At 68.7% G+C, this 50,890-nt stretch carries 53 protein-coding genes and 2 pseudogenes; 27 read left to right on the forward strand and 28 right to left on the reverse strand.

Annotated elements, in window-relative coordinates; all coding sequences use genetic code 11:
* Window positions 1-176 (reverse strand): annotated as a pseudogene (locus JO059_RS17600) (amidohydrolase); the annotation flags it as partial.
* Window positions 177-316: 140 nt separating this feature from the next.
* Between JO059_RS17600 and fadD8 the strand changes: the two are divergent.
* Window positions 317-1,927 (forward strand): fatty-acid--CoA ligase FadD8, encoded by a 1,611-nt coding sequence (gene fadD8, locus JO059_RS17605; RefSeq protein ID WP_293320971.1) that lies wholly within the window; start codon window positions 317-319, stop codon window positions 1,925-1,927.
* A gap of 75 nt (window positions 1,928-2,002) precedes the next feature.
* Here fadD8 and JO059_RS17610 read toward each other — a convergent pair whose 3' ends face one another.
* Window positions 2,003-2,545 carry a TetR/AcrR family transcriptional regulator gene (locus tag JO059_RS17610; protein WP_293320973.1) on the reverse strand — a complete coding sequence of 181 codons (543 nt, stop codon included), beginning with the start codon at window positions 2,543-2,545 and terminating at the stop codon, window positions 2,003-2,005.
* Window positions 2,546-2,622: 77 nt separating this feature from the next.
* Between JO059_RS17610 and JO059_RS17615 the strand changes: the two genes are divergently transcribed.
* The 11 genes from JO059_RS17615 to JO059_RS17665 all read left to right on the forward strand — a co-directional run bounded on the left by JO059_RS17615 (window position 2,623) and on the right by JO059_RS17665 (window position 11,464).
* Window positions 2,623-3,501, forward strand: coding sequence for an aldo/keto reductase (locus JO059_RS17615; protein ID WP_293320975.1), 879 nt, complete (start codon window positions 2,623-2,625; stop codon window positions 3,499-3,501).
* A gap of 14 nt (window positions 3,502-3,515) precedes the next feature.
* Window positions 3,516-3,977, forward strand: coding sequence for a nitroreductase family deazaflavin-dependent oxidoreductase (locus JO059_RS17620; RefSeq protein ID WP_293320977.1), 462 nt, complete (start codon window positions 3,516-3,518; stop codon window positions 3,975-3,977).
* A gap of 5 nt (window positions 3,978-3,982) precedes the next feature.
* Entirely contained in the window at window positions 3,983-4,885 is a 903-nt protein-coding gene (locus tag JO059_RS17625) for a 1,4-dihydroxy-2-naphthoyl-CoA synthase (protein WP_293320979.1), read from the forward strand.
* Between the two features lie 63 nt (window positions 4,886-4,948).
* On the forward strand, window positions 4,949-5,833 hold the full coding sequence (locus tag JO059_RS17630) for an SDR family oxidoreductase (protein WP_293320981.1): 885 nt from the start codon (window positions 4,949-4,951) through the stop codon (window positions 5,831-5,833).
* 40 nt (window positions 5,834-5,873) lie between these two features.
* A complete protein-coding gene (locus JO059_RS17635; RefSeq protein WP_293320983.1) occupies window positions 5,874-6,515 on the forward strand; it encodes a maleylpyruvate isomerase family mycothiol-dependent enzyme in 642 nt (213 codons plus the stop codon).
* A 21-nt stretch (window positions 6,516-6,536) separates the two neighbouring features.
* Window positions 6,537-6,944, forward strand: coding sequence for a VOC family protein (locus JO059_RS17640; RefSeq protein WP_293320985.1), 408 nt, complete (start codon window positions 6,537-6,539; stop codon window positions 6,942-6,944).
* Between the two features lie 97 nt (window positions 6,945-7,041).
* Entirely contained in the window at window positions 7,042-8,289 is a 1,248-nt protein-coding gene (locus tag JO059_RS17645) for an inorganic phosphate transporter (RefSeq protein ID WP_293320987.1), read from the forward strand.
* Window positions 8,286-8,585 (forward strand): hypothetical protein, encoded by a 300-nt coding sequence (locus JO059_RS17650; protein ID WP_293320989.1) that lies wholly within the window; start codon window positions 8,286-8,288, stop codon window positions 8,583-8,585. Before JO059_RS17645 ends, JO059_RS17650 begins: the two co-directional genes overlap by 4 nt.
* A gap of 46 nt (window positions 8,586-8,631) precedes the next feature.
* Window positions 8,632-8,934 carry a DUF3349 domain-containing protein gene (locus JO059_RS17655; RefSeq protein ID WP_293320991.1) on the forward strand — a complete coding sequence of 101 codons (303 nt, stop codon included), beginning with the start codon at window positions 8,632-8,634 and terminating at the stop codon, window positions 8,932-8,934.
* A gap of 68 nt (window positions 8,935-9,002) precedes the next feature.
* Entirely contained in the window at window positions 9,003-10,100 is a 1,098-nt protein-coding gene (gene menE / locus JO059_RS17660; protein WP_293321061.1) for an o-succinylbenzoate--CoA ligase, read from the forward strand.
* Window positions 10,101-10,111: 11 nt separating this feature from the next.
* Window positions 10,112-11,464 carry a hypothetical protein gene (locus tag JO059_RS17665; protein ID WP_293320993.1) on the forward strand — a complete coding sequence of 451 codons (1,353 nt, stop codon included), beginning with the start codon at window positions 10,112-10,114 and terminating at the stop codon, window positions 11,462-11,464.
* A gap of 73 nt (window positions 11,465-11,537) precedes the next feature.
* Here JO059_RS17665 and JO059_RS17670 read toward each other — a convergent pair whose 3' ends face one another.
* From JO059_RS17670 to JO059_RS17680, 3 genes are read right to left on the reverse strand one after another with little or no spacing between them, the layout of a single operon-like run.
* A complete protein-coding gene (locus tag JO059_RS17670) occupies window positions 11,538-12,200 on the reverse strand; it encodes a DUF2064 domain-containing protein (RefSeq protein ID WP_293320995.1) in 663 nt (220 codons plus the stop codon).
* Entirely contained in the window at window positions 12,197-12,853 is a 657-nt protein-coding gene (locus JO059_RS17675; protein ID WP_293321063.1) for a glycosyltransferase family 2 protein, read from the reverse strand. Before JO059_RS17675 ends, JO059_RS17670 begins: the two co-directional genes overlap by 4 nt.
* 20 nt (window positions 12,854-12,873) lie before the next feature.
* Window positions 12,874-15,195: a hypothetical protein gene (locus tag JO059_RS17680; protein WP_293320997.1), complete on the reverse strand. Its 2,322-nt coding sequence runs from the start codon at window positions 15,193-15,195 to the stop codon at window positions 12,874-12,876.
* Between the two features lie 364 nt (window positions 15,196-15,559).
* Here JO059_RS17680 and JO059_RS17685 point away from each other — a divergent pair, with 364 nt between their 5' ends.
* A complete protein-coding gene (locus JO059_RS17685; RefSeq protein WP_293321065.1) occupies window positions 15,560-17,140 on the forward strand; it encodes a hypothetical protein in 1,581 nt (526 codons plus the stop codon).
* Window positions 17,141-17,146: 6 nt separating this feature from the next.
* Here the strand turns inward: JO059_RS17685 and JO059_RS17690 are convergent, their stop codons facing one another.
* Window positions 17,147-18,196 carry an NAD-dependent epimerase/dehydratase family protein gene (locus tag JO059_RS17690; RefSeq protein ID WP_293320999.1) on the reverse strand — a complete coding sequence of 350 codons (1,050 nt, stop codon included), beginning with the start codon at window positions 18,194-18,196 and terminating at the stop codon, window positions 17,147-17,149.
* Window positions 18,193-18,969 (reverse strand): S-methyl-5'-thioadenosine phosphorylase, encoded by a 777-nt coding sequence (locus JO059_RS17695; RefSeq protein ID WP_293321001.1) that lies wholly within the window; start codon window positions 18,967-18,969, stop codon window positions 18,193-18,195. The genes JO059_RS17690 and JO059_RS17695 overlap by 4 nt, the downstream gene beginning before the upstream one ends.
* 34 nt (window positions 18,970-19,003) lie before the next feature.
* Here JO059_RS17695 and JO059_RS17700 point away from each other — a divergent pair, with 34 nt between their 5' ends.
* Window positions 19,004-19,885, forward strand: a complete 882-nt coding sequence (locus JO059_RS17700; protein ID WP_293321003.1) for a 1,4-dihydroxy-2-naphthoate polyprenyltransferase — start codon at window positions 19,004-19,006, stop codon at window positions 19,883-19,885.
* Window positions 19,886-19,978: 93 nt separating this feature from the next.
* On the opposite strand, the gene JO059_RS17705 is transcribed toward JO059_RS17700, so the two are convergent.
* Window positions 19,979-20,329: a DUF4229 domain-containing protein gene (locus JO059_RS17705; RefSeq protein ID WP_293321067.1), complete on the reverse strand. Its 351-nt coding sequence runs from the start codon at window positions 20,327-20,329 to the stop codon at window positions 19,979-19,981.
* A 72-nt stretch (window positions 20,330-20,401) separates the two neighbouring features.
* Here JO059_RS17705 and JO059_RS17710 point away from each other — a divergent pair, with 72 nt between their 5' ends.
* Window positions 20,402-20,548, forward strand: a complete 147-nt coding sequence (locus tag JO059_RS17710) for a hypothetical protein (protein WP_293321005.1) — start codon at window positions 20,402-20,404, stop codon at window positions 20,546-20,548.
* A gap of 7 nt (window positions 20,549-20,555) precedes the next feature.
* Here the strand turns inward: JO059_RS17710 and JO059_RS17715 are convergent, their stop codons facing one another.
* From JO059_RS17715 to hemL, 7 genes are all read right to left on the reverse strand, one after another.
* Window positions 20,556-21,848, reverse strand: coding sequence for an AAA family ATPase (locus tag JO059_RS17715; protein WP_293321007.1), 1,293 nt, complete (start codon window positions 21,846-21,848; stop codon window positions 20,556-20,558).
* A gap of 55 nt (window positions 21,849-21,903) precedes the next feature.
* A complete protein-coding gene (ccsB, locus tag JO059_RS17720) occupies window positions 21,904-22,884 on the reverse strand; it encodes a c-type cytochrome biogenesis protein CcsB (protein ID WP_293321009.1) in 981 nt (326 codons plus the stop codon).
* Complete coding sequence (locus JO059_RS17725) at window positions 22,881-24,473, reverse strand: cytochrome c biogenesis protein ResB (protein ID WP_293321069.1); 1,593 nt, start codon at window positions 24,471-24,473, stop codon at window positions 22,881-22,883. Before JO059_RS17725 ends, ccsB begins: the two co-directional genes overlap by 4 nt.
* Before the next feature lie 122 nt (window positions 24,474-24,595).
* Window positions 24,596-25,384, reverse strand: a complete 789-nt coding sequence (locus tag JO059_RS17730; RefSeq protein WP_293321011.1) for a cytochrome c biogenesis CcdA family protein — start codon at window positions 25,382-25,384, stop codon at window positions 24,596-24,598.
* 7 nt (window positions 25,385-25,391) lie between these two features.
* Window positions 25,392-26,027: a TlpA disulfide reductase family protein gene (locus tag JO059_RS17735; RefSeq protein WP_293321013.1), complete on the reverse strand. Its 636-nt coding sequence runs from the start codon at window positions 26,025-26,027 to the stop codon at window positions 25,392-25,394.
* Window positions 26,024-26,632 carry a histidine phosphatase family protein gene (locus JO059_RS17740; RefSeq protein WP_293321015.1) on the reverse strand — a complete coding sequence of 203 codons (609 nt, stop codon included), beginning with the start codon at window positions 26,630-26,632 and terminating at the stop codon, window positions 26,024-26,026. The genes JO059_RS17735 and JO059_RS17740 overlap by 4 nt, the downstream gene beginning before the upstream one ends.
* Complete coding sequence (gene hemL / locus JO059_RS17745; RefSeq protein WP_293321017.1) at window positions 26,632-27,975, reverse strand: glutamate-1-semialdehyde 2,1-aminomutase; 1,344 nt, start codon at window positions 27,973-27,975, stop codon at window positions 26,632-26,634. Before hemL ends, JO059_RS17740 begins: the two co-directional genes overlap by 1 nt.
* Before the next feature lie 165 nt (window positions 27,976-28,140).
* Here hemL and JO059_RS17750 point away from each other — a divergent pair, with 165 nt between their 5' ends.
* The 3 genes from JO059_RS17750 to JO059_RS17760 all read left to right on the forward strand — a co-directional run bounded on the left by JO059_RS17750 (window position 28,141) and on the right by JO059_RS17760 (window position 30,332).
* Window positions 28,141-29,004: a hypothetical protein gene (locus JO059_RS17750; RefSeq protein WP_293321019.1), complete on the forward strand. Its 864-nt coding sequence runs from the start codon at window positions 28,141-28,143 to the stop codon at window positions 29,002-29,004.
* Window positions 29,005-29,036: 32 nt separating this feature from the next.
* Entirely contained in the window at window positions 29,037-29,432 is a 396-nt protein-coding gene (locus tag JO059_RS17755) for a nitroreductase family deazaflavin-dependent oxidoreductase (protein WP_293321071.1), read from the forward strand.
* A 120-nt stretch (window positions 29,433-29,552) separates the two neighbouring features.
* On the forward strand, window positions 29,553-30,332 hold the full coding sequence (locus tag JO059_RS17760) for a hypothetical protein (RefSeq protein WP_293321021.1): 780 nt from the start codon (window positions 29,553-29,555) through the stop codon (window positions 30,330-30,332).
* Here the strand turns inward: JO059_RS17760 and JO059_RS17765 are convergent.
* The 4 genes from JO059_RS17765 to JO059_RS17780 are packed head-to-tail and all read right to left on the reverse strand — an operon-like array spanning window position 30,305 to window position 35,011.
* Window positions 30,305-31,681 carry an amino acid permease gene (locus JO059_RS17765; RefSeq protein ID WP_293321023.1) on the reverse strand — a complete coding sequence of 459 codons (1,377 nt, stop codon included), beginning with the start codon at window positions 31,679-31,681 and terminating at the stop codon, window positions 30,305-30,307. The genes JO059_RS17760 and JO059_RS17765 overlap by 28 nt on opposite strands.
* 36 nt (window positions 31,682-31,717) lie before the next feature.
* A complete protein-coding gene (locus JO059_RS17770; protein ID WP_293321025.1) occupies window positions 31,718-32,458 on the reverse strand; it encodes a class I SAM-dependent methyltransferase in 741 nt (246 codons plus the stop codon).
* Between the two features lie 46 nt (window positions 32,459-32,504).
* Window positions 32,505-33,854, reverse strand: a complete 1,350-nt coding sequence (locus tag JO059_RS17775) for an MFS transporter (RefSeq protein ID WP_293321027.1) — start codon at window positions 33,852-33,854, stop codon at window positions 32,505-32,507.
* 2 nt (window positions 33,855-33,856) lie between these two features.
* The gene (locus JO059_RS17780) at window positions 33,857-35,011 is read right to left on the reverse strand and encodes an LLM class flavin-dependent oxidoreductase (protein WP_293321029.1); all 1,155 of its coding nucleotides are present in this window, start codon (window positions 35,009-35,011) and stop codon (window positions 33,857-33,859) included.
* Window positions 35,012-35,630: 619 nt separating this feature from the next.
* Between JO059_RS17780 and JO059_RS17785 the strand changes: the two genes are divergently transcribed.
* Window positions 35,631-36,509 (forward strand): alpha/beta hydrolase-fold protein, encoded by an 879-nt coding sequence (locus JO059_RS17785; protein WP_293321031.1) that lies wholly within the window; start codon window positions 35,631-35,633, stop codon window positions 36,507-36,509.
* Between the two features lie 250 nt (window positions 36,510-36,759).
* Here the strand turns inward: JO059_RS17785 and JO059_RS17790 are convergent, their stop codons facing one another.
* On the reverse strand, window positions 36,760-37,452 hold the full coding sequence (locus JO059_RS17790) for a GDSL lipase (RefSeq protein WP_293321033.1): 693 nt from the start codon (window positions 37,450-37,452) through the stop codon (window positions 36,760-36,762).
* Between the two features lie 110 nt (window positions 37,453-37,562).
* The gene (locus JO059_RS17795) at window positions 37,563-38,801 is read right to left on the reverse strand and encodes an acyltransferase (RefSeq protein ID WP_293321035.1); all 1,239 of its coding nucleotides are present in this window, start codon (window positions 38,799-38,801) and stop codon (window positions 37,563-37,565) included.
* A 313-nt stretch (window positions 38,802-39,114) separates the two neighbouring features.
* Here JO059_RS17795 and JO059_RS17800 point away from each other — a divergent pair, with 313 nt between their 5' ends.
* Window positions 39,115-39,552 carry an STAS domain-containing protein gene (locus JO059_RS17800; protein ID WP_293321037.1) on the forward strand — a complete coding sequence of 146 codons (438 nt, stop codon included), beginning with the start codon at window positions 39,115-39,117 and terminating at the stop codon, window positions 39,550-39,552.
* Here JO059_RS17800 and JO059_RS17805 read toward each other — a convergent pair.
* From JO059_RS17805 to JO059_RS17835, 7 genes are all read right to left on the reverse strand, one after another.
* Window positions 39,536-39,793 (reverse strand): hypothetical protein, encoded by a 258-nt coding sequence (locus JO059_RS17805; RefSeq protein WP_293321039.1) that lies wholly within the window; start codon window positions 39,791-39,793, stop codon window positions 39,536-39,538. The genes JO059_RS17800 and JO059_RS17805 overlap by 17 nt on opposite strands.
* Window positions 39,790-40,314 (reverse strand): DUF3093 family protein, encoded by a 525-nt coding sequence (locus tag JO059_RS17810; protein ID WP_293321073.1) that lies wholly within the window; start codon window positions 40,312-40,314, stop codon window positions 39,790-39,792. The genes JO059_RS17805 and JO059_RS17810 overlap by 4 nt, the downstream gene beginning before the upstream one ends.
* A 55-nt stretch (window positions 40,315-40,369) precedes the next feature.
* On the reverse strand, window positions 40,370-41,359 hold the full coding sequence (gene hemB / locus JO059_RS17815) for a porphobilinogen synthase (RefSeq protein ID WP_293321041.1): 990 nt from the start codon (window positions 41,357-41,359) through the stop codon (window positions 40,370-40,372).
* Entirely contained in the window at window positions 41,359-43,032 is a 1,674-nt protein-coding gene (locus JO059_RS17820; protein ID WP_293321043.1) for a uroporphyrinogen-III synthase, read from the reverse strand. Before JO059_RS17820 ends, hemB begins: the two co-directional genes overlap by 1 nt.
* Window positions 43,033-43,053: 21 nt before the next feature.
* Complete coding sequence (gene hemC, locus JO059_RS17825) at window positions 43,054-44,001, reverse strand: hydroxymethylbilane synthase (protein ID WP_293321075.1); 948 nt, start codon at window positions 43,999-44,001, stop codon at window positions 43,054-43,056.
* Between the two features lie 13 nt (window positions 44,002-44,014).
* A complete protein-coding gene (locus JO059_RS17830; protein ID WP_293321045.1) occupies window positions 44,015-45,403 on the reverse strand; it encodes a glutamyl-tRNA reductase in 1,389 nt (462 codons plus the stop codon).
* 126 nt (window positions 45,404-45,529) lie between these two features.
* The gene (locus JO059_RS17835) at window positions 45,530-45,787 is read right to left on the reverse strand and encodes a glutaredoxin family protein (protein ID WP_293321047.1); all 258 of its coding nucleotides are present in this window, start codon (window positions 45,785-45,787) and stop codon (window positions 45,530-45,532) included.
* Between the two features lie 74 nt (window positions 45,788-45,861).
* On the opposite strand from JO059_RS17835, the gene JO059_RS17840 reads away from it, so the two are divergent.
* From JO059_RS17840 to JO059_RS17870, 7 genes and pseudogenes are all read left to right on the forward strand, one after another.
* Window positions 45,862-46,173, forward strand: coding sequence for a WXG100 family type VII secretion target (locus tag JO059_RS17840; RefSeq protein ID WP_293321049.1), 312 nt, complete (start codon window positions 45,862-45,864; stop codon window positions 46,171-46,173).
* Window positions 46,166-46,456: a WXG100 family type VII secretion target gene (locus JO059_RS17845; protein WP_293321051.1), complete on the forward strand. Its 291-nt coding sequence runs from the start codon at window positions 46,166-46,168 to the stop codon at window positions 46,454-46,456. Before JO059_RS17840 ends, JO059_RS17845 begins: the two co-directional genes overlap by 8 nt.
* A gap of 3 nt (window positions 46,457-46,459) precedes the next feature.
* On the forward strand, window positions 46,460-48,742 hold the full coding sequence (locus JO059_RS17850; protein ID WP_293321053.1) for an NAD(+)--arginine ADP-ribosyltransferase: 2,283 nt from the start codon (window positions 46,460-46,462) through the stop codon (window positions 48,740-48,742).
* A 4-nt stretch (window positions 48,743-48,746) separates the two neighbouring features.
* The gene (locus tag JO059_RS17855) at window positions 48,747-48,986 is read left to right on the forward strand and encodes a TNT domain-containing protein (protein ID WP_293321055.1); all 240 of its coding nucleotides are present in this window, start codon (window positions 48,747-48,749) and stop codon (window positions 48,984-48,986) included.
* 1 nt (window position 48,987) lies between these two features.
* Window positions 48,988-49,701, forward strand: a complete 714-nt coding sequence (locus tag JO059_RS17860) for a hypothetical protein (RefSeq protein ID WP_293321057.1) — start codon at window positions 48,988-48,990, stop codon at window positions 49,699-49,701.
* 87 nt (window positions 49,702-49,788) lie between these two features.
* Window positions 49,789-50,232: a hypothetical protein gene (locus tag JO059_RS17865; protein WP_293321059.1), complete on the forward strand. Its 444-nt coding sequence runs from the start codon at window positions 49,789-49,791 to the stop codon at window positions 50,230-50,232.
* 364 nt (window positions 50,233-50,596) lie between these two features.
* A pseudogene (locus JO059_RS17870) lies at window positions 50,597-50,890 on the forward strand (HAD-IB family hydrolase); the annotation flags it as partial.

Below are 50,890 nucleotides of genomic sequence, written 5' to 3' on the forward strand. Positions count from 1 at the left end.
ACACAACCGTCACCGACGTCGACGGTCTCGGTGCCGGGGCCGATGAGCGCGGCAACGTCGGACCGGTCGCCGACTGCAACAATCCGACCATCGGTGACGGCGAGCGCTTCGGCGGTGGGCCGCGCCTCGTCGACGGTCAATAGGGTCCCGGTGATGACGAGATCAGCATCGGCCATTTGTCGAACCTACAACGCCGCCGAGTGTGCGCCCCACGCACGAAAACTGCCTCGAATCCGTCCGTAGCCCCCACGCTCGCCGACAGTCGCCGTCTAGGGGGGCGACGCACCCGAATTGCAACACGTTCTAGTGTGGCCGCATGAGTGACGATCTGCTGCGCAACCCGACCCACAACGGCCACCTGCTGGTGGGCGCCCTCAAGCGCCACAAGAACAGGCCGGTGTTGTTCCTCGGCGACACCACGCTGACCGGTGGCCAGCTGGCCGAGCGCATCAGTCAATATGTCCAGGCGTTCGACGCGCTGGGGGCCGGCACGGGGGTCACGGTCGGCCTGCTGTCGCTCAACCGTCCAGAGGTCCTAATGATCCTCGGCGCCAGCCAGACCCAGGGCTATCGGCGCACCGCGCTGCACCCGCTCGGCTCGCTGGACGACCACGCCTACGTGCTGTCCGACGCCGGGGCCAGCTCGCTGATCATCGATCCCAACTCGATGTTCGTCGAGCGCGCGCTAGGGCTGCTGGAGAGGGTGGACTCGCTCAAGCAGATCCTCACCATCGGTCCGGTGCCGGAGGCCTTGAGCGGCATCAAGGGACAAGCCGTCGACCTGTCGGCCGAGGCGGCCAAGTACGAGCCGAAGCCGCTGGTGGTGGCCGACCTGCCGCCGAACCACATCGGCGGCCTGACGTACACCGGCGGCACGACGGGCAAGCCCAAGGGCGTGATCGGCACCACCGGGAACATCGCCGCGATGACGGCGATCCAGCTCGCGGAATGGGAATGGCCCGAGCACCCGCGGTTCCTGATGTGCACGCCGCTGTCGCACGCGGGCGCGGCGTTCTTCACCCCCACGGTGGTCAAGGGTGGCGAGATGGTGGTGCTCAGCAAGTTCGACCCGGCCGAGGTGTTGAAAACCATTGAGGAACGCCGCATTACGGCCACGATGCTGGTGCCTTCGATGCTCTACGCGCTGATGGACCACCCCGATTCGCACACCCGGGACCTGTCGTCGCTGGAGACCGTCTACTACGGCGCTTCGGCGATCAACCCGGTGCGGCTGGCCGAGGCGATCCGCCGGTTCGGCCCCATCTTCGCCCAGTACTACGGCCAATCCGAGGCGCCGATGGTCATCACCTACCTCGCCAAGGGCGACCACGACGAGAAGCGGCTGACCTCTTGTGGGCGCCCAACGCTTTTCGCGCGCGTCGCGCTGCTCGGCGAGGACGGCAAACCCGTGCCGCTGGGCGAGCCGGGCGAAATCTGTGTCAGCGGACCGCTATTGGCCGGCGGCTATTGGAATCTGCCGGACGAGACCGCCAAGACATTCCGGGACGGCTGGATGCATACCGGCGACATGGCCCGCGAGGACGAGGACGGCTTCTACTACATCGTCGACCGGGTCAAGGACATGATCGTCACGGGCGGGTTCAATGTGTTCCCCCGGGAGGTCGAGGACGTCGTCGCCGAGCATCCGGCCGTCGCGCAGGTTTGCGTGGTCGGGGCGCCGGACGAGAAGTGGGGCGAGGCCGTCACCGCGGTCGTGGTGCTGCGCGCCGATGCGGCCCGCGACGACGCCGCAATCGAGTCGATGACGGCCGAGATCCAGGCCGCGGTCAAAGAACGCAAGGGCTCGGTGCAGTCGCCCAAGCGGATCGTGGTCGTCGACGCGCTGCCGTTGACGGGGCTGGGCAAGCCGGACAAGAAGGCCGTGCGGGCGCAGTTCTGGGAGGGCGCGGGCCGCGCCGTGGGCTGAGTGCTTGCCTCGAGCGTGACGCTGCAGTCACGCTCGACGCCGAGCGTGACTGTGCCGTCACGTTCGGCGGGTGGGCTAACAAGAAACGCCCGCCACCAGCAGGTCGAGCATGCGGCCCGTCTGCCCCGGCGAACCGCTGACCAGAAAGATGCCGAGCAGGCTCGACACCACGTCCTCGGCCCGCACGTCGGCGCGCAGGCTGCCGTCGTCGGCGCCGGCCCGCAGGAACATGTCGACGGCGCCGACGATGCTGTCGCGCGTCTGGCTGGGCTCCATGGCGCCCGAGTCGAAGATCGCGTGCAGCGACTCGGCCATCCCGCGCTTGGCGGCCACGAAGCTCGCGTAGCGGTCCATCCAGCCCCGGAGGGCGATCCGGGGCGGATGCCGTTTGAGCAGCTTTGCGGCCGCGGCGGCCACCTCCGAGAGCTCGGCGCGGTAGATCGCCTCCACAAGCGCCTCCCGGCTCGGGAAATGCCGGTAGAGCGTCCCTATGCCGACGCCCGCGTCGCGGGCGATCGACTCGAGCGACACAGGTCGCCCCTCCGCGGCGGCGAACGCCGCGGTCGCCACCGCGAGGAGCTTCTCGCGGTTGCGGCGCGCATCCGACCGTTCAGCCAAAGCGGAGGCTCCTCCGGTTCTGCTATGCTGACATAAGCGGAGGGTCCTCCGCATTTCTCCATTATGACGGGAGCACCATGACGGACATCTCGAAGGTCGCCCGAGTCGGCCACGGCGCCATGCAACTGTTCGACGGCATCTCCGAAGAGGACGCCGTCGCGGTGCTGCGTCGCGCGGTCGAACTCGGCGTCAACCACATCGACACCGCGTCGTTTTACGGCCCCGGCGAGGTGAACCGCCGGATCCGCGCGGCGCTGGCCCCCTACCCCGACGACCTCGTCATTGTCAGCAAGGTCGGTGCGCGCTACACCGGCGAAGGGGCGATCCCCCTCGCCTCGGCGCAAAGACCCGCCGAGTTGCGCGCTGCCGTCGAGGACGATCTGCGTCAGCTCGGCCTCGAGCGCGTCCCCGTCGTCAATCTCCGGCGCATGGATCTGGGGCCCAGCGCGCAGCCCGAGGGTGACCAGATCATCGACCTCGACGACCAGCTCGCTGAGATGATCGCGCTGCGCGAGGAGGGCAAGATCGGCGCGATCGGCATCAGCAGCGTGCCGCTGGATGTCGTGCGGCGGGCGCAGCCCGCGGGGATCGTCTGCGTCCAGAACGCGTACAGCCTGCTCGACCGCTCGCAGGAAGAGACGCTCGACGCCTGCACCGCCGAAGGAATCGCCTGGGTGCCGTACTTCCCATTGGGATCGGCGTTCCCGGGAGCCCCCAAGGTCACCGACAATGCCGTCGTCGTCGATATCGCCGCCGACCTCGGCACCACCCCGGCTCAGGTCAGCTTGGCGTGGCTGTTGGCGCATGCACCGAACACGTTGCTGATCCCGGGCACCCGGTCGATCGCCCACCTCGAGGAGAACGTCGGTGCCGCGGCCGTCGCGCTCGGCGCCGACGCGATCGCGCGGCTGGACGCCGTCAGCCCGTCCTTGGGGGAGGCGCACACCGGCCACTGACTACTGTGGCAGGCGTGGGCAACAGCGAGCGTGTCCGGCCTCCGTGGTGGCTCAAGCCGGCCAACAAGGTCTTCATCCAGATGTCTCGGCTGGGAATGAGTTTCGGCGGCGAGAGTCCGGTGGTAATGACCGTGCGGGGACGCAAGTCCGGGCGTGACCGGTCGACGCCGGTGACGCCGATGACCGTGGACGGCGAGCGATACGTCGTCGGCGGCTTTCCGGGCGCGGACTGGGTCCGAAACGTCCGGGCCGCAGGCGAAGTCACGCTGACCCGCGGCCGCAAGCACGAACGCGTCCGGATGGTCGAGCTGTCGCCCGACGACGCGCGGCCGATACTGCGCGCCTTCCCGGCCGAGGTTCCCACCGGCGTCGGCTTCATGAAACGGGCGGGACTCATCACCGACGGTCGCCCCGAGGAATTCGAGGCGCTGGCCGGCTTGTGTGCCGTGTTCCGTTTCGCGCCGGTGGAAAGCTAATGTCGTTGAGTGACAACCCCTTTCAGCCAGATGCATGGCGCCGTGTCGACGGTTTCGGCGATCTGACCGACATCACCTACCACCGCCACGTCGAGGACGCCACCGTGCGGGTGGCCTTTGCCCGGCCGGAGGTGCGCAACGCGTTTCGGCCGCACACCGTCGACGAGTTGTACCGGGTGCTCGACCATGCCCGGATGTCCCCCGACGTGGGGGTAGTGCTGCTGACGGGCAATGGCCCGTCGCCGAAGGACGGCGGCTGGGCCTTCTGCTCCGGCGGAGACCAGCGCATCCGCGGCCGCTCGGGGTATCAGTACGCCTCCGGCGAGACGGCCGACACCGTCGACGCGGCCCGCGCCGGCCGGCTGCACATCCTCGAAGTTCAACGGCTGATCCGGTTCATGCCCAAGGTGGTCATCTGCCTGGTCAACGGGTGGGCAGCCGGGGGTGGACACAGCCTGCACGTGGTCTGCGACCTCACACTCGCCAGCCGCGAACACGCCCGCTTCAAGCAGACCGACGCCGACGTCGGCAGCTTCGACGGCGGTTACGGCAGCGCATATCTGGCCCGCCAGGTGGGCCAGAAGTTCGCCCGCGAAATCTTCTTCTTGGGCCGTACGTACACCGCCGAGCAGATGCACCGCATGGGGGCGGTCAACGAGGTGGTGGCGCACACGGAGCTGGAGCGGGCCGGGGTGCAATGGGCGGCGGAGATCAACGCGAAATCGCCTCAGGCACAAAGGATGTTGAAGTTCGCCTTCAATCTGCTCGACGACGGCCTGGTGGGTCAGCAGCTGTTCGCCGGTGAGGCCACCCGGCTGGCGTACATGACCGACGAGGCCGTCGAGGGCCGCGACGCGTTCCTGGAAAAGCGTCCGCCGGACTGGAGCCGTTTCCCGCGGTATTTCTAAGCGTCGCTGGCCCCGATCGCGAGGGTCGTGGCGCTGACGGTACCCCCACCTACACTCACCGGCGTGAGTAGAAGTCCGCTTCGCCGGTTGTCCGAACAGATCGCGTTGGCAAGCATGCGCCCGCCGATCTCACCGCAACTAATGCTGAACCGGCCCCCGATGAAACCCGTCGACCTCGACGGCAAGCGGATCCTGCTCACCGGAGCGTCGTCGGGCATCGGCGAGGCCGGCGCCGAACTGTTCGCCCGACACGGCGCAACCGTGGTCGCCGTGGCCCGCCGTCAGGATCTGCTGGACGCCGTCGCCGACCGGATCACGACGGCGGGCGGCACGGCAATCCCGATCGCCTGCGACCTTTCGCAGCTGGACGCCATCGACGCCCTGGTCGCCGACGTGGAACACCGTATCGGGGGCATCGACATCCTGGTCAACAACGCGGCGCGGTCGATCCGGCGCGGCCTCGCCGAATCGCTGGAACGCTGGCACGACGTCGAGCGGGTCATGGCGCTCAACTACTACGGGCCGCTGCGGCTGATCCGGGGGCTCGCGCCGGGAATGCTCGAGCGCGGCGACGGCCACATCATCAACGTCTCCACCTGGGGCGTGATGTCGGAGGCGTCGCCGATGTTCGGGGTGTACAACGCGTCGAAGGCCGCCCTGGGATCCATCAGCCGGGTCGTCGAAACCGAGTGGGGCCGTAAGGGTGTGCATTCGACGACGCTTTACTACCCGTTGGTGGCCACCCCGATGATCAAACCGACGAAGGCGTACGACGGGATGCCCGCTTTGAGCGCAGACGAAGCCGCCGAATGGATGGTCACGGCCGCGCGCACCCGGCCGGTGCGGATCGCGCCGCGGATGGCCGTCGCACTCAGCGCGTTGAACACCGTAGGCCCCCGGTGGGTCAACACCCTCATGCAGCGGCGCGCCGCCCACTTGGACCAATGAGACCGCTGAAGCCCATGAAACCCATGACCGCGGGAGGTCGGTGTCTGAAATCTGGTCAACGATTGCGGCCGAGCGCGGCGCCCTGGCCGACGACCTGGCCGGCCTCACGCCAACGCAGTGGGATACGCCGTCGCTGTGCGCGGGGTGGACGGTCCGCGACATCGTCGCGCACCTTTCGGCGACCGCCTCGCTGAACCCCGCCACATTCTTCGCCGGGATGCTCAAGTCCGGCTTCAACTTCGACAGATTCGCCAACGGGCAGATCGCGAAGCACCGGGGCGCCGGCCCGGACGCCACCCTGGCAGAGTTCCGGAGGCTGCAGAACTCCACCTCCGCACCCCCCGGCCCCAAGACGTCGTGGCTTGGGGAGGTGGTGATCCACGGCGCCGACGTCCGTCGTCCGCTGGGCATCCAGCACAGCTACCCGCCGGACGCTGTTCGCCAGGTCCTCGACTTCTACAAGAGCTCCAACATGCTCATCGGCTCCAAGAAACGAATCGCCGGGCTGGAGCTGTCGGCCACCGATGACGACTGGCGGTACGGGGAGGGCGACACCAACGCCCGAGTCGAGGGCCCCATGTTGTCGCTGCTCCTCGCCATGACCGGCCGGTCCGCCGCCTGTGACGATCTCACCGGCCCCGGCGTCGCGACGCTTCGCAGCCGATGCGCTCCGACGCCGTAGAGACGTGATAGACACGACGCCATGGAGATCCTGGCCAGCCGGATGCTTCTCCGGCCGGCGGACTATCAGCGTTCACTGAGCTTCTACCGCGATCAGATCGGCCTGGCGATCGCCCGCGAATATGGGGCCGGCACAGTGTTTTTCGCGGGCCAATCCCTGCTGGAGCTGGCCGGGTACGGTTCCCCGGACCACTCGCGGGGACCCTTTCCCGGTGCGCTGTGGCTGCAGGTCCGCGACATCGCAGCAACTCAGGCCGAGCTCGCCGACCGTGGCGTGTCGATCGCCCGCGAAGCGCGCCGCGAACCGTGGGGCCTGCACGAGATGCACGTCATCGATCCGGACGGGATCACGCTGATCTTCGTCGAGATCCCGGGGGACCACCCGCTACGCCGCGATACCCGCGGCGACGCCGGGGAAACAAAAGGTTAACTACAGACCAACTTCTGTCGACAAGTCGAGGTATACCTGCGTTTCCGCAGTCACAGCATTCGACAATTCAATCCCACAGCTACGAGAATCATTCGCTGTGAACATCGACTTGTTCCTCCTAGTCATCGTCGTAATCACGGCACTCGCTTTCGATTTCACCAACGGCTTCCACGACACCGGCAACGCGATGGCGACCTCCATCGCCAGCGGCGCGCTGGCACCCAAGGCGGCCGTCGCACTGTCCGCGGTGCTCAACCTGATCGGCGCCTTCATGTCCACCGCCGTCGCGGCGACCATCGCCAAGGGCCTGATCGACGGGCATATCGTGACGCTGGAACTGGTGTTCGCCGGCCTGGTCGGCGGCATCGTCTGGAACCTGATGACCTGGCTGCTGGGCATCCCGTCGAGCTCCTCGCACGCGCTGATCGGCGGCATCGTCGGCGCCACGCTGGCAGCGGTGGGCGCGCACGGTGTGCTCTGGAAGGGCCTGGTGTCCCACGTGCTGATCCCGGCCGTTGTCGCCGCGATCCTGGCGATCGTCGTCGGCGCGATCGCGACCTGGCTGGTGTACCGGATCACCCGCGGTATCGCGACCGACCGCACCGAGGCCGGGTTCCGCTACGGCCAGTGGGGCTCGGCGTCGCTGGTCTCCCTGGCCCACGGCACCGGCGACGCGCAGAAGACCATGGGCATCATCTTCCTCGGGCTCATGTCCTACGGGGCGGTCAGCAAGACCGCCGCGTCGCCGCCGCTGTGGGTCATCGTGTGTTGTGCCCTGGCGATGGCGGCGGGCACCTACCTGGGCGGCTGGCGCATCATCCGCACCCTGGGTAAGGGTTTGGTCGAGATCAAGTCGCCGCAGGGCATGGCCGCCGAATCCTCGTCGGCCGCAGTCATTCTGCTGTCCACCCACTTCGGCTACGCGTTGTCGACGACGCAGGTCTGCACGGGTTCGGTGCTCGGCAGCGGGCTGGGCAAGCCCGGCGGCGAGGTGCGCTGGGGCGTGGCCGGCCGGATGGTGGTCGCGTGGCTGATAACGCTTCCGTCGGCAGGGTTGGTCGGGGCGGTCACCTACTGGATCGTGCATGAAATCGGGGGCTACCCCGGCGCGGTCATCGGGTTCGGGCTGCTGGTCGCGGTCTCCACCGTTATCTACATCCGCTCCCGCAGGGTCAAGGTCGACCACAAGAACGTCAATGCCGAATGGGAAGGCAGCCTCACCGCCGGTCTCGAAGGCGAAGACCACAAGCCCTCGGACCCGGGGCCCAGGGTGGGCGCCGGGGCGCCGCCGGGATCCGGCTCCGGATCCGGTGACGCCAGCGTGACCGCGGGGAACCAGTCATGAGCCACTTCACCGACTGGTTCAATTACGAGGCCTCCCTGAAGATCTTGGTGTTTTCCATGGTGGCTGGCGCGGCCTTGCCCGGACTGTTTGCGCTCGGGCTCCGGTTCCACGCAGTCGGGGCGGGGCAGGTCACCACGGACGGCAGCCCACCGCATAGGAATCCCGTGCTGCTGGCGATCGCCTGGGCGATCTACGCGCTGGTCATTGCGGTGATCCTGTTCGCGCTGCTGTACATCTCGCGCGACTTCATCGCGCACCAGACCGGGCAGCCGTTCCTGGGGGCAAAACCCAAGTAGGATCGAATCGTTGTCCGCCCGGCCGATCTTACGGGGGGAGATACCAGTGAACGGGTTTCTCAGTTCCATCGTCTCGTGGATACGCGCGGGCTATCCCGAGGGCATACCGCCGACCGACACCTTCCCGGTTCTCGCCCTGCTGACCCGCCGGTTGAGCAACGACGAGGTCAAGGCCGTGGCGCACGCGCTGATGCAGCGCGGCGATTTCGACCACGTCGACATCGGCGTGTTGATCACCCAGATCACCGACGAGCTGCCCTCGCCGCAAGACGTCGACCGGGTACGCGAGCGATTGGCGGCCAAGGGCTGGCCGTTCGACCAGCCACGCGACGCCCAGGACTCCGCGTAGCCGTCCTGCGCACCCTCGGCGTCGCATCCGGTTCGGCCGCCCGGTCGCTGATGCCCGCCCTGGAAGAGGTGCTGGCCGGCCGCGATCCCGCGCTGGTCGTCGTACCGTCCGACGGGGACAACGCAGCCGAGCTGCGCGCGTTACGCGTGGGTGAAGCGATCGACGACGACGTCGCGTTGGTGGTGACGACGTCGGGAACGACCGGCGCCCCCAAGGGCGCCTTATTGACCGCCGCCGCCCTGATGGCGAGCGCGTCGGCCACCCACGCCCGTCTCGGGGGACCGGGCAGTTGGCTGCTGGCCTTGCCGCCGTATCACATCGCCGGCCTGCAGGTGCTGGTGCGCAGCGTGCTCGCCGGTTCGGCTCCCGTCGAGCTGAATGTCTCGGACGGGTTTGACGTTGCCCAATTGCCCGGCGCGGTAAGGAGCTTGGGTTCCGGCCGGAGATACACGTCGCTGGTCGCGCCGCAGTTGGCCAAGGCGCTCACCGATCCGGCCGCGGCGGTCGCGCTCGGCGAACTGGACGCCGTGCTGCTCGGCGGAGGGCCCGCTCCACGACCGGTTCTCGATGCTGCGATCGCGGCGGGCATTCCGGTGGTCCGCACCTATGGGATGAGCGAGACCGCGGGCGGCTGCGTTTACGACGGCGTCCCGCTCGACGGGGTGGCGCTGCGGCTGGCCGATGGCGGACGGGTCATCATCGGTGGCGCCACGCTGGCCAAGGGTTACCGCAACCCGGTCGTTCCCGACCCGTTCGCGGAGCCCGGGTGGTTCCGCACGGACGACGTCGGCACCGTCGACGAGGCGGGCGTGCTGGCGGTGCTCGGACGAGCGGACGACGCGATCAGCACCGGCGGGCTGACCGTGCTGCCGCAGCCGGTCGAGGCCGCGCTGTGCACCCACCCCGCCGTCAGTGACTGCGCGGTCTTCGGGCTTGCCGACGATCGGCTGGGTCAGCGGGTGGTCGCCGCGATCGTGGTGAAAGACGGTTGCGAACCGCCGACGTTAGAGGCGCTGCGCGCCGAGGTTGCCCGCACGTTGAACGCCACCGCCGCGCCGCGCGAACTGCACATCGTCGACGCGCTGCCGCGGCGCGGCATCGGCAAGATCGATCGTGCGGCGTTGGCTCGCCGGTTCGGCGACCCGAATGCGCGGTCGGATCAATAGGCTGGTCGATCGTGAGGATTGCCCGACGCGAGGGATTGGCGGTCGCGATCGGGGCCGGCCTGGTGGCCGCGGCGTTCGTGCTGCCGCATGTGAACGTGGGCGTCAGGCCGCGGCTCGACCTCGGTCCTGAACCGCTCGCCACGCACGCCGATTCCGCGCCGATCTTCGGGACCTGGGAGGTCCACGCCAGCTGGGGAACCGTGCCGGCCATCCTCATCGCGGTGGCCGCCGTTGTCTGGGGACCGACCGTCGCACAACGTGTTTCATGGCGATCATTGACGCTGGGCGTCTGGGCCACCGCCTGCGGTTGGGCGTTTGCGCTGGCGATGATCGACGGCTGGCAACGGGGCTTCGCCGGACGATTGACCACCCGCGACGAGTACGTGTGGCAGGTGCCGTCGGTCACCGACATCCCGGCCGCGCTGCGCACATTCTCGAGCCGGATCGTCGACTACCAGCCAAACTCCTGGACCACGCACGTCTCGGGTCATCCGCCGGGCGCGCTCTTGACGTTCGTCTGGCTGGACCGGATCGGTCTGCACGGCGGTGCCTGGGCCGGGCTGCTGTGCCTGCTGGCGGGATCGAGCGCGGCGGCTGCTGTGGTAATCGGCGTGCGGGCGCTCGCCGACGAGCGGACCGCCCGGCGGGCCGCGCCGTTCGTCGCGGTGGCGCCCACCGCGATCTGGGTGGCCGTGTCGGCCGACGGATACTTCGCCGGCGTCGCGGCGTGGGGGCTTGCGCTGTTGGCCGTGGCGGTGCACCGCCCGGTCCGGTTCCCCGCGCTGGTTGCCGCCGGCGCCGGACTGCTGCTGGGCTGGGCCGTCTTCCTCAGTTACGGCCTGATACTGCTGGGCCTGCCGGCGGGGGCCGTGCTGGTGTCGGCTTCGGGCTGGCGACCTGCGCTGCGCGCCCTCGGCCCGGCGACCGCCGCCGCGGTGGCCGTGGCGTTGCCCTTCGCGCTTGCGGGCTTCTCCTGGTTCGACGGCTATACCCTTGTGCAGCGGCGCTATTGGCAGGGAATCGCCAAGGACCGGCCGTTCCAGTATTGGAGCTGGGCGAACCTCGCGTGCGTGGTGTGCGCGATCGGGTTGGGCAGCGTGGCCGGAATCGGCCGCGTCTTCGACCGGGCCGCCATCCGCCGTCGCTCCGGTTTACATCTGCTGCTGTTGGCCATGCTGGCCGCCATCGCATGCGCCGACCTGAGCATGCTGAGCAAGGCCGAGGTCGAACGGATCTGGCTGCCGTTCAGCGTTTGGCTCACCGCCGCGCCGGCGCTCTTGCCGGTGCGCTCACACCGGGTGTTGCTGGCGCTCAACGCCGCCGGCGCGCTGCTGGTCAACACCGTCATCCTCACCCATTGGTAGCCAGCGCCTGTGTGCGCGTACTCGGGCACCTTGTCTGCAGATTTACCGGGTCGGCGGAAATCGGCTCAGACAGTCAAAGACCAGCCGCGCGAGTCACCCGCGCGAAGCGACTGGCGGGTCCACACGCGTCGCGCACCGCAGCCAGGTCGTCGAGGACGTCGAAGTCGGCCAGGCGTTGCACCGTACCGACGGCAATGCCATTGCCCCGCAAGGCCTTCAGTGTCCACTCCCCCGTGTCGGGTCGAGACATCGGCACGGTGCGCAGGCATTCGGCCATCGTCGGCGCCCGCACTCCGAGGACCCACCAGCCGCCGTCACAGGCCAGGCCGAGAACCGCCGGCGCGTCGAGCAGCTTGCGCGCGCAGCCGGTCAGCAGTTCGGCGGTCACCTGCGGGGTGTCCATTCCGATTTGCAGCACCGGGTATCCGTCAGCCGCGTCGGCGTGCGCGTTGGCGAGCCGGTCGCCGAAGGTGTCACCGCGCTGCGGAATGACGGTGAAGGATGCCAGCCGTCGCCGGATCTCGGGGGCGCCCGCCGCGGCGCCCAGGTCGCCGGTGAGGGCCACCACCCGGCCGGCCACAGGCGCGGCGGCCACGGCGTCGAGGGTATCCAGCAGCGCCGCGGCGGCGATGTCGGCGGCGAGTGGGCCGCCTATGGCTGCGGCGAGCCGGGTCTTGGCCTTGCCGGGTTCCGGCGCTTTGGCGACCACCAGCAGCGTCACCGGCAGGACGCTCACGAGATCACCTTCCAGAAGTCCAGGATCGCGGTGATGCTGCCCCGCAGCGAGCCGCTGACCTTCGACCTGCCGCCCGTGCGGGGCCCGTAGCTGACGTCGAGCTCGACCACGCGCCAGCCGGCGGCCGCAGCGCGGACCAGGAGTTCGAGCGGATATCCCGAGCGCCTGTCCGTGACACCCAGATCGAGCAGCGCGTCCCTGCGGGCCACCCGCATCGGCGCGATGTCGTGCACCGGAAGGCCGTGGCGGGTACGCAGCCGCCAGCTCATCACCACGGTGCCGACCCGGGCGACCCAGGGCCAGCGCAGCCCCGGCACCGGCCGGCGCCGGCCGACCACCAGGTCAGCTCCCTGCGCGAGCTCGCCGACCAACCGGGGCAGGTCAGCGGGATCCATCGAGCCGTCGGCGTCGATGACCGCCACGATCGGGGTGGTCGCAGCCAGCACACCCGCGTGCACTGCCGCGCCGTATCCGGCCCGCGGTTCCACGACCACCCGGGCGCCGTGCCGGGTGGCGACCCGCGCGGTGCCGTCCGTGCTGTTGTTGTCGACGACCAGCGCCCGGTAGCCGGTGGGAATGGCGGCCAGCACCGCCGGCAGCGACTCCTCTTCGTCGAGACAGGGCAGGACCACCGTTACCGCGTCGTCGGTCATGTCTCGGGAGGCGATCACGTTCAGTGATGCTGGGTGATGATGGGCGGCTTCGGGAGGGCCGTCGTCTGTGGCACCTGCTGCGGCGGGGGCTTGGGAGCCGTGGTTGTCGGCTGAGGGGGCGGCGTGGTCGGCACGGCGGTGTGTGGGGTCGTAGGCGGCGGAGTCGTCGGCACGGACGTCGGCGGTGTCGTCGGCGGCGGCGTCGTGGTCGGCGGGGGAGTCGTCGTCGGAGGCGTGGTAGGCGGTGTCGTCGTTGGCGGCGTGGTAGTCGTCGTTGGCGGCGTGGTCGTCGTTGTTGGCGGCGTGGTCGTCGTCGGCGGCGTCGTGGATGTGGTCGTCGTGGTCGGCGGCGTGGTCGTCGTCGGCGGCGGAGTCGTGGATGTCGTCGGAGGCGTTGTGGGGGTGGTTGGCGGCACATACGGTGGCCGCCAGCCCGGATACGGGACGGGGATCGGCCCGTTCGGGGCGGGCACGAAACCGGGAACGCCGCCCGGAGCCGGGTTGACCGGCGCGGAACCACCGCTTTGCGAAATCAGCTGCGGGGGAATGAAGCCGTTGGCGTCGGGGATGATGCCGCCCTGGAACCCCGCGTTCGGCGCGTCGGGCGGGGGCGGCGGCACGGGCGCCTGCTGCTGGTTCGGCAACAACGGCATGAATTTACCCGGCGCGGCGTTCTGGCGTCCGATCACCGGCTCTTGACTCGAGGCCGGCCGAACGGCGATCGCGACCGCGGCGGCCAGCGTCGCGAATCCGATGACGGCGAAGGCGATCACGGCGTTGCCGACCAGCAACGAACGCCGGCTGAGCCGCCCTCGCCCGCCTTCGGCCCCGTCGACGTCACCGTCATCGCCGAATTCCGGGCCGTACCCGTCCAGGTCGCCGGCGAGCGGTTCCTCATCGGCCTCTGAGTAGGCCAATTGCGATTCCGCTGGAGCCGCCTCGGCCGCGGGGGCGAACGCGGTCTCATCCCCGGCGGCGGGCATGATCGCCGTCGGGGCCGACGGTACGAACGGGGGTTGGGGAGTCGTGGGCGCCAACCCCGCCGCCATCGCCGCGCCCCGTGCGATCCCAAACTCCGGACGGTCCAGGACCTCCACCCGCAACGGCGACCGGGCACGCAGCTGATCGGCGACATTCGCCAGGTCGGCCGAGGCGCCCATGACATATGCGGCGCTGACCGCGAATGGCGCGGACCGCAGCCACTGCAGCAACATGTCGACGGCCGCGGTGGCCGGGTCCGCGCCGGCCGGCCCCGCCGAAGTCAGCACGCTCGCCAGCGACCCGCCGACACCGAGCGCCAGCAATGTCGCCGCCTCGGCGGTCACCACGAGCGAGACAGCACCGGGTTGCACGGCCCCGCGCGAGACGGTCTGCACCAGCGCCGTCGCAGCGTCCGCCTCGGAAACCAGCCCGACGTCGTGGATTCCGGCGTCTGCCAACGCCTTGCGAAGCCCTTCTGCTTGTGCGCGGTCGGGCGAGTACACCCGGGCGGCGACCAAATGGCGCCCCTCGGCCGCCAAAGCCTGCTGGGTTTCGGCCACGGTCTGAATCAACGTTTCGAACGGGTGCGTCGTCAGGTCGACCACCAAGTGCTTGATCGCCGCGTAACCGCCGCCGGCCGCACCGATGAGCGCCAAGCGCGCGACGGAACCGGCGACCGCGATGCCGAGGACGACATCCATCGCGCCCAGCCGTCGCGAACCCAGGGCCACCGGCCCGGTCGCCGCCTCGTCGTCGTCTTCGGGCTCGGTCGCCCATTCCATCGGAAGCAGGTCGGAGTCGCCGGCCATGGAGTATGCCAACTCCGGGCCCACCTGACCGCTGGACCCGACCGCGGGGGCCATCGCCGTCGCGTCTTGACCGGGCGCCACCGCGGGGGCCATCGCCGTCGCGTCTTGACCGAGCGCCACCGCGGGGGCCATCGCCGTCGCGTCTGCCGAGAGCCCCGCCGCCATGGCCGCGCCGCGGGCAAGCGCCGCGGTGGGGTCGTCATCGTCGCGTGCGGGCATGCTCGAGGTGGCGCTTTCCGCCGCCGACAGCGCCATGGTGGCCTGCGACTCCGACAGCACCGCGACGTTCTGCACGCCCGAGCCTTCCAATGCCCGCCGCAGGCGCTCGGCTCCCTGCCGATCACGCCAGCACAGTCGCGTGGCCAGCAGCCGGTGGTTATCGGCGGCCAACAGCCGATTCGTCCCAGCCACGGTCTGGGTCAGTGTCTCGATCGGGTTGTCGGCGAGGTCGACAACAGACTCGTCGATCACGGTGGCCCCCCGTGCGCCCGGCCCAACCAGCGCCACGCGCGCGCGGGGACCCGCGATCGCCACCCCCACAACGACGTCCATCCCGGCTCTCCTTCGGCTGGCTACCCCAATACCAGCATCTCCCGGCATCATGACATTGCGATACCGTCGTAAGAAACAGTCATCCGAGCGACGACACCCCGAGCCACTGCCGCGTCGTCCCAACGGGGATTATGTTTCCAAGTAAGCAACGCACCCGGCCCGGCAGGCGGTTCCCCGCCTCGCAATCCACGTTGCAGCCGCCAGCGACCGTCCTCGATCCCCGGGGGGAACCGTGACCCAGAGCAGCGACGACGCGCCAACCGGTCCCATCCGCGGACAGACCCAGCAAACATCTGGGGGCACCGCTCGACGCCGGCCGAGACCCGCCGGGGTACCGACACGGCGCTGGCACGTCGCCGGCGACCTGACCGCGGCGGCCTTGCTGGTCGTCGCGCTGTTATTGCCGTGGAATCTGTCCTTCGGCTTCGGGATCGCCGGCAGCAACAAGATCGTGTTGGCGCTGCTGTTCGCGGTGACACTGCTGTCCCTCATCTCGATCGGGATTGCCGGGTCCTGGCGGTCGTCGAGCGGGCGGTTCCCCGCGGAGCGGGGCGCGCGTATTCGGCTGGCCCTCAACGCGCCGTACTTGCTGCTGGTTCTCGCCTTCGTCGCGTTCGACGTCATCGAGACGGTCCGGTTCGGCGGCACCGTGAACCTCCCCGGCGGTGTGGGGCCGGGCGCATGGTGGGGGGTCGCCGGCTCACTGCTGAGCGTGCGGTCGGGTTCCGGGACGGATGACAGCGCCCAGGAGGGCGCCCGGCTGATCCGCGTCATCGGCTACGCATCGATTGTCGGCGCGGTGCTCAGCTTCGTCTTCAACCTGTTCTGGCGGCTGAGATACGCGCTGCAGGGAGACTTCGGCAAGCAGAACGCAGCGGTCATCGCGACCGCGCTGGTCTACGGCGTGGTGGCGCTTTCCGCGGTCCTCGTCGGGTCCCGCTGGCTGCTGCGCAGCGCTACGGCTTCTCGGCTGGCGACCGTGGCGCTCGGCGTGTCGACGCTGTTCGCCGGAATGATCGTGTGGATCCTTCCCGTCGGCCGTGACATCGACGCATTCCACGGCATAGCGCAGAACACCTCGATCGCCGGGGTCGGGTTCGAGGGCTACCTGGCCTGGGCCGCGGCGGCGGCGATTCTCGCGCCGGCCACATTCGCGGCACTGCTCGGTCGCCGGGACGCCGCGGCGACCGAGGAGAACGCATGGCGGGCGGCGGCCCGGAATGGGCTGTTGCTCATAGCCGTATGGTGCCTGGGCTCGATGGCCATGAGGATCACCGACCTCGCCGTCGCCGTTATGCTGAACTACCCGTACTCCCGGTACGACAGCATGGTGCTGGCCGCCTTCGACCTGGCCACCGCGGTCCTCGCGATCTGGCTGCGGATCAACCTCGTTCACGACTCTGTGTCCGCGAGGCTCGTGTCGTCGCTGTGCGGACTCGTTGCCGCCCTTAGCATTTCGCGCGTTGTCGTGGGGGTGGCGTTGGCTCCGCGATTCCTGCAACCGCCCGGGATGGAGCCGAACCCGGTCTACGGCAATAACCTCGCCCAGCAGATCACGAGCACCTTCGATGTGGCACTGTGTGCGCTGGCCGTGTGCATCCTGGCCGCCGCGATCATTCTGGGCGAGCTCGGCGGCCGGCGCCGGCGCCGCCACACGGCGCGCGCCGCCCACAAACGTGGTGACCCGACCCGCGCCCAGCAGCGCCCGGAAGCGGCGACGACCCGCATACCGGCCGTGCGCACTCCCCCGCCGTCGGCCGCGGCGACGACCCGCATCCCGGCCGGCGGCGCTCGTGCCGCCGCCCAGTCCCCCACCACGGCGATGCCACAGGCGGCCGGGCGGCCGAGGATCTTCCGCCGATCGGACGATCACGATTCGGCAACCCAACAGCTTCCCATTCAGAAGCCCAGAATCTATCGGCCACAGCAGGATTCGACGCCGTAGCAGGAGTCAACGCAGCGGCGCGAAGGCAAACTCACGTAACCCGTCGCGCGGATCGACGGTGGCACGAAACCCCAACATCTCTGCGGCGCGCCCGGGATCGGCGACGATGTGGCGCACGTCGCCGCTGCGGTACTGGCCAGTGATCACCGGGGAAAGCGAACCGCCGCGCGCGTCGCACAGCGCCGTGGCCACGTCCAGAATCGAAACGGGCTGCCCCGAACAGACATTGAATGCCGAGAAGCCCTCGAAGCCGGGGCGGCCGTCCGACACCGCCGAGGCGGCCGCCAGGTTGGCGGCGGCCACGTCGTCGACGTGGACGAAGTCCCGCGCCTGCTTGCCGTCCTCGAAAACCCTTGGCGGCTCGGCGTTTTCCAGTGCCGAGCGGAAGATGGCCGCCACCCCGGAATACGGGGTGTCGCGCGGCATCCCCGGCCCGTACACGTTGTGGTAGCGCAACGCCACCACCGAGCCGCCCGTTGCCTCCGACCACGCCAGCGCGTAGTGCTCCTGGGCGACCTTGCTGGCCGCGTACAGGCTGCGCGGCCGCAGGGCGGCATCCTCGTTGACCAACACCCACGTCACATGGGCCCCGCATGCCGGACAACGGTTTTCGAATGCCCCGGCGTCGAGGTCGGCGCGCCGCCGCGGCGGCGGATCGACGAGGCCGTGCTCGTGGCAGGAGTAGCGGCCCTGCCCGTAGACCACCATCGACGACGCCAGCACCAACCGGCGCACCCCCGCTTCGAACATCCGCGCGAGCAGCACCGTGGTGGCGAAATCGTTGTGGCCGCCGTAGGCGGGCGCATCGGCGGCGTCCACCCCCGCGCCCACCATCGCCGCCTGATGACAAACGAGGTCCACCCCGGACAACAGCGGGGCCAGCGCCGGACCATCGCGTACGTCCACCCGCTGGCATCCCTTCGGCAGCAAAGGATTCGGGCCATGAGCGGCGGGCAGGAGCGCGTCGACGGCCACCACGTCGTGCCCCGCCGCCCGTAGTGCGGCGTTTACGCGCGACCCGATAAAACCCGCCGCGCCGGTGAGCAACACCCTCATGGCAGTTCCAGCGGCAGCGTCACGCCGGTGTGCGGCAGGCAATGAGTGCAGGTGCGCTGGGCGGCCACCCGGCCGATCGCCGCGCGCACCAACTGCTTGAACAGCTCCATGTACTTTGCGAATTCGGCGAATATGTCGGCGGCCTTGACACCCTCACCGGCCTCGACGCCGGCATCCAGGTCGGTCACCAAACAAATTGCGGCGTAGCATATTTCGAGCTCCCGGGCCAGCACGGCCTCCGGGTAGCCGGTCATGTTGACCAGGCTGGCGCCGGCGGAGGCGAACCACCGGCTCTCCGCCCGGGTGGAAAACCGCGGGCCCTGGATCACCACCATGGTGCCGCCGTCGACCACATCGGGCAGGCCGGTGACGGCGGCCCGCAAGGTCGGGCAGTACGGGTCGGCGAAGTCGACGTGAACGGCACCGGAGTCGAAGTAGGTGTCGGCGCGGCCCTTCGTGCGATCGACCAGCTGGTCGGGCACCACCACGGCGCCAGGCCCGTTTTCGGGGTCCAGGCTGCCGACCGCGCAAGGGCCGAACACCCGCCGCACGCCGAGTTTGCGCAGTGCCCACATGTTGGCCCGATAGGGCACGGTGTGCGCGGAGAATTGGTGCGTGATCCCATGCCTGGGCACGAAGGCGACCTCATGCTCGCCGACGGCGCCCACCGTGATCGGGGCGCTGGGCGGCCCGTACGGGGTGTCGACGTCGATGTTGCGGGTGTCGGACTCGAAGAATGTGTAGAACCCGCTGCCGCCGATGACTCCGAGCATCCGCCCATTGTCGTGCATGAGGCAGGATGCCTGTGTGGCCAGTCTCACGCAGTGGGTCTCGGGTGCCCGGCCCCGCACGCTGCCCAACGCGGTGGCACCGGTCGTCGCCGGCACCGGCGCCGCGGCGTGGCTGCACTCCGCGGTCTGGTGGAAAGCGTTGCTGGCGCTGGCGGTCGCGGTCGCGCTGATCGTCGGCGTCAACTACGCCAACGACTACTCCGACGGCATCCGCGGCACGGACGACCAGCGCACCGGCCCCGTCCGGCTGGTGGGCTCGCGGCTGGCGAGCCCCAGGGCGGTGTTGACGGCGGCGGTGACGAGCCTGTCGGTGGGCGCCGTGGCCGGGCTGGGGCTTGCATTGCTGAGCGCGCCATGGCTGATCGCGGTCGGTGCCGTCTGCATCGCGGGGGCCTGGCTCTACACCGGAGGCTCAAAGCCCTACGGCTACGCGGGTTTCGGCGAGGTCGCGGTGTTCGTGTTTTTCGGCCTGGTCGCCGTGCTGGGCACCGAGTACACCCAGGCGTTGCGGGTGGACTGGGTCGGGCTGACGCTGGCGGGGTCGGTGGGGGCACTGTCGTCGTTGGTGCTGGTGGCCAACAACCTGCGCGACATCCCCACCGACGCGCGGTCACGGAAGATCACCCTGGCGGTGCGGCTCGGCGATACCCGCACCCGGGCTCTGTACCAGGGGCTGCTGGCGACCGCCGGGCTGTTGACGCTGGTGCTGATGATGGCGACGCCGTGGTGCGCCGCGGGATTGGCCGCCACGCCGCTGGCCCTGCACGCCGTGGGTCCCGTGCGCTCCGGCCGCGGCGGTGCTGCGCTGATCCCGGTCCTGCGGGACACCGGGCTGGCAATGCTGGTATGGGCGGTGGCGGTCGCGACGGCGCTGGCGCTGGCCGCCTCGCTCGCTTGAGCGTGCATTCCGGGCGTGGGGTGTGCGCCCGGGGTGCGCTCGCTCGACGTGTCGCCGCCCGAGACGCACACGGCGGCGCACGAGCGCACCGTGTCACTCGCTGCTGCCCGGCTCCTCGTCATCGGGTGCGGCCTCGCCACGCAGCCGCGCCCGCAGTTGTTCGCGTTCGCGGCGGCGGCGTTCGCCGGCCATCGCAAGTCCGGCGGTGGCGCGCCGGCGCAACGGGGCGAACACCCAGATTCCCAACGGCATCGCGATGATGAGCCCGAACAGCACGGCGACCACGATCGGAAACTCGGTAAGCCCCAGCAACCGCGCGACCCCGTAGATTGCGGCGGTGAGCACGCCCACCAGCAGCAACCGCGCCGCCGCATACAGCAAAACATCGGCGGTTACGCGACTTCGGGCCCGCTGCGCCGTACGATCCGGGGTGCCGTCGTCGATATGCCCTTCTGACACAGCCCGAGCCTACGGTGCCGGTATATTCGCTCCAAAGACGTTCCAAGGAGGTGTTGAGTGCTCTACCTGCTGTTAGTGCTGATCCTGGGAACGCTGATCTATGTTGGTTGGCGCGCGGCTCGGTCACAGGCGAACCGGCCGAAGACGCGCGTCATCGGGCCCGACGACGACCCAGAGTTCTTGCGGCGGTTAGGCGGGGACTGAACCCGCGCTACGCCACGCCCGGGTTGCGCTGATCACCGGGAAACCCATCCGCGACGACGGCCGCCAGTTCGGCGATCGCCTCGCGAGTCTCGCGCTTCAACCGGTCAAGGCTGATCTCGGCGCCCTCTTCCAGGTGGGGGTCGAACGGAACCAGCCGCACCGCCCGGCAGCGGCGGGAGAAGTGATCGATCACCTTGTTCATGTCGACCTTGCGGGTCTGCGGCCGCACCGCGTTGATGACTGCGATCGAATTGCGGACCTTCTCTTCGTGGCCGTGGGCATCGAGCCAGTCCAGGGTCGCGGACGCGCTGCGGGCGCCGTCGATGGACCCCGACGCCACCACCACCAGCACGTCGGCCCGCTCCAGCACCGAGGACATCACCGAGTGCAACATGCCGGGCCCGCAGTCGGTGAGAACCAGGCCGTAGAAGCGCTCCAGGATGTCCAGCGTGCGCGCGTAGTCGTCGGCGCCGAACGGGTCGGAGACGGCCGGATCGGCTTCCGACGCGAGGACCTCCAACCCGCTGGGACCCTTCGAGGTGTAGCGACGGACCTCGCTGTAGCGGTCGACGGACCCGGCGTCGTGCAGCAGCTCGCGCACCGTCGCCGCCGTTTCCAACGGGATCCTTTGGCTCAGCGTGCCGCGGTCGGGGTTGGCGTCCACCGCCACCACCCGGTCGCCGCGGAGTGACGCGAAGGTGGAGCCCAGCGTCGCGGTGATCGTGGTCTTTCCGACGCCGCCCTTGAGCGACAGCAGCGCAACCCGATAGCAACCCCGCAAGGGCCGGTTCACCCGCGCCACCACATTGTTGTAGCGAGCCGCCCGGGGGCTCTCGCCCAGGTTGATCAGGTGACCGGACAGGTCATAGAGCAACCGGCGCCAACCCTCCGAGGGCGGCGGTTTGACCGGGCGCAACAGCATGCCGGTGGACAGCTCCGGATACGGGCTGTGCGGTACCGGCTCCGGGCGATACGGGCGATCGGGCGGTGGCGGCGTTTCCGCCGGACCGGTGTAGTAGGCGCCGAACGCGGTCGGGTCCACCCGCGCGATGCCGGTAACCGGGGTGGAATCCCAGGACGGCATCCCTGCGGGCACAGGGCCCCGGGGCGGCATCGGATCGCGCGGTTCGGGCCCGCGGGGACGCCGCTGACTGCGGAATCCGGCGAAGGCGCGAGTCGGTGCACCGGCGCCCGAGTCGGCCGGTGGTTCGGCGGGATCATGCTCTGGAGGCGTCGGGAAAGGCACCTTCTCGGTCGGTGGTTCGGACGCCCCCACGCCCGTCGACGGGTGCTCGGACACGTGTACTCCCCCTCGTTGCTTGCTACTTGTTTCGGCTGAGAAAGAGGCGACCTGGTCAGCCCACGCCCGCATAGGAATGCAGGCCCACGGTCACCAGGTTAACGAAGAACAGATTGAAGACCATGGCCACGAACCCCGCAACGTTGATCCAGGCCGCCTTCCGGTCCCGCCAGCCCGCGGTCGACCTCGCATGCAGGTAGGCGGCGTATATCACCCAGGCGACGAAGGAAACCGTTTCCTTGGGATCCCAGCCCCAATACCTGCCCCAGGCTTGCTCGGCCCAGATTGCTCCGAAAATCACACCGAAGCCGAACACCGGGAAGGCGAAGACGGTGGTGCGGTAGGCGATGCGGTCCAACGTCTGCGCGTCGGGCAGCCGTCGCACCATCCGTCCCAGCGCGGTGTCGGTGTCGTCGTCACCTAGGCGCGACGTACGCAGCAAGAACAGGATGCTGGCGATACCGGCCACGAGGAACACGCCGGAACCCAGGCTGACGACGGACACGTGAATCGGCAGCCAATAGGACTGCAGCGCCGGCATCACCGGTGCGGCATTGGCGTAAAGCCAGCGGCCGGAAATCGTCAACAGGATCAGCACCGGCACCAGCAGGAAGACCCACAGCGGGCGGTACTGCGGCCGGCGCAGCACGACGGCCCCGGCGACCAGCCCACAGAAGCACGTCAGGTTGATGAACTCGTACATGTTGCCCCACGGCACGCGCAGGGTCGCCAGGCCGCGCAGCGCGATGCTCGCCAACAGCAGCCCGATGCCGAGGTAGACCACCGCCAGCCCGCCCCGCCCGACGCGCTCGTCGAACGGGCGCTGCCCGGCCTCGTCGACGACGCCCGGGGTGGCGCTGTCCGCGGCGACCCCACCGGCGGGGGCCAGGCGCGCGCGGTCGTCCACGCGGCGGCCGCCGACGTATGCAAGCTCGAAGGCCAGCAGCAGCAGGGCGACCACCAGCGCCACCACGGCCGAGGTGAAGGCCCAGTCGGAATAGCGCGCCAGGCCTATGTTGACGTGCACCGTGTTCAATTGACGTCCACCTGAGAACTCCTTCGGGACGCTGGATGTGTCGGCACGCCGCGCCCGCCGAGTCCGTCGAGGATCCGCTCGGTCAGGCGCTCGAACTCGTCGCCCCACCCCGAGTTGTCGGTGCGCGCCAGGCCGCCCAGTTCGACGTTCACCGTACCGACAACCTCGCCGCCGGCCTCACCCCGAGGCACCGTGAGCCTGGCCCATACCCGGCGCCGGCGGACCAGCAGTGACACCAGCAGCCCGGCCATCATGGTGACCGCGAAGATCAGCACCCACGTCTGGCCCGGATCGTGGGAGACCTGCAGATTGACGAACGGCACCGCCCCATCGAACCGGACGACGGTGCCGGCGGCCGGCCCCTGCTCGAGCCGGACCTGTTGACCGGCGCGCAGGTTGACCCGTTTCTCCTTGGTCAGCCGGCCCTGATCGATCAGGCGGGGATCCAGCGTGAACAACGACTGCGGCCGCCCGGTGTCCAGGCCGGTGTCGCCGCGGTAAATGTCGATGGCCACCGCCGGGGCGTTCAGCGCCGGAAAGCGCGACGACAACAGGGTGCCCTCGAGCTGCTCGGTCGGGGCCAGCAGCCCCTGGATCGCGATTTCGTGTTGGCGGCGCTCCGCGGCGGTGGGGTAGCTGCCGGCGGGCGGGTCGATGCGCGCCACCCCCGACGACAGCAGAGTCTGCGGGTTGTCCGGTCGCCATTGCACCGTCGACGTGCGGGTCTGCCCGTCCGGGAACGTCACGGTGAAGGAAGGTGCATAGCCGTGCCCCTGCAGGTACACCCGGTCGCCGTCGACGCGCAGCGGCTGGTTGACCTCCAGCTGGTAGTGCCGCCAGTTGTTGGCCGTCAGATCGCGGCCGGCCTGGTAGTCGACGTCCGCGGCGAACGAAGTAGCCTGGCCCGACGGCAGGTAGTGCGCCTGAAAATCGTTGACTCGTAAGCAGATTGGGTGCAGCGATGTGCCGTCGACGGTGTTGCCGGCCCGGAACGAGTCGAACGCGGCCGGCGAGGCCGAGCAGAAGCCGGGCCCGCCGTCCGCGATGACGATGACGTTGCCTTCGTAGCCGAAGAGCTTGCCGACGGCCACGGCGACCAGCAGGCCCAACAGCGAAAAGTGGAAGACGATGTTGCCGAGTTCGCGTAGGTAGCCCTTCTCGGCGGACACCTCGACGGCTTCGCCCTCGTGCCGGATCGCCGTGCGCCAACCGCGGAGCCGCCCGGTAACCGAGTTTGCCAGGGCGTTCAGCTCCTCGGGCCCCGCGACGACCTGCGCGCTCGCGTGCTTGGGCAGCCGGGCCAGGTTGCGCGGGGCGGGCACCGGGGTGGCGCGCAGGCTGCGCGCGTGCTCGACCATCCGCGGGGTGAGGCATCCGACGAGGGAGACGAACAGCAGCACGTAGATCGCGGTGAACCACAAGCTCGAGAACACGTTGAACGCCTGCAGGCGATTCAGCCAGGGCCCGATCACCGGGTGGGTGGTCAGGTACTCCTCGACCTTGCCGGCGTTCAGGCTGCGCTGCGGCAGCAGCGCGCCGGGGATCGCGCCCAGCGCGAGCAAGAACAGCAGCACCAATGCGGTGCCCATCGACGTCAGCGCGCGCCAGGTGTTGCGGGCCGTGGCGCGAACGGTGGCGAGCAGGCGCAGAATCGCACTGGAGCGGGTCTTTTCACGCGATTCTGCGTCTGCTCGCGCATCTAAGGGCGCCATCAAATCGGCAACCTCACGTCGGACACGAACGCGTCGCGCAGCCAGGAGATGAAGTCGTTCCATACCCCGGTGACCAGCAGGGCGCCGACGGCGATCAGCAGCGCGCCGCCGAAGATCTGGATGGCCCTCGAGTGCCGCCGCAACCAGCCCAGGGCCGCCACCGCACCCGCCGAGCCGAACGCCAACAGCACGAACGGGATTCCCAGCCCCAGACAGTAGGCGATCACCAGCAGCACTCCGCGGGCCACATTGGCACCGTCGGTGGCCGACGCGACGGTGATCACCCCGGTCAGCGTCGGTCCCAGGCACGGTGTCCAGCCGAGGGCGAATACCGCACCGAGCACCGGGGCGCCGGCGACCGTCGTCAGCTGCCGGGGGCTGAACCGGGCCTGGCGCTGCAGCGCGGGAATGAGACCGACGAACACCAGCCCCATCACGATGGTCAGCACGCCGCCGACGCGCTGCAGCACCAGCTGGTTGGTGATCAACGTGGTGGTCATGCCGAGGACCGCGACGGTGCCGAGCACGAATACCGTGGTGAACCCGGCGACGAACAGTGCCGCGGACCCGGCGACTCGCCACCTGACGGCGGGCGGAGCCTTGATCGCGGCCGGGTGCTGCTCGCCCTCTTGCTGAGCGACCCCGACCAAAGCGGCCAGGTACGACAGGTAGCCGGGCACCAGCGGCACCACGCACGGCGAGGCGAACGACACCATTCCGGCCAACACGCACACGGCCAGTGCCATCAGCAGCGGGCCGGCGGCGGCAATCTGAGTGAAGCCGGTCACGAGACGCTCACCCCCGTCCCGGCGCGGCCTGACCGGCGGCCGATTCCCGGGCCACCCGCTGCGCCACGGGCTGCAGGTCCTGCGCCAGCATCTCGCGCAAAAAGACCGCCGCCACCCGGTGCTGCCGGTCGAGCACCAGCGTGGACGGGATGACGGTGGTGGGGTACTTGCCCCCGAACGCGATCAGGGTGCGCATCGCCGGATCGTAGATCGAGGGGTAATTCACGTGGTGGTCGGTGACGAAGTCCAGGGCCGCCTGCCGGTTGTTGTCGCGGACGTCGATGCCGAGAAAGGACACGCCGTCGGCGCTGGTGGCGTCATACGCCTGTTGCAGTTGCACGGCCTCGGCCCGGCACGGCCCGCACCACTGCCCCCACACGTTGATGACGACGACGCGGCCGGCAAAGGACCCGGCGGGGTCGTCCAGCGACAGCGTGCGCGCCGGATCCGTCAGGTCGGGGCCGGCCAGCGGGCCGGGGCGGCCGCGGCTTGCGGGCGGGTCGTAGTAGATGTCGGTCTTCCCGCCCGGCGAGACGAATTCGAAGGTGCCGCCCTGGGCCACCGCATCGCGGCCGGAGCAACCCGCCAGGAGGGCCACCAGACCCAGCAGGGGCACGGCCATGGCCAGCCGCCACCTGGTCATGGTGCCGCCGGTTCCTGATACCCGATGTCGACGAGGCGGTCACCGTCGTAGGTCAGGGTGGTGACCGAGCACAAAGCGCATTCTCGTCGCCGCGGGTCGTGCCAGAGCCGCTTGCCGCTGAGGTGCCGCCGCAGGGTCCACACCGGCAGTTGGTGGCTGACGCACACCACCTCGTGGCCGGTGCCGCGGGCCCGCGCTTTCTCCACCGCGGTCGTCATCCGGGCCGCGATCTCCGCGTATGGCTCGCCCCAGGACGGGGTGAACGGGTTGCGCAGCCGCCACCAGAACCGCGGGTCGCGCCACGCCCCGTCACCCGGGCCCACGCGGCGGCCCTCGAAGAAGTTGGCCGATTCGATCAAGTCCGGGTCGGTCTCCACGGGGAGCCCGTGCCGGGCGGCGATGGGGGCGGCGGTCTCCTGTGCTCGCTGCAGGGGGGAGGCGATCACGGCGACGATGTCACGGTCGGCCAGCGCGTCGGCGACCGCGTCCGCCTGCGCCCGGCCCTTCTCGGAGAGGTGGTAGCCGGGCAGCCTGCCGTAGAGGACGCCGCTGGGGTTGTGCACCTCGCCGTGGCGCACGACGTGGATCCGAGTCTGCTCGCCCATCAGGTTCCCCCCGGGCGGCTGGCGCGGGCGGCCGCGTCCGCCGCGGCGGGTAGCGCGGCGGCGATCCGGTCGAATGCGCTGTCGTCGAGCGCCGTCGACACGAACCACGCCTCGAATGCGCTGCATGGCGGGTAGATGCCGGCGTTCAGCAGGGCATGGAAGAAGGGGGGATAACGCCACGTCTGGGTGGCGCGCGCGGACGCGAAGTCGGTCACCGGTGTCTCGGCGAAGAACAGGCTGAGCATGTTGCCTGCCCGTGAGATCTGGTGTGGCACAACGGCATTCGTCAGCGCATCGGCAAGCAACCCGGCGAGGCGGTCGGCGTTGGCGTCGAGGGCGGCGTAGACCGCTTCGTCGGCCGCGCGCAGCGTTGCCAACCCCGCGGCCACCGCCACCGGGTTGCCCGACAACGTGCCGGCCTGATACACCGGCCCCAGGGGCGCCAGCCGTTCCATCACGTCGGCCCGCCCGCCGAACGCGGCGGCCGGCAACCCGCCGCTCATCACCTTTCCAAAGGTGAACAGGTCGGCGGAGACGGGATCGATTCCGTACCAACCACTTCGGCTGACGCGGAATCCCGTCATCACCTCGTCGAGGATCAGCAGCGCGCCGTGCTCGGCGGTGATCGCGCGCAACGCCGCGTTGTAGCCGGGTGCGGGCGGAACCACGCCCATGTTGCCGGGGCTGGCCTCGGTGATCACGGCGGCGATCTGTTCGCCGAAACGGGCAAACGTCTGCCGCACGGCGTCGATGTCGTTGTAGGGCAACACGATTGTGTCGGCCGCGGCCGCGCCGGTGACGCCGGGCGATGAGGGCAGGCCCAGCGTCGCCACCCCGGAACCCGCGTCGGCGAGCAACGCATCGGCGTGCCCGTGATAGCAGCCCGAGAACTTGACGATCTTGGCCCTGCCGGTGAACCCGCGGGCCAGCCGGATCGCGCTCATGGTGGCCTCGGTGCCGGAGTTCACCAACCGTATCCGCTCGACCGGTGCGACCCGCGCGATGATCTCGGCGGCCAGCTGGGTCTCCGCGGGCGTCGGAGCGCCGAACGACAGCCCGGAGGCGGCGGCTTCGGTGACGGCTTCGACGACCGCGGGGTGGGCGTGGCCCAGGATCATCGGTCCCCACGAGCAGACCAGGTCGACGTAGCGGTTGCCGTCGGCATCGGTGAGCCAGCACCCGCGGGCGGCGGTGATGAAGCGCGGCGTCCCGCCCACCGCCGTGAACGCACGCACGGGGGAGTTCACCCCGCCGGGAATGACGGCGCTGGCTTCGGCGAAAAGTCGGGCCGACGCCGCCACGGCCGCCGGGGCGTGCGCGGTCGCCTGGTCGCTGCTACCCATGCCGATCAGTGTCCCAGCCCCCGCGGAACGTTCAACTACAGGGTGTAGCAGGAGGGTGTCAGGCGTCTTGCCGGTCCGGATTTCCTGGGCAGCCATCAGGTCCTTGCGCGCGGCCTCACGTTCGTGGGCGGCCGGGCGCCAGGAGGCGACACTACGCTCGACCGGGTGATACCGCAGGCGGCCGCCGACGTCGCCGCGGCCCGGGTCGCCGCGGTCCGCGAGGACCCGGGCGGCCGGCTCGCGCTCATGCGCGAGCTCTACGAGGTCCCGGCCGAGGCGGACCGCGGGCATCTGCCGTTTCGGCAGGCGGCGTCGGCCTTCATGGGATGGCAGCTGCGCCGCGGGTTGCTCAACCCAAAGGGCGGGAGTCCGTGGTGGCGCGCGATCAACGAACGCCTGCTGCGTGACGGGTGGGAGGCCCGCGCCCTGGCCTTCGGCCATCCTGGCGGCCCCAGCTCGGCGGGGGTGGCCGCGTCGGTGGAGTTCATCCGGCGCCCGTCGGCCCAGCGCTGGTACCGGGCACACAACATCAGCGTCGTCAGCGCGTACCTCGAACACCGGGAGCTCGCGTGGCGCGAGTCCCGCGTCGAACGTTTCTTCGTCAACCTGGTTTTGATGCGGGTCCTCTACGCCCACGCCTTGGTTGCCGCGCCGCGGCTCGCGCTCGGCTGGCTCGGCCCGGCCGGTCGGCCGCTCGGCGACCCTCGATTGGGCATGACCGGCATCTTCTTGTCGCTGTCGCGGGTGCTGCCCGACCGCTACCCGCTCGGCGACGACCTGACGCCCTATTTGCGGGCCGAACACGGCGTCGCTCACCTGCTCGACGTCGGGGTCATTCAGCCGCGAGTGGAACTGCTCTACGATTGGTCGTCGCGCGAACTGGCGATACCCGGTCTTCGGCGGCTGCTTGACGGCCAAACCCCTTGTTACGCATGGCCGGTGGATGACTGGGCCCCTTGGCATCCGCTGCCCTCCCGGCCGGCGCGGCTGGCGCGCGCGTTGCTGCCGCCGACGCGCCCGACGCCTTGATGTCGCGCGGCCTGGCGAGTTGGATTGATGGCATGAAGATGCCTCAAGGGCTCGCGCGTTTCAACCGCCATGTCACCAATCCGGTTCAGCGGATGTGGGCGGGCTGGCTGCCCCCGTTCGCGATCATCGAGCACGTCGGTCGGCGCTCGGGCAAGCAGTACCACACGCCGGTAAATGCGTTCTACACCAGTGTGAATGGCAAACCGGGGGTGGCCATCATGCTCACCTACGGCCCGGACCGCGATTGGCTGAAGAACCTCACCGCCGCGGGCGGCGGGCGGATGCGCCGCAACAGCAAGACCTTCGGCATCTCCGACCCCAAGGTGGTCAGCAAGGCGGAGGCTGCGGCGTACGTCACGGGCAGGGCGCGACCGATTTTTGCACGGCTCCCGTTCGAGCAGGCCGTGCTGTTTACCCGTACCCCCTAGAAGCCCGGGTATCGCCCGTAACAAAAGTTCGCTCGGACGCGAACTGCTCAGCAGCAAAGCGACATCAATCTCATAACGTTCGGGCGAAGGGAACACCGCAATGGTCAGGGTTGCTTGATCATGCGTCGCTGGGCTGACAAGCAGCGCTGCCGCCGATCCGGCCTGGTCGGGATTGCCATACTCCTCGCGGGAAGCGGCGTGCTCGCGCCGGCATTCGCTTCGCCCGTCGCCGCCGCGGCGACCGGCACGGTGAAGGCGAGGACCGCGCGCATGTCGGACGCCACGCTGACCTCGAGGCAGGACGGCTGGTACCACCCCGGTGACCATCTGGCCCTCGTATGTTCCAAGCGCGGGGACGCCGTCAAGGGGTTCCGCAGTCCCGCGATTCCCGACGGTGGTTGGGACAACCTCTGGTACCAGACGTCGGACGGGCATTTCGTGGCCGACGTCGACATCGAGACCGGACCGTCCGGCGTGGCCGCGCCCGCGTGCCCCACCGATCCGGGCCCCGGCACAACGACTCGCCTCGACAATTTCGTCACCGCCGTCGCGGGCCAACAGATCGGTGACGGGCAGTGCGTCGCCCTGATCCGCAAATATCTGGGCGACGTGTACGGCATCACCGATGCGGGCTGGGGCGACGCGTACGCGTACGGGAAAGGCGGCACCGCCGGCAATCACCTGGAATCGCGGGGGTTCACCTGGTACCCAGGTGAGGACTTCGCCAACGGCGACATCCTGGTGTGGCGCCAGGACTCCCGCCTCGCGGGGCTTTCCTACGGCCATGTCGCCATCTGGTACGACGGCAAGATCTTCGATCAGCACTACAACGGCCGACTGACCGCCGGTTCGGATCCGTTCTCCGACTATGGCTACGAGGGGTTTTGGCGAAAGGCATGAGCCCGCCGTCCCAGTCCTCGCCGACGGCCCCGGGCAATGAAGTACACCACGATAACCACCGCCCATGACAGCAAGGAAAGCCACAACTGGCTGCGCGCCGAGCGATCGAACGCCATCTGCACCAGCACGGCGGTGATCGCGGCGAGCGTGAGGATCGACAGCACCGGGAAGAACCACATCTTGACCCGCAATCGGTCCTCAGATGTCTTGCGGCGCAAGATGATCTGCGACAGCGCGATCAGCCAGTAGACGAACAATATGATGGCGCCCGACGAGTTGAGCAGGAACAGGAACACCGTGCCGGGTGACAGCCACGCCATGATGACGCATCCGAAGCCGATCGCCGACGAGCACAGGATCGCGATGTGGGGCACCCCGCGGCCGCTGAGGCGGACCAGCCGGGCCGGCGCCTCGCCCCGGCCGGCGACCACGAACAGCATGCGCGACGCGGTGTACAGCCCCGAGTTAAGGCACGACAGCACCGCGGTGAGCACGACGACGTTCATCACCTGATCCGCGCCGCGCAAGCCCATGTGCTTGAGCGCGGCGACGTACGGCGAGGCGCCCGCCTCCACCGAATCCCAAGGCTGGACGACCGTGAGCAGAAAGACCGACCCGACGAAGAAGATTCCGATGCGTGCCACCACCGATCGCGTCGCGCGCTGCACGGCAAGCTCTGGGTCCCGGCTTTCCGCGGCGGCAACGGTGACGATCTCGGCACCGACCATCGAGAAGATCACCACGACAATGGCCGCGAAGACGGCCGCGACGCCCTTGGGAAAGAACCCGCCGTGCGAGGTGAGGTTGGAGAAATCCGCGTGGTGGCCGGGCAGCAACCCGAGCGCGAACAGCGCGCCGACGACTAGGAAGATCGCGATGGTCGCGACTTTGATTCCGGCGAACCAGAATTCGAATTCGCCGAACGAGGAAACCGAGAACAGGTTTGTCGCGGTCATCAGTACCATCAGGCACAGCGACAGCAGCCACAGCGGCGCGTGGAACCAGTAGCCCAGGACTTTGCCGCCCGCGACGGCCTCGAAGCCGACGACGATCACCCAGAAGTACCAATACAGCCAGGCGGCCGAGAACCCAGCCCAGCCACCCAGCGCGCTTCCGGCGTAGTCGGCGAACGACCCGGTGGAGGGGTTGGCCGCTGCCATCTCGCCCAGCATCCGCATCACCAGCACGATCAGCAGGCCGCACAACGCGTATGTCAGAAACGCGGCGGGGCCGGTGTCTTTGATGACGACGCCCGACCCGACGAAAAGGCCGGCGCCGATCACACCGCCGAGCGCGATCATGCTCAGCTGCCGCTGCGACAAGCCCTGGCGCAGTTGGGTGCTAGCCATTCGCGGCCCCTCGCAGCGCGCCGGCGTCGATCGTGGTCAGTCCAGGCGGGTGGCCACCACGGACCACACCGGCAGGTGCACCCGATGGTCTTCCAGCAGCGGGTCGATCACGCTCATCCGGTGCACCAGCGGCCGCATCCGGCGCAGGATCTCGCCCTGCTGCTCGGAGGCCGCCTTCTTCATGGCTTCGAAGGTTTCCGGCAGCAGGCGTGCCTGATAAGTGGTGACGCCGAGGTAGTCGATGCCCCATCCGCTGTCGCCCAGGACCTGCTTGAAGTTGTCTGCCGGCACGGCCGTCCATTGCAGGCCGTTGACGTTGTGGGGGCTGAACTCGAACATGTACAGCCGCGCGCCCGGGTTGGTGGCGCGGTGCAGTGCGTGCGCGTACCGGGCCTGGGTGGCGCCGTCGTTGAGGAACACGTGATAGAAGGCGCTGTCGACGACGGTGTCGAAGCGGCCCTCGAATCCGTCGAGCCGGGTGGCGTCGGCGACCTGGAAATCGACGTCCACTCCGGCCAGCTCGGCGTTCCGCTTGGCGCGCTCTATGGCCGAGGGGGAATCGTCAACGCCGGTGGCCGAATACCCGTGCGCCGCATAGTAAATCGCGTGATGGCCGGTGCCGGTGCCGGGGTCGAGCACCTCGCCGCGGACCCCGCCGTAGGCGACCAATTGCTGCACCGCGGGTTGCGGGCCGCCGATGTCCCACGGGATTCGCCCGTCGGCGTCTTCCGTCCCGCTGTACAACGGCTCAAAACCGGCAACGTTCGCGTCAGTCATTGGCTCAGCCTAACGACGAACGCGAGCGTTCACCCGCGAAGTCGACTCAGAAGTACAGGTCGCGCTCGCGGATCAGCGCGGTGGCGACGATGCTGATCACCGCGGTGGCGACCAGATAGCCGCACGCCAGCCACGGCTTGCCGCCGGCGGCCGCGATCAGCGCGGTGAGGATCATCGGGGTGACGCCGGAGGCGTAGATGCCCGAGAACTGGTACACGAACGACAAACCGGTGTAGCGGGTGCGGGTCGGATACAGCGCCGAGTACAGCGTGCCCTGCGCGCCGTAGAACAGCGCGTGTACGACGCCGAACACGACCACCATCGCCAGCCCGAACCACAGCAGGTTCTTGGTGCCGAACAGCGCGAAGGCGGGAAACGCCGCCAGGCCGTAGCACGCCACACCGGCCAGATACACGCGACGCGCGCCGAACCGATCGGCCAGCACCCCCGACAGCGGCAGCAGCACGGCCATCAGCAGGGCCGCCACGGTAACGACCACCAGCACCGACACCCGGTGCAGGCCCAGCGCGCCGGTGGCGTAGCTGATCGCGAAGACACCCCAGGTGTTGAATGCCGAACCCTCCGCCCAGCGCGACAGCAGTCCCAGGACGGTGTTGCGCCTGCTGCGTGGTTCGCGCACGATCTCGCGGATGGGCACCGCAGACGCGGCCTCGCGGTCCCGCTGCTCCTGGAGTGCCCGGAATGCCGGCGTCTCCTCCACCCGCAGCCGCACCAGGATGCCGATCGCAACCAGGACGAGGCTCAGCAGGAAGCCGATACGCCAGCCGTAGGCCAGAAACCGGGCCTGCCCCAGGGCGATCTGCAAGATCGCGAATATGCCTGTGCCCAAGGCTAATCCGAGCGCCAGGCCGATCTGTGGGATCGCACCGTAGCGGCCGCGCCGGTCCTCGGGGCTGTGCTCGACGGCGAGCAGCACCGCCCCGGCCCACTCGCCGCCCAGCGCCAGGCCCTGCAGGATGCGCAGCGTCAGCAGCAGCATCGGCGCCCAGGCACCGATCTGCGCGGCAGTCGGCAACACCCCGATCAGCGCGGTGGCGACGCCCATGATCAGCATCGTCAGCGCCAGGCTGCGTTTGCGGCCGATTCGATCGCCGATGTGGCCGAACACCAGGCCGCCGACCGGACGCATGACGAACCCGACGGCGAACGTCGCGAACGCCAACAGCGTTCCTACCAAGGAGCTTTCGCTCGGGAAGAAAACCCGATGGAAGACCAGCCCGGCGGCAGTGGCGTACAGGAAGAAGTCGTACCACTCCACGGTGGTGCCCAGCATGCTCGCCGCGACCACGATGCGCAGGCGGTGGCGACGTTCGGCGTCGGATTCGTCGCGGATTTGCGGCGCGGCCAGCGCCGCGTCGGGCAAGGTGGTGGCCATGGCTAGTGTGCCGAGGCGACCGCGAACGGCGTCGCCGGTGCCGGTTGTGCGGTGCGAGTGGGGTGTTGCCACAAGCCTTTCCGCTCGAGCAGCGGCAAGACGCCCTCGCCGAACCAGTAGGCCTCCTCCAGGTGCGGATAGCCCGACAGGATGAAGTGGGTGATGCCCAGCCGCGCGTACTCGGCCAGCCGCTCGGCCACCTCGGCGTGCGACCCGACCAGCGCGGTGCCCGCGCCGCCGCGCACCAGCCCCACCCCGGCCCACAGGTTCGGCCCGACCAGGAGCCGGCTGCTGTCACCGCCGTGCAGCTCCAACATGCGGCGCTGGCCCTCCGATTCGCTGCGCGCCAGGCTTGCCTGCACCCGCTCGACGTCGGCGGGGTCGACGGCCGCGAGCAATCGGTCGGCCTCGGCCCACGCAGCTTCGGCGGTGTCGCGGCTGATCACGTGAATCCGCAAGCCGTACTGCAGGATCCGGCCGGCAGGGCTAGCCTGGGCGGCCAACCCGCGGATCCAGTCCAGCTTCTGCGCCACCGCCTTGCGCGGTTCGCCCCAGGTGAGGTAGACGTCGGAGTACTTGGCCGCGACCGGCCCGGCCGACGACGACGATCCGCCGAAGAACACCGCGGGGATCGGGTCCGGCGGGTTGTTGAGCTGCGCGCCCTCGACGCGAATGTGGTCTCCGGCGAACGCCACCGGTTCCCGCGAGGTCCAGAGCTGCCGCACCACGTGCAAGAACTCCGCGGTGCGCGCGTAGCGCGAATCCTTGTCCAGGTAGTCCCCGTAGGCGCGTTGTTCGTGCGGCTCACCGCCGGTCACGACGTTGAGCAGCAGCCGACCGGCCGAGTGTCGCTGGAAGGTTCCGGCCATCTGCGCGGCCAGGGTCGGGCTGAGCAACCCGGGACGGAACGCCACCAGGAACTTCAGCGTGTCGGTGCCCTCGATCAGCATCGCCGTCGTCAACCAGGCGTCCTCACACCACAATCCGGTCGGCGTGAGCACCGCCTCGAAACCGTTGTCTTCCGCGGCCGCGCAAATCTGCCGCAGGTAGCGCAAGGTCGCGGCCCGGTCGCCGTGCATCGCGGTGCCGTGGCCACCCGCTACCAGGTTGCGTGAGTCGCCATAGGTCGGCAAAAACCAGTGAAACGCCAGGCTCATCTGCCCTCCCATCTACCTACCCGCATCGTGCGGGATGTCCCGGTAGCGCGCGAGGGTTGAAACCGTCCAGATCGGATATCGGAGGCGACGCTATTGCGGGTTGCCGGTGCGGGCATCGAGCGTCAGGGTCGGTGGGAGTCGAGCCGACCAAATCGAACATTGCGCCGAGCGCGCCGGCCCGCTCGTCAAAAGAGTGTTCACCGACGCGGCCGGTGTTCCAGTTGTCCTCCTCTGTGGCGGGCGCCGACACGATCGACGAGGGTTTGCGATGGTACCAGCCGTCTTCGCGGGTGGTTGATCGTCTCGACCAGGAACCGCTGCTCGTCGGTCGGATCGGAGTAACCGGGCCGAATTGGGATTGTGCGTCAACAACTCTGGTGTCAGGCCCCTACCGCATCGAAGGAGACGTTCTCTTCGAAGAGGACCACCAGGTGCTGAATCGGGGTGGCGGGCCGAGCGGCGGGGGTCCACGGTCGGTGAACACACCGTGGCGTCAACTCACGGCGTACGCCGCCGAATGGCTGGAACGTCACCGCTGTATGACCGCTGCGTCACAAACCTTGCGAAACGGTTGCGAAACGGCGTGGCAGGGGCGGAAAAGCGCTGTCGGCGCGGCATTATGACGTTCGTGCCTGACCTGAACCGTCGTGCGGTACTGCGTATGGGCGCCGAGGCCAGCGCGGCAGCCGCTGGGATGTGGGCCTTGAGCGCGCTGCTGGATCCGCTCGAGCCGCAAGCGGCGCCCCAAGCCCCCGCCCCATTTGAGCCGTCGGCGGCCGGCAGCAATCTGCCGAACAGGCTGACCGGGTCGTTCATTTCGGCGGCCCGCGGCGGCGTCAAGACCAATTGGGTGATCGCATTGCCGCCCGGCCATAAGGCCGACTCCGGGGTCCTACGACCGGTGATAGCGCTGCACGGCAAAGACGGCGACGCCAACCAGATGCTGGAGGCCGGGGTCGAGGACGGACTGGCCCAACTGGTCAAGTCGGGCAAGCCGCCCATCGCGGTCGTGGGCGTCGACGGCGGCAGCAACTCCTACTGGCACCGGCGGGCCGACGGCACCGACTCGGCCGCGATGGTGCTCGAAGAGCTCTTGCCGGCGCTGTCCGCGATGGGCATGGACACCTCGCGGGTGGGCTTCCTGGGGTGGTCGATGGGTGGCTACGGTGCGCTGCACCTGGGCGCCCTGCTGGGACCGTCGAAAACCGCCGGCATCTGCGCGGTCAGCCCCGCGCTCTTCACCTCGTTCACCGGCAGCACCCCCGGGGCGTTCGACAGCTACGACGACTGGGTGCAGAACAGCGTGCTGGGCGTGCCGGCGCTGTCACAGATCCCGTTGCGGGTGGACTGCGGTACCGGCGACCGGTTCTGCTTCGCCGCCAGGCAATTCGTCAGCCAACTGAAGAAGTCCCCCGCCGGTAGCTTCGCCGCGGGCGGCCACGACATGGACTACTGGCGCGCGCAGCTGCCCGGGGAGTTGTCCTGGATGGCGACCTAATGACACAGATGACCGTCCGGCGACCACCGCCGCGGAATGAACCACGAACCGAATCCGTACGTCTTAATCACTGAAGGTGTTTGGAGGTTTTGAGATGACCCCGCTGCTGCTGGCCTGCATCGCGGCCGCCACGCCCGTCGTCGGCGTTGGCCTGATGCACTTGCAAGCGCGCCTCGAGCAATGGGACTACGACCGCCACGCGGAAGACTGAACCGCCGACCACGGTGTGCGAGGCGGGCCGATCGACCGCTCAGCGCGCCAACTGCATGCGAATCAATGGCGCAATCTTGTCCGCCAGGTACTGGTGCCCCGCGTCGTTGGGGTGCACGCCGTCCGGGCCGATCAGATCCGGCCGGTCGACGAACCAGCGGTCGCCGATCGGATCGACGAACGCCGCGCCCGCTGCCCGCGCCTCGGCGTTGAGCACGTCGCGGATCTGCAGGATCGACCCGGGTACGTCGGCGGTCGGCCAGGGCGGTCCGATCACCAGAAACCTCGCCGTCCGCGCGAGGTGGCGCGCCAGATCGAAGGTTTCACGCGCTTTTCCGGCCAGCAGTCCGGGATCGACGCCGTCGTCGTTGCGGGAGCCGAAGAACACCACCAGCGCATCGTCGCGCTTGACCGCGGTGTCGGCCAGATCCTCGAAGATGCTGCCGTGATCGCCGGACACCCAGTAGCCTGCTCGGCCCTCGGCGGCCACGTCTGCCGCGATCCGTAGGCCACCCCGCGCGAGCGTTTGCCAGGTCAGGGCGGTCCACGCCTTGGGGCCCAGGCCGCCTTCGTCGGTCCCGTTGGTATAGGAGTCGCCGATCACCGCGACGTGGTTCACCCGGGGATCGAGGGTCAGCAGACCGTAGGACCGCGCCCGTACCGGATGCGCCGGGTATGCGACGGTGCCAAGCAGAATGGCGAGGCCGGCGATGACAGTGGCCAGACGACTCACTACCACCTCCACGGAAACTGCAGCGTCATTCCGATCGAAGCCGACGGAGCCTCAACCGGCAATCGCGGCCGGCGGCCTTGCCACGGTATTGCCATGGTATTGCCATGGCGTCACCCCGCCCGGGCCGAAACCGGTTCCAGCGCACCGTCGATCGCGTGCACCTTGGCGCTCAGCGGCTCGCGGGGCGGCACTCTTTCTTCGGCGGGTCTGACGTTGACCATCCTGCGCATCCAATGGCGAGCGGGTTCTTCGACGAAGTGGTACATCGGGATCGCCATGAGCACCACGATCGCGAGCAGGCCGATCACATTCCATTTCCACGGAGCGTCCTGCGGCACGAGAGCGAATTGCTCGACGGCCCATCCCCAGGCGGTATGCACCAGCTCGTGAACCATGTACAGGCAGAACGAGATCTGACCGCCGTACACCATCACCCGGGTCGACAACATCCGGGGCAGCCCGCCCATGCCGATGGCCAGCGTGATCACCAGCGGGACGAACAGCACGTCGACCACGCCGCCGCTGTCGTTCTCCACCACCCCGCTTATCGGGTGGGCGTCGAACCAGTACAGCACGGCCACCATCGCGACCAGGAGCAACAGGGACAGGTACCCGGCAAAGAGCCGAGCGCGGTTGGTCACCCGCAGCCGGCGCACAGCGGCACAGGCCAGCGCGCCGGCGGTGAACTGGGTGACGATTCGTGGCAGCCAGCTCCACGGGGTGTAGAAGTGGCCGCTGGCCAGCAGCATCACCACCGGCGGCAACGATGCCGCGAAGGCCAGCATCATCAGGGTCCGCGCCCGCGTCGCCTGCTTCATCCGCAGCACCACCAGCACCAGCACGCCGAAAAGCAGGTAGGCGAGCCATTCGGCGCTGATCGACCAGGCCGGGCCATCCCAGCTGGAGTCATCGAAGAACGGCACGAACCACAGCTGCACCAGCAGGACCTGGCGCACGTAGCTGACGGCGGTGAGCTGACCGGCCGCCGGCGACGGCACGTGACCGACGTGCAGCGTGAAGATCACCCACAGCGCGGCGAGGTGCAGCGTGACCAGGTACACGGGCCACACCCTGGCCAGCCGCAGCCACAGGAAGTGCAGGGTGGCCCGCGTCGACCACGACCGGCCCATGCGGTCGAGGTAGTTCCAGGTCAGCACGAAGCCACTGAGGATGAAGAACAGGTCGACGCCCTGGGCGCCGCAATTGAGCGCCGGCGCGAGCGCGTCGCGGAGCTCCGGCGACGCGTCGCCGAGCATCGGGCGAAAGTGAAACAGCACCACCCACAGCGCGGCGATCAACCGAAGCCCGGTCAGGGCCTTGATCTCACCCTTGATCTCTCCGGTGCGCACGGGCCATTTCTTTCCGTCTGGACTGCTGCTTCGGACACCTGCCGGCCCGGCCGAGCGGGCGACGTCACCACGTTCCAAGCCACGTCCCAAGCCCCCCGACTGAGCAACTGGCAGCGATCGAAGCCTAACAGCGGATTGTCACCGAGTGGGGGACGGCGGTGGCGTGGCTCGCCGGTGATGCCTGGCACCGACGTTGCCCGGCCTGAGGGAAACACCCCGAAAATCGCTTCTTAGCAAAGAGTTAGACGCGGCTTTCGGTCTCCTTAGTTTTCCCAGGCACCGTTGACGATACGAACGGGGAACGGGGCTGCTGATGACCATAGCGAACGTCGCGACTCGACAGGGGAACGCCACCTTCGACTGCAGTGGCGCCCAGATCCGGGCCCACTGCCGTCATCTGGCGACCGTGGTGACCATCCGCGGCGAAATCAACGCCGTCAACGCCGAGCCCGCTACCGAATACATCCGGCGCTTCCTGCACGGGAGCAACCCGTTGGTGCTTGACCTGAGCGGCGTCACTCACTTTGCTGCGGAGGGTATCTCGTTCCTGCACGGAGTCGACGACGACTGCCGCGCCGCCGGCGTGGAGTGGACATTGGTCGCGAGCCCCGCGGTCATCGAGTTGCTCGGCGACGGCTGGGACGAGCTGTTCCCGTCTGTCCGCTCGGTGCCCCAGGCGCTCCGCGACCTCGCCGATGCCATCATCGACCGCCGTCAGCTGGTACTGCCGCTGATCAAGAAGACGGCCTAGCGTTCGCCTGCCGCCACAGCCTGGCGACACCGAGAACCTCCAGGACTCCGGCGATCGTGATCAACACCAACGTCGCCAGCAGCAGCCGCGGGTGGTAAACCAGCGACGTGGTGACCGGCTGGCCGTCGGCGACGGGCGCGACGGTCACGGTGTGACGTGCGTGGGCCCAGCACACGGCCGCGCCGGCCAGCGCGACGAGGGCGAAGGCGAGTTCGATCCAGGCGCGGTATCGGGCGATCACGACAGCGGCCCGTCGTCGAGATCCTGGCCACGGTCGTCCTCGTTGATATCTGACCCGGCGGGCTCCACCCGCTCCTGGACCAGCGGGGTCAGCGCCGCCCGCAGCTCGCGGTGGCGACGCGCCCAGGCCTGGGCGGTGCGGCCCTGGGTGAGTTTGAGGCCGATCCCGATCCGGCGGCGCGGTACGCCCACCAATTCGCCCAGTGCCCGCGCCGACTGCCAGCCGGCCAGCTCCTTCCCGGAAGCCTCGTGGTTCTCGGCCTCCGGGTAAACCTTGACGATCTCGCGTACCAGCAGGGTTTCGGTGCCCTGGCGCAGGGCCTCATCGGTCAACTCGACCGAGACATGGATCCGGGCCGCCTTCACCTGCAGTGCCACGAACCCGGACACCAGCACCAGGAAGATCAGCGGGACCACGAACGACACCGGGGCACCGCTCCACACTTCGATCAGGATCATCGACGCCGCCGACAGCGGGCCAAGCAGCACCCACCACCAACTGGCGCCGGGCTCATAGAACAACGGCTTCGGCTCGGCGCCCCTCGCTGTGGTCTCTGGTGTCAAGGCAAGTTCCGTTTCACGAAAGCCAGGCAGCCGCATCCGCGGCCCAGTAAGTGAGCACAATATCCGCACCGGCGCGCCGGATGCTCGTCAACGACTCCAGCGCCGCGGCGCGGCCGTCGATCCAATTGTTCCCGGCGGCAGCACAAATCATCGCGTACTCGCCCGAGACCTGATAGGCGGCCACGGGCACCGGCGAAATCGCGGCCGCCGCCGACACAATGTCCAGGTATCCCAACGCGGGTTTGACCATCACGATGTCGGCGCCCTCGTCGAGGTCGAGCCGGACCTCCCGGACGGCCTCCCGGACATTCCCCGGGTCCTGCTGGTAGGTGCGCCGGTCCCCCGCGAGGCTAGAGCTCACGGCGTCGCGGAACGGCCCGTACAACGCCGAGGCGAACTTCGCTGCGTAGGCCAGAATCGCCACATCGCTGTAGCCGGCGGCGTCCAGTCCGTCGCGGATCGCGGCCACCTGGCCGTCCATCATCCCGCTCGGCCCCACCACGTGCGCGCCCGACTCAGCTTGGGCAACAGCCAGTTTCACGTACCGAGCCAACGTGGCGTCGTTGTCCACCCGGCCCCTGGCATCCAGGACCCCGCAATGCCCGTGGTCGGTGAACTCGTCCAGGCAGGTGTCGGCCATCAAGACCGTGGCGTCGCCGAGATCCTTGGACAGGTCGCGCAGTGCGACATTGAGAATGCCTTCGGGGTCGGTGCCGGCCGAGCCGGTGGGGTCCTTGTCCTGCTCGCGGGGCACGCCGAACAGCATCAACCCGCCAACCCCGGCGCCGACGGCGTCGGCGGCGGCGCCGCGCAACGAATCCCTGGTGTGCTGAACCACGTTCGGCATGGAGGGAATCGGCCGGGGTTCCCCGATACCGTCGGCCTCAGCGCTAATGAACATCGGCAGCACCAAATGCCTTGGCTCCAAAGAGGTTTGCGCTACCAAGCGCCGCAATGCCGATGTCGAGCGGAGCCGTCGCGGACGCTGCCGCGGAAACGCCACTAGCGCCTGCGGCTCTTCTTGCGCGGCGGCGGCAGCGCACCCTCGGCGCGCAGCCGTGCGGCGTGTTCGGCCAGCGCGTCGACCAGTGGGCCGACGGCGGCGGTGTCGGGCTGAACGTCCACCCGCAGACCGAACTCCGCGGCGGTCTCGGCGGTCTTCGGGCCGATGCAGGCGATGATCGTGCGCGCATGAGGCTTACCGGCGATGCCCACCAGGTTTCGCACGGTGGAGCTGGAGGTGAAGCACACCGCATCGAAGCCGCCCGTCTTGATCATCTCGCGGGTCGCCGCGGGCGGCGGCGCCGCGCGGACGGTGCGGTACGCGGTGACATCCTCAATCTCCCAGCCGCGCTCGCGCAGCCCCTCCGCCAACGTCTCCGTGGCGATGTCGGCCCGAGGCAGCAGGACGCGGTTCACCGGGTCGAAAACGCTGTCGTAGGGCGGGAAGTCGTCCAGCAGACCGAGCGATGACTGTTCGCCCGCCGGCACCAGCTCCGGGCTTATTCCGAAGGCGCGGACCCGGTCGGCCGTTGACTCGCCGACGCAGGCGATCTTCACGCCGGAGAACGCGCGGGCGTCCAGGCCGAACTCGCCGAACTTCTCCCACACCGCGCGCACCGCGTTGGTGGAGGTGAACACCACCCACTGGAAGCGGCCGTCGACCAGGCCCTTGACCGCCCGTTCCATCTGAGCGGGGCTGCGGGGCGGTTCGACGGCGATGGTCGGCACCTCGATCGGCAGCGCGCCGTACGACGTCAGACGTTCGCTCATCTCGCCGGCCTGGTCCTTGGTCCGGGGCACCAGCACGGTCCAGCCGTAAAGTTCGCGGCTTTCCCACCAGTTCAGCTTCGCGCGGCTGGCCACCGTCCTGCCGATGGTCACCACCAACGGCCCGGCCGCCACAACCCCGTCGGTGCCGCCCAGAACGGCCGGATCGGTCAGGCCGTGCAGTGTGGTCTCGACCGACCGCTGCTGGCAGGTGGTGCCCCGCGCGGTGACCACGCACGGGGTGGTCTCGGCCAGTTCGTGCTCGATCAGGGCGCGGGCGGCGTCGGCCAGGTGCGACGCGGTGGCCTGCAGGATCAGCGGGCCCGGGGCCGCGGCCAGCGCCTCCCAGTCGGTGTCGCCGCGCACGTCGGCAACCGTGTGCGACGAGCCGAGCGGCAGCCCGGCATAGGTGGGGACGGCGCTGGTGGGTGCCAGGCCCGGCACGATCTCGATGTGCAGGTGACTGCGCGCGACGGCGTTCACCTCGGTGATGACGGCGTCGAGCGTCAGCGGGTCGCCGGCCACCAGCCGCACCACGTCCGCGCCAGAGCGGGCCTCCGCGGTGAGCGTCTTCGCGACTTCGGCGGGTTCGCCCAGCGCGGGGCGGATGTCGGCACCGCCGGAAATCACCGTGGGCGCGGGGCGGCCGGTATCCCCTTCGGCGGCGCCTTCGGCCGCGGTGGCGACCGGACCCGCCGGCGCCGGGCCGGAGACCGGCGGGAGGTCCTTGCCGATCAGCGCCAGCACGGGCTCCGGCACGTCGGGGTCGGTGAATACCAGGGCGGCGTTGGCAAGCACGGTGGCCGCCCGCGTCGTCAACAATCCCGGGTCACCCGGACCGGAACCCACGAACGTGATGCGGCCCGGCCTCGGCTTACGCCCTCGCGCGGTTGGCTGGCGAGTCATTGTCGCTCCCAATCATTCCTGTCATTCGTATCTCTCGCGCGGGTCCTGCCGCGCGGCAAGCATGAGCTCCCGTGCGCCCAGCTCGAAAAGCTCCGCGGCGACCGAGAGCCCAAGCTCTCGTGCCCGACCGGGAGCGCCGATACCGGACGCGCGGATCACGTCGGACCCGTCCAGCGCCGCCACGCATCCGCGCAGCGACAGCTCGTCGAAGACGTGGCCTTCCTCATCGATGGACTCGACCACCTCGGCGATCGCGCCCACCGGTGCGGAGCAGCCCGCCTCCAGTTCGGCCAGCAGAGCTCGCTCCGCGGTGACCGCCGCTCGCGTGTCAGCGTCGTCCAACTCCGCCAACACCGCCGCCAACTCGTCACCGGCGCGGCATTCGACGGCGAGCGCGCCCTGGGCAGGTGCCGGCAACATCTGCACAGGCTCCAGCGTCTCGGTGACATCGTCTAGGCGGCCCAGCCGGGCCAGGCCGGCCCGGGCCACCACGATCGCGTCCAGATCACCACTGCTTACCCTGTTCAACCTGGTATCTAGGTTGCCTCGTAGGGGGCGGATTTCCAAACCGAGACCCAATGCTCTAAGCTGCGCAGCCCGTCGCGGGGAGGACGTGCCCACCAGCGAACCGGCCGGCAACTCCCCCAGCACCAGCCCGTCCCGGGCCACCACGGCGTCGCGGGGGTCGTTGCGCGGCGGTATCGCCGCGATCATGAACCGGGGGTCCTCGGCGGTCGGCAAATCCTTGTGCGAGTGCACCGCGGCGTCGACGCGGCCGTCCTCGATGGCCTCACGCAATGCGGTGGTGAAGGCGCCGACACCAAGCGTCTCGATGGGCGCCGACGACCGGTCGCCCGCGGTGGTGATGGTCACCAGCTCGGCGCCATGGCCGTTGGCGATCAGAGCGTCCCTGACCGCGCCGGCCTGGGTGGTGGCCAACAGGCTGCCCCGCGTGCCTATCCGGATCACGTTCGCCAATCGGCTACTCGCCGGCGCGCTTGACGGTCTCGGCGTCGAATTCACTTGCCACCAAAGGCAGTTCGGCGGCGGCCACGGCCGCTACGGAGTCTATCGCGGTCTGGTCGAGCTCGAAGAGCTCACGCAGCGCCTCGGCATAGCTGTCGCCGCCGGGAGCACTGGCGAGCTGCTTGATCCGAACGGTGGGCGCGTGCAGCAACTTGTCCACCACGCGACGGACCGTGCGGGCCACCTCCTCGCGCTCGGCGCTGTCCAGTGCGGGCAATCGGTTGTCCAGGCGCAGGAGCTCCGCCTCCACCACCTCGGCGGCTCGCTGACGCAGCGCTGTCACGGTCGGGGTGACCTCGGCCATCCGCTGGCCCGCCAGATACGCGGCGACTTCCGCCGCCACGATGTGGCGCGCGGCGTCGACATCGGCCGCTGCGGCATGGGCCGACGGTTCGTGCTGCACGCGCTCCACGTCGACGACCCAAACACCCGGCAGCCCGCCCACCGCCGGGTCCACATCGCGCGGCATGCCGAGGTCGCAGATTACGAGCGGGTGGACCGCCTCGTCGACACTCGAGCGGCGGGTGGCAGCCAGCGCGTGGTGCACGTCGGCGAGCGAGACCACCGGGCTGACCGCCCCCGTGCAGCTCACCACCACGTCGGCGTCGGCCAGCGAGTCGGCCAGCCCGTCGAGAGTCAGCGCATCGGACCGCGCGCCGGATTCGCGGATCTTGCGCGCCAGCCGGTGCGCTCGGGGCGCCGACCGGTTGAGCACCCGCACGTGCTCGATTCCGGAGCGCACCAGCTGCGCTGACGACAGCGCGCCCATGGCGCCGGCGCCGATGACCACGGCGGTCTTGCCCGTCAGCCCGCCGAGCCGGCGTTCGGCCATGCCGAGGGCGACCGACACCACCGAGGCGCCGGCCGCGTCGATGCCCGTCTCGGAGTGCACCCGCTTGCCCACCGACAAGGCTCGTTGGGCGAGCTCATGCAGCACCCTGCCGACCGTGCGGTTGGCCTCCGCGGCGCCATACGCGCGGCGGACCTGCCCCAAGACCTGCTGCTCGCCGATCACGGCCGAATCCAGACCGCTGGCAACCTGAAACAGGTGCTCGACGGCGGCCTCGCTGTACCGAACGTAGGCGTATTTGGTCAGGTCGCCCATCGGCAGCCCGGAGTGTTCCGACAGCACCTGACCAACCGCCGCCAACCCGCCGTGGAACGCGTCCACGACGGCGTAGACCTCGACCCGGTTGCAGGTCGACAGCACCATCGCCTCGGTCACTAGCGGTGACTGCAAAACCCGATCGACGATCTTGCCCTGATCGGATTCGTCGATACTGAGTTGTTCCAGGACGGAGACCGGCGCACTGCGGTGCGAAACCCCGAAGAGCAGGATGCTCACGGCAGCATCACCTGGCCAGCTCCCTTGCTTGCTCGGCGCGAATCAACTGCTGTCCACGGTAAACGGTAATGAGGTGGGCTACCAAATAATTGACCGACGTCACGTTCCCCGCGCGGGGAGGCACGTTCACCGACCAAGGTCGGCGCGCAAGCGCGGCTCGTCGATGTCCCAGTAGCTGTGTTCGCGGCCGTCGAGCAGGATCACGGGCAGGCGGTCGCCGAACTCGGCCCGTAACCCCGGGTTGCCGGCCACCGCGGCGGCGTCGACGTCTGTGGTGCTCAGATCGAAGCCGAGCTCGGCGGCGAGGTCGGTCAGCCGGGCGTGCACGCGCGCGCAGATGGTGCAGCCGTCGCGGGTCAGCAGCTCCACTCGGCGCTTGGGCATGACCACCAGTGTGGCAGCGTACGAGGATTCCGGGTGAATTGTCGGACCGCCCCCGAATTCACTAACGTGCCGGTATGGGCGCTGAGGGGACGCTCCACGTCGATCCCGGGGTAATGCAGGAGTTTGCCGCCTCGGTTGGCGGCGCGGCCGAGCATCTGATGGCTCAGCTCGAGCAGCTCGACGATCAGGTGGGCCAGATGTTGGGTGGCTGGCGCGGGGCATCGGGGACGGCGTACGGGTCGGCATGGGAGCTGTGGCATAAAGGCGCCACCGAGGTGCACGCGGGCCTGGCGATATTGGCGCATCTGGTGGGCCAGGCCGGCGGCGCTTACGACCAGAACGAGGCGACGGCCGCCCAGGAGATGCGCGGGGTTTACCGTGGCTGAGGCGTTCCGGGTGGATCCCGAAGCGTTGGCCGATGCGGTCCAGCGGATGACCGATTTTCAGCGCCAAGCCGAAGAGATGCTCGCCGAAATCGATTCGCGGGTAAAGCGTTTGCATGCGGCCTGGAGCGGGGCAGGCGCGGCGGCTCACGCCGAGGCCCATCAGCATTGGGCGCGCGGCGAAGCGATGATGCGCCAGGCGCTGGCCCAGTTGTGCGCCGCCGGGGCGACCGCTCACCGCAATTACACCGGCGCCATGGCACAGAACTTCTCTATGTGGTCGTAGGCCATGGCGCCGCTGGCAGTCGACCCCGCGGCCCTCGACAGCGCGGGCGCCGAGGTCGTGACCGCCGGCGAGGGCTTGGGCTCGGTGATCTCGACCCTGACCTCGGCGCTGTCGGGTTGCGCCGGGATGGCCGGCGACGATCCCGTTGGCACGGCGCTCGGCCACAGCTATGACGGCTCGGCAGCAAAGCTCATCGACGCGATGGTGGCCACCCGAAACGGCTTGTGCAGTCTGGGCGATGGTGTGCGGATGTCGGCACACAACTACTCGGTTGCCGAAGCGATGTCCAACGTTGCCGGCGGAGGTGGTCCGCTTCCCACGCCGTCGGTGACGGGCCCGATGTCGGCCGGCTCGGCACCGTCGTCGGTCGGCTCCGGTACCGGCGCCCCGGCTGGGTGGGGATGGGTGGCCCCCTATATCGGGATGATCTGGCCGACCGGCGATTCGGCGAAGTTACGCGCCGCCGCCGCGGCATGGAGCGCGGCGGGCACACGATTCGCGCTCGCCGAAATCCTCGGGACGGGCGGTCCGATGACGCTCATTCGCGCCCAGCAGCCCCCGGAAGGCACGGCCATCGATCGCGCGTTCACCGACGCCTTCAGCAGCACCACGAGCCTCGTGCAGCAGTGTCAGCAGATCGCGGCCCAGCTCAACAGCTACGCGGCGAAGGTTGACCAGGTGCACGCGGCGATCCTGGATCTGTTGGCCCGCATCTGCGACCCGTTGACCGGCATCAAAGAGGTCTGGGAGTTTCTGACCGACGAAGACGAAGACGAAATCAGGAAGATCGCCAACGACATTCGCGCGGTGGTCGACAACTTCAGCGCCGAGGCCGAGGCGCTGCGAGGCGAGATCGCTTCCACGCTGGCCGCGGCCACCACGATCGTCACCGACATGGGCCGCCACGCGGCAAGGGAGTGGGATCAGTTCCTGCACGGCACCGACGTTGGGCGGGCCATCAATCAAGTCGGGCAATATGCCGAAGGCGCGTGGTCAGAGGGTGGCGGGATGCTCAAGGGCATCTGGGACATCAGCAGCGTCCGGATGATGTTCGACCCGATCGGTTACGGCAGAGATGTAAGCGACCAGGTCAAGGGCGCCCTGCCGCTGGTCGGCCTGGGCGGCGAACATGCGCCCAGTCTCGAAGAGGCATGGAAACGGCTCGGCAAGGGCCTCGTCCATTGGGACGACTGGAGCAAGAACCCGGCCGAGGCCGCCGGACGATCGGTCTTCGACATCGTCACGCTGGCCCTGCCCGGCGGCCCGCTGTCGAAGCTGGGCAAGGTGGGCCGCACCTCGGCCGATGCGCTCAGAGGTGTCAAGCCGCCGCCGGAGCTTCCCAAATCCCCGTCGTTCGAGCCGCCGAAGCCGACGGTCGAGCCACCGCCTGTGCCCAAGCCGCCGGAATCGGCAAGCCCCGCACCTACGCCACCGGCAAAACCGGCGCCGGGGCCCGCCAATGGCCCGCTGCCGCACAGCCCGACGGAATCCAAACCACCGATCGTCGAGAAACCCCCCGCCGGCGAGCCGCCCAAACCTGTCGCGATCCCACCGGAGTCCGCGGGCAAGCCGCCGGTACCCGCACCCGCAGGACAAACGCCGCTCACCCACTCGAAACCGCCCGGGCCCGTTCACCTTCCGGACGCCCCGCGCGGTGAACCGGGCAACCCTGTACCCAGTGCCGCGTTTGCGGAACAGCCCGCGGCGGGCGCTCCAGCGGCGGCGGCACCGCACCTGCCCACCTCCCCGGCCAGCGGACTCCCGGCCGAAGCGCCGTCAGCCTTCGGCGGCGCACCTCACGGCGGGGAACCGCCCGCTCATCCGCCCGAATCACACCCGCCTCATGGCGGCAGCCCACATCCGCCAGGCGACGGAGGCCCGCCGCATCAGCCCGGCGACGCCGACAAGCCGCCCGGGCCGCATCAGCCGCACGACGGTGCGCCGCCCGATGATGTCGCCGACGGGCATCCGACAGATGTCCCCGCGCCGTCGGATTTGAAGCCGTGGCACCAGGCGCAGCTGGCGCTCGCCGAATCACCCGAGCAGCTCATGAACGATCTCATCAAACACGGATGCCCTCGAGAACTCGCCGAGTCAGCGCTGCACAGCCCATATGAGGGAATGAACGCCCGGGAAATCTTGAACAGGTTCTGGGACCCTGCAATAGGCACGTGGAAGTGGCCAGAAGCTAATGGCTTCGCAGACAGCAAATGGGAAACCGCCCCGAAGCATTCCGAAGGAGGCGTGGCTGGACCGGATTGGGGAGGTCAGCGACACCAGAGGTGATTTTATGAGCGCAGTCGGTGACAGCTATCCCGACCGCGGCCTGGCCCCAGGTTCATCCGGCGATTACAATCGGTTCCACGGCACTGGTAAAGAATTGCCCGACCGCTGGGAAGTGCGATACGGAAAAGTGGCTGATGCATTTGGCCAGCCTGGCGGTGGAACACAATGGGTGGTCGTCGACGAAGAGGGTAAAACAGTGCTAATCAGTTTCTTAATAGACAACGGTTATCTGGCCTGGGGATAGCATGGATGCCAAGAGGAGAGTTTATAAGGTGCAGATGGATGCCAACGGCGCGGCTACCGCGAACGAAGCCACAGAGGTGATTTGGTACTATAATTTGTGGCGCAATATCGCCAACTCCATTGGAAATGGTCCATACGACGAGCCCGAGTGGGTCGAGGATCGCCTCTACTTTCGTTCCGACTATTCTGAAAAACTGAAACGATGGCCCGAGTGGGCGGAGTTCGGCGATTGGGGAGCGTGGATCATCGCGCCGAGGCCGGAAGGGTGCATTTGCGTCTTGCATTCGCTAAAGCATGAACGAGAAGCAGAGCGAAACGAACGAATAGAGGTGATGTTCTCTCGCTTCGCGGACGCCGGTAAGTATATTGTTGCGAGAATAGGCAACGGTATCCGGAGTAGTCGCAACGTACGGCAAAAATCGCTATTCGTAGACTGGGAAGCGCAGGGGCTTGATTCACGGATACGAGTCGAGGCAGTCAGCCACGAGACCATCGACTTTCTAGTCACGAAAAGACCCATCCTGGATAGGGACTATGCCGAACAACATCTCCGGAGATACACACTAGAAGACAATCCGGGCGCTTACGGGATTGCACTGGACTACGAACAACCGATGATGCAAGTCCTCGCCCTGTCGTTCGAAGAGCTGACGGCAGCACTCCTGGAGGGGTTGCCCGAAAGCATTACGTCTCAGGTCCCGCTCCGGCGATCGTAATGTCCGTAATGGGCATGCTGGCTCGACGGCGCTAGCCCTGGACGCCCTCGGACACCTCAACGCCCCGACGCCACCAGCCGGATAGGGTTGGAAAATGAAACGCTGTTAGAGTACTTCTTAAAATACTTTGATCTGCTCTATCTTGATTCGCGCTATCATATTACGAATTCCAGCACGAGCGGCGCGGCGTCGATAAATGCATCGCTGACTATCACCGGACCGATCCTCACTTGGGACCTCACCAACGACAGAGGCCAATTTTTGCTTAGCGTGGCACCTACAGTGCTAGCGACAGCAGATAACTGGTTCACCGTATCTCTTATCAAGCAGTACTTGAATGGGCAGGATGAGCTCGACTATTTGTCCGCTGAAGATGAAATCGCATGGTTTCGAGAAAACGGCCAACAAGTCGAGGAACTGTTCTCCGACGGATCCAAGATGGAAACCGTATGCGAGACACTTCGGTCACTACGACGCTCCAATGCAGATAGGTACTGGACTCAATGGCGAGAGCAACAGGGGCTGTCTTAACTTTCATACGATCCGAGGTCGTCGGAATCAAACACGAGGCGAGCCCTTATCCACCGGTAGCGCTGTTTACTTTGGACGGCCCGGCTAAAATCGCGACGTGATCGACGATGGCCGTGGGCTGGCCCGCTAGCGCAACGATCCACGCCGTTGTCGCGCCCAAGCCACCGCGGCAGCGACAAATCTGGCGCTCACCTCGCACCGAGTCTGAAGTCGACGCGCTCGGCAAGCCCCTAAAGGTGGGCGACGGACGTCGCTCACCGGGCGCCCGAGGCATCAACACTCCCGATGGCATCTGCCGGATAGGGTTGGAATACCGGGCACCCGCTGGATCACCGGGCGCCACAGCGATTTAGGAGGTTGGGCGATGGCTTCCTCTGAGTCGGGCGGCGAGCACGCCGACCGCGCCGACCTGGAATCGCTGATCGACAACGCGAGCGCCGAACGGGCGCTCGAGGACCTGCACGCCGCCACCGCCACCGACGAGGGTCGCCCCCAGCCGCCGATCGACCTCACCGCGGCCGCATTCTTCGACGTGGACAACACGCTGGTTCAGGGGTCGTCGGCGGTGCACTTCGGCCGCGGACTGGCCGCGCGCAACTACTTCACCTATCGGGATGTGCTGGGATTCGTCTACGCCCAGGCCAAGTTTCAATTGCTC

This window comes from Mycobacterium sp., from assembly GCF_019247615.1.
Classification (GTDB): domain Bacteria; phylum Actinomycetota; class Actinomycetes; order Mycobacteriales; family Mycobacteriaceae; genus Mycobacterium.

Coding starts and splice junctions, on each gene's coding strand:
- fadD8 (WP_293320971.1), top strand. CDS start 317: ATGAGTGACGATCTGCTGCGCAACCCGACCCACAACGGCCACCTGCTG.
- JO059_RS17615 (WP_293320975.1), top strand. CDS start 2,623: ATGACGGACATCTCGAAGGTCGCCCGAGTCGGCCACGGCGCCATGCAA.
- JO059_RS17640 (WP_293320985.1), top strand. CDS start 6,537: ATGGAGATCCTGGCCAGCCGGATGCTTCTCCGGCCGGCGGACTATCAG.
- JO059_RS17650 (WP_293320989.1), top strand. CDS start 8,286: ATGAGCCACTTCACCGACTGGTTCAATTACGAGGCCTCCCTGAAGATC.
- JO059_RS17675 (WP_293321063.1), bottom strand. CDS start 12,853: ATGACCGACGACGCGGTAACGGTGGTCCTGCCCTGTCTCGACGAAGAG.
- JO059_RS17680 (WP_293320997.1), bottom strand. CDS start 15,195: ATGGACGTCGTTGTGGGGGTGGCGATCGCGGGTCCCCGCGCGCGCGTG.
- JO059_RS17690 (WP_293320999.1), bottom strand. CDS start 18,196: ATGAGGGTGTTGCTCACCGGCGCGGCGGGTTTTATCGGGTCGCGCGTA.
- JO059_RS17695 (WP_293321001.1), bottom strand. CDS start 18,969: ATGCTCGGAGTCATCGGCGGCAGCGGGTTCTACACATTCTTCGAGTCC.
- JO059_RS17725 (WP_293321069.1), bottom strand. CDS start 24,473: ATGGGCACCGCATTGGTGCTGCTGTTCTTGCTCGCGCTGGGCGCGATC.
- JO059_RS17735 (WP_293321013.1), bottom strand. CDS start 26,027: ATGACCAGGTGGCGGCTGGCCATGGCCGTGCCCCTGCTGGGTCTGGTG.
- JO059_RS17740 (WP_293321015.1), bottom strand. CDS start 26,632: ATGGGCGAGCAGACTCGGATCCACGTCGTGCGCCACGGCGAGGTGCAC.
- hemL (WP_293321017.1), bottom strand. CDS start 27,975: ATGGGTAGCAGCGACCAGGCGACCGCGCACGCCCCGGCGGCCGTGGCG.
- JO059_RS17755 (WP_293321071.1), top strand. CDS start 29,037: ATGAAGATGCCTCAAGGGCTCGCGCGTTTCAACCGCCATGTCACCAAT.
- JO059_RS17760 (WP_293321021.1), top strand. CDS start 29,553: ATGCGTCGCTGGGCTGACAAGCAGCGCTGCCGCCGATCCGGCCTGGTC.
- JO059_RS17765 (WP_293321023.1), bottom strand. CDS start 31,681: ATGGCTAGCACCCAACTGCGCCAGGGCTTGTCGCAGCGGCAGCTGAGC.
- JO059_RS17770 (WP_293321025.1), bottom strand. CDS start 32,458: ATGACTGACGCGAACGTTGCCGGTTTTGAGCCGTTGTACAGCGGGACG.
- JO059_RS17775 (WP_293321027.1), bottom strand. CDS start 33,854: ATGGCCACCACCTTGCCCGACGCGGCGCTGGCCGCGCCGCAAATCCGC.
- JO059_RS17780 (WP_293321029.1), bottom strand. CDS start 35,011: ATGAGCCTGGCGTTTCACTGGTTTTTGCCGACCTATGGCGACTCACGC.
- JO059_RS17785 (WP_293321031.1), top strand. CDS start 35,631: ATGACGTTCGTGCCTGACCTGAACCGTCGTGCGGTACTGCGTATGGGC.
- JO059_RS17800 (WP_293321037.1), top strand. CDS start 39,115: ATGACCATAGCGAACGTCGCGACTCGACAGGGGAACGCCACCTTCGAC.
- JO059_RS17820 (WP_293321043.1), bottom strand. CDS start 43,032: ATGACTCGCCAGCCAACCGCGCGAGGGCGTAAGCCGAGGCCGGGCCGC.
- JO059_RS17835 (WP_293321047.1), bottom strand. CDS start 45,787: ATGCCCAAGCGCCGAGTGGAGCTGCTGACCCGCGACGGCTGCACCATC.
- JO059_RS17840 (WP_293321049.1), top strand. CDS start 45,862: ATGGGCGCTGAGGGGACGCTCCACGTCGATCCCGGGGTAATGCAGGAG.
- JO059_RS17850 (WP_293321053.1), top strand. CDS start 46,460: ATGGCGCCGCTGGCAGTCGACCCCGCGGCCCTCGACAGCGCGGGCGCC.
- JO059_RS17855 (WP_293321055.1), top strand. CDS start 48,747: ATGAGCGCAGTCGGTGACAGCTATCCCGACCGCGGCCTGGCCCCAGGT.
- JO059_RS17860 (WP_293321057.1), top strand. CDS start 48,988: ATGGATGCCAAGAGGAGAGTTTATAAGGTGCAGATGGATGCCAACGGC.